This window comes from Aquirufa sp. ROCK2-A2 (assembly GCF_054558485.1).
Genome location: NZ_JBPXKA010000012.1, coordinates 1 through 57,253 on the forward strand (window position 1 = coordinate 1; position 57,253 = coordinate 57,253).

The following is a 57,253-nucleotide window of genomic DNA, read 5'->3' on the forward strand; positions in this document are numbered from 1 at the left end:
ATAACCATGCATATTGCCTTCAATTAAAACCTATTAATCCCGAACAACCAAGAAATAAATTATTAACTTTAAACTAAATAAACCTGAAAGTTGAAAGAAAAGTGACAACCAAATTCAGGCAAGTACAAACCTATTACCTATTACCTTTTACCTATTACCTTATACCTTTTCCCTATTGCCTCAAATCTGAAACTCATCTATCCATTTCACAATGGCTAAAAAGGGCATAGATAAATATTTACGGACACGTAAGTATTTTTTGCGGGGAATGAGACTAGCTGGCTTAATGTAATAACAAGGAAAGGTCTTGTATTTATTATGTCCATTTTTGATTAATGTTTGTGCGTATTCATCAAAGACAGATGCGACGTCCCCTTTTTCCACAAAATCATATCGATTTTGATAACTCGATATTTGAGTAGGTTTACTTGGATTATACCCAGAAAAATGGAAAAATATCAATGGGAATTCGTTATTCACGAGATAGCTTCCTCCATCTGTATTTAGGCTTCGTTCATGCAAATTCCAATAGGCCATGTTTAAGCCTTTGTGCCGACTCACAAAAACATCTTCGTAATAAATAGGAGCATAGTTCACCCAATTTTGATCAACAAACATTCCATGCGCTAAATCAATATAACAATGATCGTACAAACGATCTGCCCACCAATTCAAAAATGACATGGTATTTTCAGTTCTTTTGGTTCCTAAAAATCCTAAATTATACATTCCCGTATTTAATAAATCGCGCTCTTGTGGAGTATTCTCATCCGGGAAAGGACTCAAAATATGGGGAGTTAAAAACAAACTGTTATTTTCTAATCCTTTCTCTATTTCTGTCAAAGCTTGAAAAACAATGATATCTGGATCAAAATAATGTAAGATCTCGATTTCAGGATATTGATTGTATAAATAAGCTAAATAGAATGGCTTTACGGCTGTATTTAATTCGGTGATGTTGTAACGCTCACACATAGTTTCGAAATCCGGAATTCCGATTGTGTGTAATTCAATTAAGCTATATTGGGGTAATTGTTCGGCATGAATGCTGGATTGATCCAATCGATCCACTAATCCAATCACAAAATCATATTCTGGATTATGTTCCAAGAGTGAATCTCCCAAGGATTTGGCTTGTGCCAAATAATTGATTGAACAAATTGTTAAAACTACCTTTTTTTGCATATGAATTATTGAAGGCGCAATTTCGGTAAATTATCTTAATTGTTGTCGCAAAGGCACCAAGATTTTATTTATTTACCTCATTTGTGATTTGGTCATACCTCTTGCCTCATTTCAGACTGCCATAAATAATATTCTCAATTTTCTTGCTTATATCTCCATGAGAATTGGGTGTATGTTGGGTCATAATTAACACAATCATTTTTTCTTTAGGATCTGCCCAATAGGTCGTTCCATAATATCCTCCCCAAGAAAAAGAACCTTTGGACCGCGATTGAAGGTTCGCGCTTTTTTCAGAAGTAAGCATAAAACCTAAGCCAAAATTATCATCGCCCAATAACCCTGGAGCCAATTGCGGACTAAGCATTAACTCGGCAGTTCTTCTACCAATGATTTGTTGACCATTGTATTTTCCTCCATTTAAAATCATTTGAAGAAAAATAGCATAATCGAAAGTGCTCATAGAAAGGCCCGCTCCGCCTGAAAAATAAGCTTTTTTATCCAATGGATAATTCGGATTGATGTTTCGGAAGGTGGGTGACCAAGGGATAATTTTGCCATTTTCCTCGGTATAAACTGTCGCCAAACGACTACCTAATTCGGAAGGAAGATTGAAAAAAGATTCTTTCATTCCCAATGGTTCAAATATGTGTGCTTTGAAATATGCGTCCAAGGTTTTGCCAGAAATAACTTCTATCAAGCAACCTAATAAATCCGTATTCAATCCATAGGTGAATTTTTCTCCCGGTTGATGAGCTAAAGGAAGTGTTCCCAACACTTTCATTTTCGCTAACAAAGTCGCATTCATTTTTCCTAAACCTGAAGGGATATCTGCTTTGGCATATATTGCTTTCATTTTTTCCGAACCAATGGCGGTATAATCAATGCCGGAAGTATGTGTTAATAAATCACGAAAAGTGATTTCTCTTTTTGCAGGGACGGTAGTATAAGAAGAATCTGCTGGATTAAAATCTTTTAGAACGGTTGGATTTTTAAATTCAGGAATGAAATCAGACACTTTTTGGTCTAAATTCAACTTTCCTTGTTCGAATAATTGTAGGATCCCTAAGCTAGTGATGGCTTTGGTCTGGCTCATGATTCTGAAAATCGCATCTGCCGGCATGGGCTTTTTGGTGGCTAAATCGGCATAACCGTGTCCTTTGTAGTGTACCAATTGATTGTCTTTTACCACCAAAGTAACCGCACCGACCAAATGGTTTTTCTCGATATAAGGCCGAATAACCGAATCAATATGCGATAAATGGGCATAATTAATATGCGGGTTATTTTTAATGAGGGCGGGGGAAAGGGTTTGTCCGAATAAGGATACGGACCAAAGTAATAAGCAAAAAGTCAAGAAGTTTTTCATAAGAAAGAGGTTTAAGAATGTGATTCTATCAATCATTAATTAAGCTAATTTAAGATAATTTTTGATTTCAATCATACCTCTTTAGGTGTATCATTCCATAAAATCATATTGAATGGTGAGGTAGAATTTGAAAAAAATATTAGTATTTTTGACCTAAATTAAGATTCACATTTTTTAAATCGGTCAAAGCAATTTAAACACCCAACCATTAATAAACATGCAACTAACCATTAAAAAAGGCTTATACCTGTCACTATTATTTATCTTCATTGGCTTATTCAGACAATTATCTTGGCATAACAATTGTTTCAACGTAGACGAATTAGAATGGCTTTATTTATTGGAGCGAATCAAATACAATCCCTTGCCTTTTGAAGGATTTACGGCACATACATCGGGTCCATTGTCTATTTATTTCTTATCCATTATCAATTTATTTGTTGAAAATCCTACCTTAAAAAGTTTGCGAATTTTTCAATTTGTCGTTTGTATCATTCCTTCAATGCTAATACTTCATAATTCCATATCCAAACAAGGGAAATGGTTGGGCGTATTTGTCTTGTTTTTGTTTTTTATTACCTGTGATTTCCCGGTTTCTAACGATCTTTTAGCCTATAATACTGAATATCAAATTCTGTTATTTACGGCTATCATTTATTATTTACAAAAGGACCAAGATCCACATATTATAAAAATTTTGATTACGAGTTTTTTAACCATTAGTCTTTTTTTAGTAAAAAGCCAGGCGATCATTTTTGCCGCTTATTTTAACCTAATTTACTTTATTCAGTTATTCCTCATCAATAAAAGAAAATCCTATTTATTGATTTTATCGACTCTCCTGACATTGGTTTTCTACTATCTTTTATTTGATCTATTAGGCGTTTTGGATGGATTTTATCATGAATATTTATTTAAGAATCTGCTTTATTCTAAACTAGAAGAGATCAATTATATTACTCAAATACTTGCTTGTATAAAATTTATCACCACAAATTTGCTCTTTTTTTGGTTGTTATTTTTTATTATTTTGGCCATTACTTTATGGTATTATTTAAAGGGTAAATTGATAAACCCCATTTCAAAAAACTTCATTCGTTCCCTTCTATTTTTCTTGATATCCTTACTTACCATTTATATTTCAACAAATAATTTTGTACACTATAAAATATTATTATTTATCCCAATGAGTCTGTTGATTGGTGAATTAGCACATCTAATCGATATTAAATCCATTCAACTGAAAGTTGCTTTTGTTTCTATTTTAACCATCCTTTTTGTCTTACTTAATTCTCCCATATATTTAGAAATAGGTCGAAAATTGAAGAAAAACAAATTAGCAGAATTTCAATTAAGCATAGGGGAGCATTATTTGTATTTCCCAAGCTGCTATTACTTTGATAAGCCCCAATTGGTGATCAATAAATCCGAAAGGCAAGAAGTCATGTCTTTTATGACAAATGAACTTAAAAAAACGAATAAGGATCAAAATAAAATTTTTATTATGGGATGGTTTGTCGCACAAGGATTTTATTATGAACTATTAAAATATAGTGTCCCCATTAGCAAATCCGCACAAAACCATTATTTAATGGATTTTTATAATTACAGTGAATGGGCAAAATATAAAGTGGAAGAGGAAAAGATATTACATGAATTAAAGAGTGATAAGCCAAAATGGATCATTGATTCAGAAGAGATTTTAATTCACTTACAAAAATTCCCTATTCGTAAATACATTACGGCAAATTATCAAATTGCCTTACAGACCAAAAGTATTACTGTTTATCAATTAAAAGGGGAGGTAAAATAGCTTGGCCCTAAAACAAAAAATCCGCTGAGGTGAGTCAGCGGATGATTGTCGATTTTTGTACCTGGGGCGGGAATCGAACCCGCACGAGCGTTTCGGCTCACAGGATTTTAAGTCCTGCGTGTCTACCAGTTCCACCACCCAGGCGTCCCTGAAACTTAAAAACACCTTGCGGTGTTCTAAGTTGAGCGAAAGACGGGGTTCGAACCCGCGACCTCGACCTTGGCAAGGTCGCGCTCTACCAGCTGAGCTACTTTCGCTTATTGTGAGTGCAAAATTAAGATACTTTATTCTTTTATGCAAGTCGAAAAGCAAAATTTCTGTTAATAATTCTATAATTTTGTGTTTTCAACAAAAGATATGAACATTCACAAGCTAGACCAAACTGACCATAAATTACTGGAAATCCTTCAACATAATGCTAAAATTACCAACGCACAATTGTCGAAAGAAATAGGTCTTTCTCCTGCACCCACCTTGGAGCGTGTTAAAAAATTAGAAAGCCTTGGCATTATTCAAAGCTACCATGCTCAAGTGAGTCGTGAAAAGGTAGGCTTAGGGGTAACTACCTTTGTGACAGTCACTTTAACTGGCCATAAAAAACAAGTAACGGAATCTTTTGTGCATCAAATTAATCAAATTCCAGAGGTAATTGAATGTCATCACGTGACTGGAGCTGGTGATTTTATGTTGAAAATTATTTCGAAAGATATCTCCACATATCAAAAATTAATGCTTGAAAAAATCAATGAAATCGAAGAGGTTTCTGCTACTTCCACCATGGTCATTTTATCTACTTTTAAGGAAAGTAAAATTTTACCAATTCCTTGATTTTAGAAGAGATAGGTGATAGGTAAGAGGTAAAAGGTAATAGGTAATAGGTAAGAGATTAATAATTGGGAAATTCAACCCTTAATTCGCATTATTTGTGATTAGTTATTAGGTATTAGTGTTTAGTGAAAGTTTCCTATAACCTACTAACTATTACCTTTTACCTATTACCTTCTACCTATTACCTATTCCCTCTTAAAGTCTATTCATAAACTGTGGTATCATCCGATTTTTCCATTCGGTGAAAGTTCCTTGTTGAATTTGCATCCTAGCTTCACCTACCATCCACAAGTAAAAACGCAAATTACATACACTAGCAATCATCGCTCCCAACATTTCTTCACATCTATTCAAATGCCTCAAATAGGCTTTCGTATATTGACCATGGGCAGTACCTTCAAAAGCTGGGTCAATCAATGAAAAATCATTTTTCCACTTTTCATTTTTGATATTGATAATGCCTTGCGTAGTAAAAATAGTACCATTTCGAGCATTTCTAGTTGGCATCACGCAATCAAACATATCTATTCCCAATCCGATTCCTTCCAAAATGTTGGCTGGAGTACCTACGCCCATCAAATAACGGGGTTTGTCTTTGGGCAAAATATCGGTTACTTGATCCGCCATTTCATACATGTCTTCTACGGGCTCTCCAACAGACAAGCCACCAATGGCATTGCCAAATGCTTCTTTGGAAGAGATGTATTCTGCAGAAATTTTTCGTAAATCTGGAAATACACTTCCTTGAACGATGGGAAATAGCGCTTGATTGTACCCATATTTGGGCGCTGTTGCATCAAATCTCGTTATGCAACGATCTAGCCAACGATGCGTCATATCCATCGATTTGCGCGCATATTCGTAAGTGCATGGATATGGAGTACATTCGTCAAAAGCCATGATGATATCCGCGCCTATGATGCGTTGGGTATCCATGACAGATTCTGGACTAAAAAAATGAATACTTCCGTCGATGTGCGATTTAAATTTGACGCCTTCTTCTTGAATTTTACGGCCGGCACCTGCTAAAGAATAAACTTGGTAACCACCCGAATCGGTTAAAATGGGCCCCGACCAACCATTGAATTTGTGCAATCCGCCCGCATTTTCCAAAACTTCTAATCCCGGCCTTAAGTACAAATGATAAGTATTCCCCAAAATAATTTGCGCTTGGATTGGATCAGTTAATTCGGCAGTGTGTACTCCCTTAACAGTTCCAGCGGTACCGACAGGCATGAAAATGGGGGTTTCTATTACCCCATGGTCTGTGTGTAATTTACCTGCTCTGGCTTTTGATTTGGCGTCTGTATGATTGATTTCAAATTTCATACCGCAAAGGTAAGAATTTAGAAATTACTTAGCTTCAATCTTTTTCTGTAGTTCGAGTACCAAAGTCCTTAATTCATAGAATTCTTTTTTGGTAGCAAATCGATAAGCCTCGGTGTCCAATTCTTCTTCTAATTGTTCAAAAGAACTTCTATTTGTTCGATATAAAATATCCGCTAAATCAAATGTTAAAATGTCTGCTATTTGCTTCATACGGGATAAAGTGGGATCTGTTAAACCCCGCTCTATTTTGGAATACGCCGAAAGAGTTATTTTCATTTTTGAGGAAATATCTTCTTGGCTCATTCCCTTTTTGATTCTTAATGATTTGATATACTTCGCAAAACTGTTCACCATCATGTAAAATTGATTGTCTAACACCCAAATGAATAAAAAACAACCTTGGGGAATAAACTATTCCAAATAGTGGTTTTTTAATCCTTAAAAGAATAAAAGCAAGATAATAAATTGTGGAAACTTGAACGTATGTAAATATACGTAAGCTTGGAAATAATATCGATTATTGATATAAAGGAACAGAAAATGAAACGTTAGCGCCAAAGGTGTTTTTGGTCAACCAATCTCCTAAGTCACAACCAAAATTAACTTTCAAGATGCTAGTACCATAAAATTCTACTTTTCGCTTCCACTGTAAACCTAATGAATATTGCCTTTTGGAAGAATTCCATAACTTTCCATAATTTCCAAATGAGTTGGTCATGCTCAATCGCAATAAAAAATTATCTTCCTCCCTTTGGTATTCGGTAGCAAGATAAAAGGCCTCTACACGATTATTATCAAAATATGTTTTATTCGTTTTATACAAATCAGTTTCTGAATCTAAGGTAATAAAAGGGGTGCCAATTCCTCGGCCCAAATGAGTCCAACCATCCGAAAAAATTCCATTGTTAAAATAATTATCTACGCCTCTTTTAAAGGGAATATTTGGTAAAAATACCGCTCCACCTTGCGAACTGGTATTGAGGTATTCCAATGTAAAATGCAATAATCCTTGTTTCTGATTGCTAGAAAATGATATCCCATGTAAACCATCTGAAATATTATTGCCGTAATACAAAGATCCATCCTCATAAACACTTTGACGATACATTAACAACTTTCCTACATTGGTTTTTACCTCCATCCCAACATCCACGGAACCCAAGTGATTTCCCAAACGATTTCCTCCATCATTGGCCCCATAGGTAGTCGTATCGGAGCCAATAGCTGCTAATGATTGACCCGAGATGATATAAAAATAATCTTTTAAATTCACTTGGCCTTTGTTCCAATACCACTGAACTTGATGATTAATTCCTCCATAAAGTTTAACTGGCCATTCAGGGCGACCAATTCGTCCATAAAAGGACTTTTGATGCAAAAATGACCCTTTTACATCTGTTCGCTGATTCGCTATATCCAAATAACCATGCGCAAAATTTCCTTTGAAAGAGAACATTTCACCAATAGGATAATAATAATCGCGAACAACAATATCAATTTTGGGAACAGGCAAGGCATTTCCTGCCCAAATGTAAGATCCTGATGAATGGGTGGAATCTACCAATCCTTGTATGTCCTTTTTCCGACCAATAACAGCTTCAAAAATACCATAACGACCTTTGACATAAATTTCAGGCAAAATAAGGGCCAAATTATTTCCGCCACCCTGAATATATCGTGCAGATACACCAAAACCAAAATCGTATTTTTTCTTAAAGCGTTTTTTTGTCTTCACATAATCCGAATAATAATCCACTTCGGCAAATGAATACGTGCCAGAAATGGGTACAGACCCCCATTGATTGGATTTTAACCAAAATGGCGTATAATCGCCAGAGGAAGCACCCACACCGATTGAGATAGAAGATTGTATGGGCCGGTCTTCATTCCACTGTGCAAAAGATTGCATCGAAAAAGTACTTATGAAAATAAGCATCAACAACCTTCTTAAAAAAGATTTACCCGCTTGATTAAGCATTAACTTTCCTCTTTATTTAATTTAGCAACCAATTCAAAACCTAAACTTTTGACGAATAATCGAACTTCATTTTTATTTTTAAAAGCAATAACTTCAGCCGTTTGACCCATCATTGCACCAGAATCCAAGGTAATAAAATCACCTACTTTTATGGATTTTGAACTGGTTTCTACTTCTGAATGCTCCGCTAAAAATGATTGAATTAATTTAATCTCATCATCTTGTACAACTGCAGGTTGATGCAACCAATAAACAAAATTAACCACACCAATGGTTTGGCGTACTAGAACATTTTGAGTAGAATAATTGATATTAACAAAAACATACGATTTGAACACAGGCTCTTCCACCCATTTTTTCCGATCAGACCATTGTTTTTTTTGTTTTATAATCGGGCAATAACACTCTATACCTTGAACAAGTAATCGCTCTGCGACCTTCTTTTCCATTCTGGATTTCGTGTACAAAGCATACCAAGCCATGTTTGTTTTGTTTACAATGTGAATAACTTCACATCTGAATCCATCATATCTTTCACCAATGCCGGTAAATCATATTTTAATGTCCAACCTAATTTTTCTTTCGCTTTTGTCGGATCACCAATCAATAATTCTACTTCCGTTGGTCTAAAATAACGAGGATCAACACTCACGATTTCTTTTCCTATTTCCAATTGATACAATGGATTATGACAAGCTTTTACCTTGGCTATTTCATTGACACCCTCTCCAGAAAAGACTAATTCAATACCTACTTCCTCAAATGCCATTTTCACAAAATCGCGAACGGTAGTTGTAACTCCCGTAGCTATAACATAATCCTCCGCCACGTCTTGTTGCAATATCAACCACATTGCCTCTACATAATCTTTGGCATGACCCCAATCTCTTTTGGCATCTAAGTTCCCTAAATACAATTTTTCCTGCTGACCTAAGGCAATTTGGGCCGCAGCTCTGGTAATCTTTCTCGTCACAAATGTTTCTCCACGATACGGCGATTCATGATTAAACAAAATACCATTGGTCGCAAACATACCATAAGCTTCCCGGTAATTGACCGTAATCCAATACGCATATAACTTAGCAACAGCATACGGAGAACGTGGATAAAAAGGAGTTTTTTCCGACTGTGGCACTTCTTGAACTAATCCATATAATTCGGATGTAGATGCTTGGTATATTCTAGTTTTTTGAGTTAAACCCAATAAGCGGATCGCTTCCAAAATACGCAAAGTCCCTAATCCATCTACTTGAGCGGTATATTCAGGTTCATCAAATGAAACCTTCACGTGAGACATCGCTCCTAAATTGTAAATTTCATCGGGTTGAACCTCCTGAATTATGCGTATAATATTGGTCGAATCACTCAAATCACCATAATGCAAATGAAAATTCGATGAATCTACATGCGGATCTTGGTACAAATGATCAATGCGTTGGGTATTGATTAAGGAACTTCTGCGCTTAATACCATGTACAACATATCCTTTTTCTAACAATAATTGAGCTAAATACGCTCCATCTTGTCCGGTAATTCCTGTAATTAATGCTACTTTTTTGGTTGAATTCATCATTTTTTTAAAATCACTTCCATTAAAATGGATACAAGATTCAAAAATACTAAAAAATATAGACAGAGTGCACACCTATTGCGTTTAATTATATAAGGGTAGTATTTGCGATTCGTATTTAGCGTAAATAATTTTCCTCTTCAGTTTCAAAGTTGGTGTCAATTCGCCATCTTGAATGGTGAATAATGCTGGCAACAAAACAAATTTTTTGACTTGTTCATATTTAGCAACACTGGCCATTGTGCCCTTTACTTCCTCTTCCAACAAAGCGATAACCTGAGGGTTATTGATCATTTCCAAATTTGTTTCAGAAGCAATTCCATGTTGTTTACACCACACCTTTAAAGCTAAAAATTCAGGAATTATTAATGCCGATGGAAATTTTTGACCTTCGCCAACCACCATGCATTGTTCAATAAATGACGATTCTTTTAACTTATTTTCAACCAATTGAGGTGCCACATATTTTCCGCCTGAGGTTTTGAAAATTTCTTTTTTACGATCCGTAATTTTTAAATATTTTCCATCCACCATCATTCCAATATCTCCGGTATGAAACCATCCTTCTTTGTCGATAGCCTCGGCTGTAGCTTCTGGATTATTGTAATATCCCTGCATGATCGAATCGCCTTTCACGCAGATTTCACCATCCTCGGCAATTTTTAATTCTAAACAATCCAACAAGGTACCTACGCATCCAATTTGAAAATCGGGAGGACTCACTTGCGAAACAGAAATAACCGGTGATGTTTCCGTTAATCCATAGCCTTCGGAAATAGGTATTCCCGCTGCCCAAAAAACACGAGATAAACGAGGTTGCAAAGCCGCAGATCCAGAAGTAATTAATCGAATGTTTCCACCCAAAGCTTCTTTCCATTTACTGAAAATCAACTTGCGATATAAACCTAATTTTATATTATCCCAAAATCCCAATTTTACCATGGGATCATATTGTAAACCAAATTCAACAGCGCCAAAAAACAAGCTTCGTTTTAAACCAGTTAATTCATTGCCTTTGGCCATTATTTTATCAAATACTTTTTCCAATAATCGAGGAACTGTCGCAAACATGCTAGGACGCACCTCCCTGATATTATCTGCAATGGTTTCCATGCTTTCTGCATAATACACCGAAACGCCGTAATACATGTATAAGTAAATGTCCGTTCGCTCATAAATGTGACACAATGGCAAGAAGCTTAATGCTTTATCTCCATCGTATAATTCGAAAAATTTACCACGAACCAAGGATTTTACATTGCTGACAATATTTTTATGTGTTAACATCACTCCTTTGGGACGACCTGTGGTTCCAGATGTGTAAATCAAGGTCAATAAATCGTCTGCCTTAACATTTGCTTTCAATTCATCCAACACAGAAGCATCTTTTCCTCCTCCCATGTCAATTACTTCCGTCCAATATTTGGACCCTTCTACGGAATCAAACGTAAAAATTTCTTTGATTTTGTCATTTCCTTTCGCAGCTTCCCTCGATTTATTCAACAAATCCTCATTTTCCGCAAAAATGATTTTCACTTCCGAATCTTTGAAAATAAAGGCGTAATCTTCAACTGTTATCGTCGGATACATGGGAACAGAAACCCCACCAATAATTTGAATGGCAAAGTCGACAAAATTCCATTCCGGACGATTAGAAGAAATAATAGCCACTTTATCATTGGGCTTAATTCCTAATTCTAGTAAACCAAGTGCTAAATCATTGATGATATTTAACGTCTCCGATGCCGAGTAATTTTTCCAAGCACCATTGGTTTTTTTATTCAATAAATCTGGTATTTGTACATTTGAATAGGCTTTCAATAAATCAAATACACGCTCTAGTTGTTGATGTTCCATAGTTGTATAAACTCAATATAATTCCAAAGTTATGAAAAGGCTCATACCAATAATAGAACATTCCAATTATTTTTTTGTAAGAATTTTATGGCGCTACTAAATTCCGTCTAATTTCTGTTTGAAATAAACTGGTCGGGTAATTTTGAATGAATTGCTGACAAAGATTTTTATCTGCAAAATTGCTTAGAACTAAATACCTGTATAATGCGTCATCAGCATATATATCGGAAGGAAAACGCTTCCAAAGTGTATAAAATAACTCTTTTGCCTCCTCGTATTTTTTTTGATTGAGTATTCTTTTGGCTTGTAAAAACAACACATCGTCTTCTAAACTCGACTTTTCTGCTTGTTTAGCAAAAGCCCATAAAGCTTGATCTGCTTCGACAACTTTGTTTTGTTCATACAAGAATTGAATGGTTGAAAATGCTTTTAAATTTTGTTCGAGTGAATCAATACCAGTATTGTCTTCAATCACCCATCTTAAATTCAAGGCATCATTGGCAATTTCTTTTTGGGTACTTTCTTTTAAAATGTCCAACAAATCCTTGGCCAATTCAAAATCTCCCGTGAAATAATAAATTTTTGCTTTTTTTAATTTTGCTTCATAAGCGATTGGACTATCCTTCGATAATTTTTCAACTTGAGATAGTAGAATTAAAGCGTCGTATTTTTTTCCTTGGTTAACATATTCATCAGCCAATAACATTTTTGATTGAGCTTCCTGATTCGTATTTTTTTCTGTCAAACGATCATTGCTATCTAAATAGTCGTCGGTAGAAGTTTTATGATCAGTCGCAAGAATCGAAAAACGATTCCATCTAGGAATTTGATTGGAGTTTGGATACGAGCGCATCAGATAATCGAAGACCTTTTTTGCTAATTCCCATTGTTCGGCATCCAAAGATATTTGACCAAATCTACTGATCATTTGTCCCAACTGATTCAAACGTTTATCCAAAGACCTCACCTGAATCCATGCTTTTTCAAATTGCTGATCGGCTAGATACACCTGATACAAAAGTTCACTATACACCGGTTCATCTGGAATTCCTTGGATTTTTTGAATCAACACCTTTTCTAAAACCGACGTTGGAATTTCTTGATCAATTAAATGATTAACAAAATCTAAGGCCTTGGTAAAAGAGCCTTCGATAATAAAGTTATCCACATTCTTTCCACAATACAGAATCCATTTTTCTGTTAAATTAACCTCATTTAAATAATTATATGCTTTTTTGGTAAATAATGTACCATTTTTGGAAGAAGTATTGAACAATTCTTCCAATGATTTTTCTTGTTTATTTACATTCTTTATCGATAAAGCATGTTTAAACTCATCTATGGTTTTTGAATCCAAATTTGATTCAACAATCTGTTGAGCAAACAAATCATTCCAACTCAAAAGCGCCAAGAATAAAAATAGATATTTATTCATTTTCAATTTTATCCACATCGTATAATTTAAAAAAAAAGAATTTTTAAAATTTAATCTTTTTGTTTCTATTTATTGTTTCCTGTGGATTTGTGGATAAGTTGATTTTTAGTTTGTAATTGATTAAAAATCAGGATATTATTTTTTCTATTTATGCTTTTTAATTGTGTATAATTATCCACATTTCTGAGGATAACTTTGTGGTTACCCACATCATGTGGACTCGAGTGTTAATTGTTCACACGAGTGTTCATTTGCTGTGTACAAATTGGAGGTTTATCCACAGCTTATCCACATTATTTGGAGGTATTTATCAACAAATCTGTGATTTGAAAATTCGCTTTGATTTTGATCTTATTTTCCATAAAATAGATGTTTTCAGGTTTTTCTCGTTTGATAAAATTACCGATGTCCCAGCTATTATTATGATTTTTATCTTCGATAGCGCGAATGATATAAATACCAGGTTCCACGTGTTTAAAGCTAAAATCCTTTGAGGTTACCATTCGATATTCCAAATCATTGTTATTCGCATTTAATACTTCAATAATGTACTGCGCTTCTTTAATGGGATTACTAATTCTTCCCTCCAGTGTGCCATAATTTTCCAGATCTTGTCTTTCTACCTTTTGGGTATAAATCGCACTTGTGTCTGATTCTATGTTAATAAAAGCACCTTTATCGATCTTTATTTCAAATGTATTTTTTTCTGGTAAATAAAAGGTAGGCAAGGTTAATTCATTGTTAAAGATATTCCAATGGTAATATTCGTTGGGAATGATAAAGGTTTCGTTTTCCTCTTTCACTATTTTTATTTTGCTCAGATCGTACTGCTTAATTGGTTTATCAAAAACGAAGACTATCGAATCAGTTGGAGATATCAATTTTCCTAAACTTGGTTTTACGTCAAATTTTACCGGATTAATAATAACTTTCTCTTTTTTATTGATCTCACGGAATTTCATTTTTAGATCAAATGGATAATTCCGATCTAAGGAATCTGTTAATGTGAGTTTTATAAAAAGGGTGTCCTTTTTATCAATGTTATCGACATAATAACGAAGATTTTTCCCTCCTTCCAATTGGTAGACAGGTACAGGCCCTTTTTGTTTATTGGTAATTTGTACTTTTTTGATTCCTCGGTTGTATTCGTAATAGGCTGTTTTAGCGGTGGTTGTTACCTTTACTTGTTTAAGTGGGTCTAAATTTTGTAAGCTTACTTTGAAGTTTTGTTCAATATTGGATGTTAATTGTATGAAAGGTTCTGTAATAAAATCGACCTGTTCTTTGCTAGAATTCAACAGTAGATTATTATTTATGTCTTCAAAAGCCGCCAGGTAGTATTTCCCAGCGGCTATATTTTCTAGCATATAATTGCCAGAGGTATCCGTTTTGGTAAAATAATACGGTTTTGCTTTATCAATTCTAAGGGTATCATTCCAAGGATAAAGTCCGACCAAGATATTTTCCATTTTTTTATTCGTTTGAAGATTTTTCACATTTCCTTTGATGTAAAGGGAATCAATTAAATCGGAGGTACTAAATACGAGTTTGATATTTTTGCCTGGATTTCTTTCCGATACATCTTCAATGGCATTTCTAAAATTGAATGTATAAGTGGTGTTTTCCTTCAAGGCACTGTCTAATAGGATGGTCACTCCATTGGGTTTCACTTTGGTTTGATAAAAGCCAACATTGGGGGTAATCAATAATTCTTGGTTGATATTTTTTAGACCGATGTATTCGTTGAAAAGCAATTCGATTTTTTTGCCTTTGTAATTTTTGCTTTTGTTTAATGGGATGGATGAAATAACTTTTGGTGCCAAGGTATCTTTTTTTCCTCCAGGAGGCGAAGCCATTTGCGCACAATTTTGAAACAGCCCAAGAGCTAATGCAAAAAGGATACTTGTCAGAAAAAAGGATTTTTTCAAAAGTTTATGCATGTTCTAAAATATATAAATTACTGGAATAATTTCCGGTTTTGATATAGGCTTGGATATTGGATAACAAACCAATAACGAAGGACGAAATGATTTTCTTGTTTCCATATTTGTATTGATTGCTTAATAATGCAATATAAAAACTATCAAATATTTGCCCTTTGCTTTTGATCAATTTGAATCCATGCTGATGAGCTAAGATTTCAAGAGTCTTTGGATTGAAATGATAAATGTGTCGTGGAACATCATAAGCCGCCCAATGCTCTTGGAAAACTTCTGCATCGTAGCTTAGATGATTGGGTAAGGCAAGCAATAGTTTTCCTGTTGGCGATAGTTGCTGTTGAAAGAATCTGAAATATTCTTCCAATTCATACACATGTTCCAACACATGCCACATGCTGATCAAATCAAATGTCTCGTCTTTATGAATATTTTCAATACTTGGGTGAATGGCTTGTTGCAATAAATCACTCGCTCGGTTTGCAGTTTCTGGATCCAACTCCATGCCTGTAATTGACCAACCTCGTTCTTTGGAAGCATGAAGAAAATGTCCATTGCCACATCCAATATCTAGCAACTTTTTATTTCCTTTTTTATAAGGCTCAATCCAATTGGTTTTTTGTCTTAATGTAATTTTTCTTACTTGGTGATATAATTGATTGATAAAACCTTTTTGTGTATTGCTGTGAGAAATATACTCTTCTGATTGATAATATTTGCCTGCTTCATTTGCTTTGGGTCTTGGATTGGTAAAACGCAATTGGCATGATTGGCATTCAACAATTTCGAATATTTCATGAGTAACGGTATAATCTTTGGCACTTAATACCGTGTTGAAATCTGGGTTACCGCAAGAAGGACATTGACTTAATTTCTCCATAATTATCTTCCCATGAATAAAAGTAAGATGGAAATATCGGAGGCGGAAACGCCAGATATTCTACTTGCTTGTCCTATGGTTTGAGGTTTAATCGATTTTAATTTAATTCTAGATTCGGTTGATAAGGTTTTGATTTTATCATAATCGAAAGTAGCTGGAATGTGTAAATCTTCCATGGACTTCATTTTGTCGACCATGATTTTTTCCTTGGCAATATAGCTTTCGTATTTGACAACAATTTCCACTTGTTCAATTACTTCTTGTGAAAACTTTTCTTGGATATCGGAAACGGTGGAGTGTTCTAACAATGTTTCAAAAGACACATCGGAACGTTTTAATAAATTGATGAGGGGTGTCCCCTCTTTGATGGCTGCTGTACCTTGAGTTTCTAGCCAATCGTTTATTTCAGTCGGCTTGATCTTCCGTGTTTTAATTTCTTGAATCAGTTCGGCAACTTCTTCTTTTTTCTTTAGGTAGACATCCAAACGGTCTTTTTTTGCCAAACCTAAAGCATAGGCTTTTTCGGTTAGACGCTCATCTGCATTATCTTGTCGGAGCAGTGTTCGGAATTCTGCCCGAGAAGTAAACATACGATAAGGTTCATCTGTTCCTTTGTTGATTAAGTCGTCTATTAACACACCGATATAGGCATCGGATCTGGAAAGCGTAAATGGATCTAATTCTTGAGCAGTTTGGTGTGCGTTTATTCCGGCCATTAATCCTTGGCAAGCGGCTTCCTCGTAGCCTGTAGTGCCATTGATTTGTCCAGCAAAAAACAAGCCTTTTACCAGCTTGGTTTCCAAGGTCGATTGTAATTGGGTTGGCGGGAAATAATCGTATTCGATGGCATAACCTGGTCGAAACATTTTGGCTTTTTCAAATCCGGGAATTAGGCGGATTGCTTCAAACTGAATTTCTTCTGGAAGGGAAGTTGAAAATCCGTTAACATAAATTTCCACCGTGCTCCACCCTTCTGGTTCTACAAATATTTGGTGGCTATCTTTATCGGCAAAGCGATTGATTTTATCTTCTACAGACGGGCAATATCTTGGACCAAGGCCTTTGATTCTACCAGCAAACATGGGCGATTTATCGAAGCCTTTTCTCAATACATCATGTACTTTTGAATTGGTATGAGAGATCCAGCAAGAGCGCTGTTCTTGAATGGGAGTTTTACTTAGGTAAGAAAAACTACTCGGATTTTCGTCTCCCTTTTGTTCTTCCATGGCTGAGTAGTCGAGGCTCCTTCCATCTACTCGAGGAGGTGTACCTGTTTTCATTCTACCGGATTCAAAACCTAATTGAACCAATTGTTCGGTTAATCCAATGGCCATAGGCTCTGCCATTCTTCCTCCCCCGAAACTCTTTTCGCCAATATGAATTAATCCATTTAAAAATGTGCCATTGGTTAATACTACGGATTTGGCAAAATAGGTCATGCCCATTCGAGTAATGACACCTTTGATTTGTCCCTTATCGACGATCAATTCTTGTACCGAATCTTGCCAGAAATCGACCAATAAATTTTGCTCTAATACCATTCTCCATTCTTCTGCAAAACGCATGCGATCTGATTGGCATCTGGGCGACCACATGGCTGGGCCTTTTGAACGATTCAGCATTCTAAACTGAATCATTGTTTTGTCGGAGATCAATCCAGACATACCCCCCATGGCATCTATTTCTCTTACGATTTGCCCTTTCGCTACTCCACCCATGGCTGGATTACAAGACATTTGAGCGATCGTCTGCATGTTCATTGTAATAAGCAGGACACTCGACCCCATTTGAGCCGCAGCGTGCGCAGCTTCACAGCCAGCATGTCCAGCACCCACTACAATTACATCGTATTTATTTTGCATGTTCATTTATGTTTCACGTGGAACAAATTCCTAGACAGCGAATTTGAAATATAGAAATCTTCTTTTTCTGTCATCTGTGCTTTATCTTCTTTTTTCTTGTCCTTGTATCCCAACAAATGCAATAGCCCATGAACCATTACTCGGTGCAATTCGGTTGTAGATGTACCAAGCTTCTCGCCATTTTCTTTAACTCTTTCGCAGGAAATAAAAATGTCTCCCTCAATGATTTTGCCATCTTCCGAATTGTCGAAAGTCACAATATCAGTTAAGGTATCATGGTTTAAGTACTCCTTATTAATTTCCAACAAATAGGCGTCGGAACAAAAAATATAATTCAATTCCCCAATGTTTTTCCCTTCGTTTTTTGCAACGGACTTTAGCCAAGCCTTGTGCTTGTTCTTGTCGGGCAAGGAAAATGAGATGTCTTCAGTACTAAAAGTTATCATAATATTTTACTAAACCGCGAATTTACGAAAAAGCATCCTCGAAATGCTCAATTTTATAAGCTTGTTGTAAAAAAGTAATCGCAATTGCATCAAAACGAATTTCTTGCTTCCATTTTGTTTCATATTGATAGGCATCTGCTGCTTGAAACAAGAGGTGCGTTTTTTCACTTGTTATGTTGGTTTCAGGATGACCAAAGTCTACTTTTTTCAACGATTTGACTTCCACAAATACCAAAAAAACTCCCTTTTGGGCGATGATGTCCACCTCTGCTTTTCCATTTCTATAATTGGTTTCAACGATTTGATAACCCTTATTTTCCAAATACTTTGCAGCAATTTTTTCTGCCTCCTTTCCTTGTTTGATGTGTTTAGCCATAGCAATTCTTTTTTCAAATCTACTAGATGGGTTTTCTATTGACTAACAGTTTATTGATAAAGCGGCAACGAGAATCAACATATCAACAACTTGATAAATTTTCAAATGTTTCACGTGAAACATATTCTTCATTCTTATTGTTTGGTCATTCTTGTATATTTGTTTTTTGATTGATTAAACCCTGGTCTCTTCTTCCTTTACTGATGTTGCAAAATAAAAAAGTTGAATTTATCGATTTGTCCACCATTGCTTATCAAGAAGCGTGGGATCTACAAGAAGCCTTGTTGGCTAGGACTTCCGCGATTAAATTAGGCAATCGTAATGTGCAAGAAGAGCTTAAAGAGCGCACCTCCAATTACCTGTTGTTTTGCCAACATCCCCATGTGTATACCTTGGGTAAAAGTGGCGACATCTCTCATTTGTTGATGCAAGAAGAATTTTTATCCAGCATTGGAGCTAGCTTTTATAAAATTAATCGTGGTGGCGATATTACTTATCATGGGCCAGGCCAACTGGTTGCTTATCCTGTTTTCGATTTAGAAAACTTTTTTACGGATATACATTTGTACCTACGAACGTTGGAAGAAGCGATCATTTTGACATGTGCAGATTATGGTTTAAATGCAGGCAGAATCGAAGGACTAACGGGAGTTTGGATCGACCCACTTTCAGATATGACTCGTAAAATATGTGCATTTGGAGTGAAAGCATCTCGCTGGATTAGCATGCATGGTTTAGCATTTAATATAAATACCGACCTAAGTTATTTCTCACACATTGTCCCTTGTGGCATTGCAACCAAAGGCGTTACTTCTTTGTCGAAAGAATTAGACAGAGCAGTTGATGAAAATGAGGTTAAGAAAAAGGTTTTAGGGCACCTTAGTAATTTGTTTGGTTTCGAAATAGTGAATGTTTCACGTGAAACATTGGAAAAATTGTAGTGTAGTAATGGAATTATTAAAGAATTTTAAGAGCACCTTGTTTATCGACATCGAAACAACGTCTGAATATGCGAATTTTTCCCAACTTTCGGATAAAAAGAAAGAATTGTGGGTAAAAAAGGCAAAGAATCTGCTGAATGTGGATACCGTTTCTTTCGAAGACCTGTATTTTGAAAGAGCTGCATTGTATGCTGAATTTGGGAAAATCATCGTCATAGGAATGGGGTTTTTCTATTTGAATGCTCAAAAGGAAATGTGCTTAAAAGTTAAAACCATCGCCAATACAGACGAAAAATTGCTGTTAGAAGAATTTATTTCTTTTGTGAACAAGACTTATAAATCGAAAGAATTAACGCTTGTAGCGCACAATGGAAAGGAATTTGATTTTCCGTATTTATGTAGAAGAATGTTGGCTAATCAATTAGTTATACCGAAATCTCTGCAATTACAAGGCAAAAAACCATGGGAAATTAACCATCAAGATACGCTGGAGCTTTGGAAATTTGGCGATAGAAAGGCCTATACTTCCTTGGAATTATTGGCGGAAACGCTAAATGTGAAAGGTGCTAAATCGGATTTATCCGGGGATAAGGTGAATGCGGTGTATTATTTAGAAAACGATTTAGCACGAATTGCGGCCTATTGTTTAGAAGATGTCATCATTGTGGCCCAATTATATTTACGGTTTAATTTCCTTGATTTAATTGAGCCACAGAATATCATTAAGTTGTAAAAATTATATAATTTTAGCTGGATTCCCGAATACCCTCTTCGAACTAGGTACATTTTCTATTACTACGCTTCCCGCTCCTACTGTTGCGCTTTTTCCAATTTTCACACTGCCGACAATCGTCGAGTTGATGCCCACAAATACATTGGAATCAATTTTGGCTTCTTTACCTACTACAGTGCCGGATCCAATTTGACTATAATCATCCAAAATGGCTCCTGTTTCAACAATTACACCAGCTCCTATGATACAGCTTTCTCCTATTTTAGCTTCGGGAGAAATGATGCTGCCTGCTCCAATATAGGCGCCATATCCTAGGTTTTTGCTATCTGATATTTGCGCACTCGGATGAATGGCATTCACAGGTTTTACTTTTCTGTCTTCTATGATGGTTTCAATCATTTTTCTTCTTTCTACGGGATTGTCTAAGGCCACAAATACATTGCAATTTTTGCCTATCAAGCTCCAAAAAGTATCGTCTTCTGTATTCCCTAGCACCGGAATTTCACCTACCGAAGTGTCTTTTTTCTTCGGATCGTCATCTAAAAATCCGTAAATAACGACATTGTTTTTCTCAAATATATGTGCTACTTCTAAGGCAAATGGATTTACTCCAATAATAATTACGGGTAATGATGTCATATGTTTATTGTATTTTATTTGTGTATTCTGATAATTGAAAGGCTATTTTACCATTTTGATGAAAAATTAATTCCGCGTATTCTGCGAGTAGTTCTATTTTTTGCTGATCCAACAATTGAAAATCTGAACCATTTATTTCCGTTAATCCATATAAATGACTCATATCTCCAATGTCTTCTAATGTCCAGGAATAGGCAATGGAATGATTGTCCCCTGCCGTTTCTTTTAGTTTGATCACTAAATCCCCTCTTTGTTTTTGATCTTTCGTTAAAGGAGCGTTCGTAATTTTTATGTCTACGATGTATTTTTCATTGGTCGGCAATTCATGATATAAGTCCAAAATTTCTCCTTTCCACTCCTCTTTAGCTATAGCCATAAAGGCATCTAATAACATACAAGAGTTGTATTTTCGTAAAATTTGCTTTTCTAAATCCCATCCAGCGCCGCCTGATTCAATCAATAATAAGCCATAATTTCTCGACTGGAATGTGTCACCAAATGCTCTTCTTTCGTATTCATCTGACCATTTGGCAATTTGATTTCCTAGGTACGGTTTTAATTGATGAGTTAATCTATTTGCTAATTGAGCCGCTCTTATTCTTGAGTGTGTCCAAGTGCCTTCTTCATCACCCGAAGTGGCGAGAAAGGCAATATGTGTTTGGTTGGCGGTATTTCCAGTTGAATATAATCTATTTTGGTCGTGTAAATTAAATGCAAAATCGGGCTTTATTTGGTCTGCCCAATCAGACAGTATTTGGGCCTCTTGGGTATACATTGTTTGGGCATCCCTGTTCATATCTATTCCTACAGCCGTTTCTCTTTGCCATTTATTGGCCCCATCTGGGTTTAATCGAGGAATAATATGAATACTTACTTTTTGATGTAATATTTGCCTATATTCCACAAATTGTTGGCCGTTTTGAGATAAAAAAAGCATAATATCTGCTATTGCCATCGTAGCTGTAGCTTCGTCGCCATGCATTTGTGACCAAGCCGCAATTTTGATGGGACCTTCCCCGAATTTAATTTCACGAATTGGTCTTCCTTCAAAGGATTGACCGATTTCTTTTATTTGAAAAAGCGAATTTTGCGCCCATTCTTGCATTAATTCTTCCCAAGTTTCATCAGAGATTCTTCTTGATTTTATTCTCGTTTCTAAAAACGAATCATAGTGTTGTAAGAAAGTAGTAAACATCATCAATACAGGGGTTTTGGAATGCTTGAATTCCAAATTTGAGATTTAAATATTCCTTTTTTGCCGGATATATACATAACAAGTAAAGTACAAATCAAATAACAAATCGCGGCATCTGTGCCAAATAATTCCATTCCCATGCAAGTTGCTGCGAGGGGTGTTTTGCAAAGTCCACCGTACAAACTGGTAAAACCTATTCCTGCTAAAAGTGGTAATGGTATATTCAAGAGTGGATAAAAACTTGCTGAAGCATGTGAGCCTATTAAAAATATGGGCGTCGCTTCACCACCTTTAAATCCAAGTCCCAAACTTAGTAAAGTGGCCAACGATTTTGTCAGTGAAAATTCAATGGGTGGAAACTCATGGAAGGGCCTCACTAAAAATTCAGATCCCAATCCAATACTTTCATGAAAAATGGGAAATTGGAAAAGGACGAGTAAAATAAAACCAGAAACTAGGCCGCGTAGATAGAAATTTCTAGGTAATTGGTCGAAGGCTTTTGAAATAACGGATTCTAAGCGCGTATAAAGAAAGCCAATTATACCTAAAATAAGGCTAATACATAAAATAGAGGCACAAAATGTGGTAGAAATGCTTGGCAAAAAAATGTGTGGGTAAAGTGCATGTTTTGTGCCGTACACGTGGAGACTCGTCCAATTGGCTAAAAATCCAGCAAGTAAACAAGGAATTAAATCACGAGAGTTTATTTTTCCAACTTGAGATATTTCCAATCCAAAAAATGCACCTGCCAAAGGTGTTCCAAAAACAGAAGCAAACCCAGCGGATATCCCTGCCCGAATCCAAGTGTTTTTTTCTTCTTCATGGATGTAGAAAACTTTTCCCAACAAAGATCCAAAGGACCCTCCCATTAATACCGCCGTTCCTTCTCTTCCAACAGACGCTCCCACGAGATGGCTTAACCAAGTGGAGAGAAAAATGAATGGACCTACTTTTGTGTCAACTGTATGATTGGGGGAATTTAATTTTTCCACTAAATCATTTGTGCCCGTTTTGGCGAATAAAAAATTCTTTTGGTATAAACAATGTAAACCTATTCCAAGTACGGGCAAAAAATACAGCAGCCAATGGTTGGATTCTCTAACCTGTTTGATCTCATCCAAACCCCATAAAAAAATGGAGGAAGCCGTTCCCATCGTAATAGATAGAGCCAAAAGAATCCAAATTCGGCGAAGCCAAATGTTCTGCATTATTCTCAATGGATGATTTTGCGAGTAAAGGTAAATAAAACTCCCTTTTAAATCCTTACCTTTGTCCTTATCCTTGATAAAATCCATGTCTGAATTTTTAAAATTGGGCTTAAATCCACAACTTCAACGAGCTTGTGACGCCATTGGTTATACTGCCCCCACACCCATCCAAGAAAAGGCCATTCCACTTTTATTGAAGGGGCATGATGTTTTGGGCATTGCCCAAACAGGAACCGGGAAAACGGCAGCGTATGTTTTGCCCATTTTGATGCAATGCAAATATGCCCAAGGAAAAAATCCAAGAGCCTTGATTTTAGCTCCGACACGCGAATTGGTCATGCAAATTTATGAAGTGATGATTGAGTTGGCACAATTTACCGATTTGCGAATTTTAGCTCTTTATGGGGGTTTGGGTCCCAAACCACAAATTCAAGCCTTGGAAAATGGAATTGACATTTTGGTTTCTACGCCTGGTCGTTTCATTGAATTATACCGCAAAGAAGCGATTATCGTCAAAGAATTGAAGCATCTAATTTTAGATGAAGCGGATAAAATGATGGATATGGGTTTCATGCCTCAAATCCGGCAGATTTTAGAAAAAATCCCTTACAAGAAACGTCAAAATGGGCTTTTTTCAGCTACTTTTCCTGAAAAAGTAGAGAATCTTTCCCATGAGTTTTTGGAGTTTCCTTTGAAATTGGAAATAACGCCACAGGCGACTCCCGCAAGTCAAGTGACACAATGGGTCTTTGAAGCGCCCAATTTGAAAACCAAGATAAATGCCTTGGAATATTTCTTACAAAAACCTGAATTTGAACGAGTTATGGTTTTTTGTCGGAGTAAAGATGTGGCCAATCAAGTAGAAAAGTTTTTAATCCGTAAGGTTTTAAGCGAGGATCAGGTGCGAGTGATCCATTCGAATAAAGGTCAAAATACCCGTATCAATGCCATGCAGCAATTTCGGGAAGGTTTGGTTCGAGTTTTGGTTACAACAGACGTGGCTTCTCGAGGCATTGATATTCCAAAGGTTTCACATGTAATAAATTTTGATGTGCCTTTGATCTATGAGGATTATGTACATCGAATTGGTCGGACAGGTCGTGCTGCAGAAGTTGGGGAATCCATCACTTTTGTCACTTTGTCAGAGAATTATCATTGGGCTAAAATTGAAGAAATTATACATCAGAAAATAGCCATTTTACCCTTACCGGAAGAAATATTATTGGAAGATACGCCGTTTTTGGAACAACAAGATATGTTGAGAGCGGTGGATGATCAACGAAAAAGGGAAGATCCTGATTTTAAAGGGGCTTTTCATGAAAAGAAAAAAAGGCCAGGGCAACAAGCCGCAGGTAAAAAACCTTCTTCGTCTAAGAGTCCAGGAAAAACAGGACCTAAAAATTATCGTCCGAAAAAATCGACAAATTTTCGCTCAGGTGCATCATCAAATAAAAAGAAAAGATAGTTTTGTAAAATATGAAGCAGAAATTCAAACAGTTATTTTCTTTTGTGGTGGTTTTCATTTGTTTTTCGGGACAAATAATGGCGAAAAATACCATGGATTCTTTGGTTAAAGAACAAAAATATCAAGCACTTTTTGGGAAGAAAAAGTTAAATGCCAAAGATGCTTTGGACTTGGAGCAATTTTTGGTTTCTTGTGATCAAAGTTTTTCGTCTAGGAAAGAAGCAGCCAAATTCTTTTCCGACCGTGCTTGGGAATATGTAGCAGAGGGAAAACCTGATACCGCCACGTTTCGTTTCAATTATGTAAATGCCTTAGATTCTTCTACTTACGAATCCTATTGGGGTCTAGGAGTGATTTCTTTCCAAAATCAGAATTTCCCTTTGGCTTTGGAATTATTGGAAAAAGGTTTGTCATTGGATTCAACACAAACAGTCATGCGAGTGGATTATGCCATCGTAAAATTGAGTTGTTATTTGAAAAACCAAAACTGCGGAACCTTAGAGGAGGTGGAAGTCTTGTTGGCAAGATGTTTAAAAGAGGAACCCAGCAACGCGAATGCCTGGATGAAACGTTGCCAAGTCGCCTATTTATTGGGCAATTATGAATTGGCTTGGGCTTATTTTCATGAATGTCGCCAACTGGATTTCTTGCAATTGGACATCAATTTTGCGGCTCAATTGGTCGAAAAAATGCCCGATCCTAAAGGATTTTTCAAATAAACATCATTTAAAATGGGTTTACGTTCTTTTTTATCCAAATTTCTTGCCAAATCGATTGTCCAGAAATACCGTAAATCGCAGGACATTGCTTTTGAAAAGCAAGCATTTTGGTTAAAAAACAATGTAAAAAAGGCCGAAAAAACGCTGTTTGGAAAAGCCTTTCAATTTGATAAAATTCGGAATTACATTGATTATAAAAATGCGGTTCCAATTTCAGAGTATGAAGATTTAAAGCCCTACATCGAAGAGGCATTGTCGGGCAAATCAGATATTTTATGGCCAGGTCTTCCTGCTTATTTTGCTAAAACTTCAGGCACCACTTCGGGGGCCAAATACATTCCAATTTCTTCAGAGTCGATGCCATACCATATTTTGGGGGCTAGAGATGCTTTGTTGCATTATGTGTTTTACAGCGGGAAATCTGATTTTTTAGATCGTAAATTGATTTTTTTATCTGGATCTCCTGAATTAGAGAAGAAAAATAATATTCCTTTAGGCCGATTATCGGGTATTGTTAATCACCATGTACCGTCTTATTTACGTGGAAATCAATTGCCGAAATATGAAACCAATTGTGTGGAAGATTGGGAAGAAAAGTTGGATTTGATTGTAAATGAAACCATCGATCAACGGATGGGTTTGATTTCTGGAATTCCACCTTGGGTTCAGATGTATTTTGATCGGTTGGAATCATTATCGGGCAAGAAGGTTGGCGAATTATTTCCTGATTTTCAATTATTTGTTACAGGCGGAGTAAATTTTGAGCCATATCGAGAAAAATTGTTGGGTTCGATTGGCCGAGAAGTAGATGTGGTGGAAACGTATCCGGCTTCTGAAGGATTTATTGCTTTTCAAGATTCTTCTGGTGAGGAAGGATTGTTATTGTTGATTGATTCGGGTATTTTTTACGAATTTGTCCCCACAGATACTTATTTTTCTGCGAAACCGACCCGACTTTCTTTGTCGGAGGTTGAATTGGGAGTGAATTATGCGCTATTATTAACGACGAATGCCGGACTATGGGCCTATTCCATTGGAGATACCGTGAAGTTCGTTTCTTTGAATCCATACCGCATTGTTGTAACGGGTCGAATTAAACATTTTATTTCAGCTTTTGGGGAACATGTCATTTCCGAAGAAGTGGAAAAAGCGATGCAGGAAGCGATAAAAGCTTGTCCAGAGGTAAAAATTGTGGAATTTACGGTGGCGCCACAAGTGAATCCCAAGGAAGGAATGTTGCCTCATCATGAATGGCTTATCGAATTTGAGCAGCAGCCCAATGATGTCCACTTGTTTCAACAAACATTGGATTTGTCGATGCAAAAACAAAATATTTACTACAAGGATTTGATTGAAGGGAATATTTTACAAAGTTTAGTCTTGCGCATTTTGCCTAAAAATGCCTTTATCCAATACATGAAATCTCAAGGAAAATTGGGCGGCCAAAATAAAGTTCCACGTTTATCGAATGATCGGAAATTGGCAGAAAATCTATTGAAGGATGATACTAACTCATAACTCATCATTTATTCAAACCACGCTGCATATTTAACATAATTCATGGCTGTTCGCATGAAAACTTCAGCGGCTTCTGGACTCACTTCTTTCAAGAATTTGGCTGGATTTCCTGAATAGATACTTCCTGATTTTACACGGGTTCCTTGTGTGACAATTGCGCCCGCTGCAATGATGCTTCCCGATTCTATGTAGGCGCCATCCATCACAATCGCTCCCATTCCAATCAACACATTGTCCTCTATCGTGCAACCATGAACAATGGCATTGTGTGCAACAGAAACATAATTACCGATGAGCGTTTCTGTTTTTTGATAGGTGCAATGAACCACTGCCCCATCTTGAATATTGCTGTGATGTCCTATGCGAATTTTATTGACGTCTCCGCGAACGACCGCATTGAACCATACAGAGCAATGCTCTCCCATAATTATATCGCCTACCAGCGTGGAATTGGGCGCTAGCCAACAAGATGGATGGATTTGTGGAGAAACGCCTTCAACGGGTAAAATAAGTGCCATATGCGAGCTGTTAAGAAGGCCAAGTGCCTTGAAGTTTCATTACTTTTTCGATGACATCCCTTACGGCACCTTTTCCGCCATTGAATGGAGAAATGTATTTGACTACTTGATGAATTTCGGGAATGGCATCGTTGGGACAAGTACTTAATAAGTTGGGTCTTGATAAAATGGCTAAATCAGGGACATCATCGCCCATGTACAAAATTTCTTCTTCCGGAATTCCAACTTTCTCCAACCATTCCAAATAGGTGGAAAGCTTATCTTTTCCCCCTAAACCAAAATAAACATGTTGAAATTTTAAATTCTCCAGTCGTTTTTTTACCCCAGGATGACCGCCACCTGTTATGACACACAGTTGGTAATTCGCTTCACGTGCTTTTTCTATTCCATATCCATCGCGGATAAAGAAACTTCGGTAATGTTCTCCCGACTCCAATACGTGCACCTGGCCGTCCGTCATGACGCCATCTACATCAAATACAAAAGCTTTTATACGAGAAAACAAGGAAAGGACGTTTTGCATAAAGGAAATATTTGCCTCAAATATCTTAAAATTTTGCTTATTTTTACTCGCTTTTGCGGTTTCCTATCAAGATTATGTTTCGTAAATCGATATTTCTATGGTTTTTTATTTTCGGATTTATCCGCTCCAATAGTTTTGCCCAAATTTTTTCAGCCAAAGGAAATTTCCCTTTGGAAGTAAAAGCCTGGATTTTATCCAGTAAAAATCGGGAAGCGCCCATGACCGCCGAAAAATGGCTGAAATTTTATGCTGGACAGACCTTCAATACTGACCAAAAAAACAATTTTGAAAAGCTGGTTTTATCCATGCCCAATAAAGGGTTTAAATCAGGTTATTTAGCCTATTTATTTTTTCGTTGTACGGTTCAATTCGAAAAATCGCCAGAAACACTACAAAATTTTTTACTTGTTTGGGAAAAATTGCTTGCTGCCAAAGATGTGAAAACGGGTCTTCTTTTGGTCGAACAAATTGAAAATTGGCAGTTTAATCAATTCATCCCAGCGTTGGGAAATATGCAATTAAGGGTCAGAGGGGATTTTAACATCTATTGGCCCAAAAAGGAAGAAATAAGTAAGGTAGATACCAGTTCAAAAATTAATGTAGCTGATTCCTGGGACACTCCTAGTTCCAATATCGAATCGGAAATACCTCAGAACAGCGAAGAAATTTGGATAAAATCCTTGTATTCGGAAGATGGACCCATGCTGACTTGGGCAAATCCTTCACTTCTCTATCGAACAGGAAAAGACAGTTTGACATTGGCTCCTGAAAGTTTTGTTTGGAGCGTAAAATCCAAGATTGGTTTTGGGAAAAAAGTAGAAATTTCGGGGAATATGTTGGCCCACCCGAAAGCCATTTGGCATTTAGACGAATTTGAAATTGTTCCCAACAAAGGGGCATTGAACGGTTTAAAAGGAAACTGGAAAGATTCCAATGAGCGAATGATAGCAGGCCAAGGGCAAATGAGAATCAAGCGAAAAAGCAATTCACTTATTTTCCCTTTTGAATTTAAAGCCAATCAAGATTTATCAGAACCCGTTCAAAATGAGCATTGGCGAGCCAATGGTCGAATGTGGATTTTAGGTGACCGAGTGGGTTTAATGTCCTTTGGTAAAACGTATGCTTTTTTCGAAGTTTTTTCTGATAAAGATGTTTTGGCCAGAATCAAAACACCTACACTTTGGATTTATCCTGACCAATCTGTTCAAATAGCTGAAGGCCAATACCTATCGAAAATTGGGGCCAAAGATAGTTTGATTCACGCCCATGTAAAGGCAAAATGGTTTCCCAAAGAGCAATTGTTGCATATTCGAAAACAGGAAGGAACTGCAGCTGATCGATTGTTTTTTGAAGATTCTTATCATCAAATTCGTATCTCAGCTGATTTGGCGGTTGTGTCTGTTGCAGATAAGAAAGTCGATTTTTTCCGAATAGCAGCCAAAGCCCAAAACCCTGCTTGGGTGGAATCATTTGACTATTTTGAGGAGGAAAGGATACGGGTTTTACAAGATATTTTGCCTTTTAATCCGCTTCGGATCTTGTATAATTATTTCATGGAAACGAAATCAAGCTTGGCGTATTTGACGGATATTGCCATCAAAAACAAGCGTGATTTGAAAGAACTTCAACCCAGTTTTATTCGATTTGCCAAAGCGGGTTATTTCCAATATTCCAGCCAAACTGATCAAATTTCGTTTACTCGTTTGGGCCGTCATTATGCCAATGTGATGTTTGCCAAAAAAGATTTTGATCGGTTTTTTGTAGCGTCTTTAGCGGATCAAATTCCCAAAGATACAGCCAATATTACCTTGTATTTGACGAATAAATCCTTAAAAGTGCGAGGCATAGATGAGGTGGTTGTTTCGGATTCGCTCAAAGCAAATTTTATTCCAAAGGACCATCAAATTGTGTTTAGCAATGGCCGTGATTTTGATTTCAATGGGGAAATTAAAATTGGTAATTATCGTTTCAGAGGGCCTGATTTCAAATTTAACTTTGGAAATTTTACCGTCAATTTTGATCAAATCGATTCCATTACTTTTTTGCCAAAATTGAAAAATGGAGATATTGGAACCAAGGAATTAGGGGGGCAATTTAAATACGAATCCGGTTCTTTGGTATTGAGTCCGCCCAACAATAAATCTGGCCGCTTGGGATTAGCCGCTTATCCAAAATTAATCATTCCAAAAGGTGTTACCGCCTATTTTGATGAACCATGGCGGGCAGAAGGTCTTTACGCATCTTCCAAATTTTATTTCAAAGTCCCTAAAATTGAATTAGATAGCTTATTGCAAAAGCAGATTACGTTTGAAGGTTCGTTTTATTCCGAAGGATTGATCCCGACGATCAAAACGAATTTGGAATTGATGCCTGATCAGTCTTTTGGATTTAATTATCTTCAAAAATCGCCAGTGGAAATTTACAAAAATCAAGGTAAATTTCAATTGCAAGGACCCATGGTGATGGATAAAATGGGTCTGCATGCCGCAGGAAATCTAATCGTGTTTGGGGTGCATTCAGATAGCAAAATAAGTCGATTTTATCCGGATTCATTGATAGTAAACAGTTCTTCAGGTAAAATAGTGAGTAGTTTTCAAGGAAAAAACATCTTTCCACAGGCTACGATGGAACAACATGATTTACGCTGGATTCCATCCGTCGATTCTTTGATTATTTCTCCAATTAAATCCAAAATAGCCCTTTATCAAGGATCAACTCAGTTGGAGGGCCCTTTGAAATTTCATCAGAAAAAAGTGTTCGGTTCCGGTAAATTGTTTTTTGGAGAAGGCACCTTTGTGTCAGATCAGTATTCGTTCACCGCCAGTAATTGGCAAACAAATGAAGCGTCTTTTCAAATTGGTAGAAACATGAAATTGTTTAAACCCTTGGTTTTTGCGAAATCTATTTCCGCTGAAACAACGGTTGGGTCCAATAAAGTTAGTATTAAATCTGCCAAAAATTCCGACAAGGATTTTTCCGAAAGCCAGATTATTTTTCCTCATTTAGCTTACCAAAGCACCATTTCAGAAGCCCTTTGGGATTTAAGTAATCAGCGATTTAAATTATCCGGTAAGAAAGGTTTTGAATTAACGAAATGGTCTTCGGATACCACGCAAACAGAAAGTGATAGTCTTTCCAAAGACCCTCCATTACTGAATGCAAATGCAGAATCTCAAGGACTGATTTTGGCCAATTCGGCTGATTATGATTTAAAAGCACAGTATTTGCAATTGGGCGGAGTTAAACAAGTCGCTATTGGCCCAGCTTTTGTTTATCCTTCAGGCGGATTGTTGGGTATTCAAAAAGATGGCAAATTCAAGCCATTTAGTGAAGCAAAAGCGATCTTGGATCCTGAAAACAGCCGACATAAATTGGAGAATTTGACGGTGGTCGAAGCGAATGCGGATTATTGGAAAGGTACAGCCAATTATTTATTGCCTAGGGCGTCTGGAGATAGTATTCAAGTTCCTTTACGTCAATTTGAATTTTCGATTATTCCCGCTTCCGGAAATAAGCAAGCGCAAAAACAGGTAAAAGCAGAAGCAAATTTTGGTGAAAAAAGAACCTTGGCCATTGGACTTCATCAACAATTCAAAGGCGATGTGGTATTTGAGTCGCAACAAGAATTTTTGCAATTCAAAGGCTTTATCCGGCCTGAACTAGGGTTGAAAAATATCAAATCTGCTTGGATTCCTTTTGAACCTAAATTGGGAGATAGCCCTAATTTGAAGCTAGACGAAAATTTACGGGATGAGTCGGGCAGGCCTGTTACCGCGGGTATTTTCATCAATGCGGACAATAAATTATATCCAACATTTTTGAGTCCAGTTTCCGATGATTTAGATCCCGTGTTGTTTTCAGCAAAAGGCACGGTGGAGGAGCAAAAAGACCATTTTCAAGTGTTTGGGAATACGTCCGTCATGAAATTATTTTCCAAAGAAAAGCGCATCGAAACGCAAGGGGCCGTGGAATTATTTACTGGAAATAAACTGCTTAAATCATTTGGGAATATCAGTATGTCGACGGACACTTTAATTCCTCGTATTGAATCTTGGCTAAGTTTACAATTTCCTTTTCCGGCAACGCTTTTAAAAGTAATGGGGGATCGGATGGTGAAGTTCAATTTGGATGAAGGATTGATGTCAACTTCAGCGGATGAGCCAGAAACAAGGGATGAATATTTGATTCGGGTGGCATTGTTATTGAATAAGGATATTCCGGAAGTCATCAAAAATAAAATGGACAAGGAGCATTTGGCATTGGATAAAGTCTCTCCTGATTTTGCTAAAAGCATTAATTTTTCATCGGTTAAGTGGACTTGGTCACCCAATACGAGTTCATTTTATACAACAGAATCATTTCCTTTGGTCAATGTTGGGCCGGTGGATGTGAATAACATGGTGAAAGGCTATATGGAAGTCATTAAAAAGCCAAGCAAAGAAGAGTTTTACGCATATTGGGAGTTGTCGGAAGATCTTTGGTATTATTTTGCGTATTTTAACGGGGAATTAGGCGTGTACTCTTCGGATAATTCCTTTTTAGCGGCCATCAGGGAGTCGGTGAAAGAAAATAAAAAAGAGGCGGATGTTCGAGTGGTTGAGGCGGCTTCTGATGAAAAAGATGCATTTTTGAAGAAATTTACCTCATATTATCGTAAAATTGTACCTACAAAAAAAGCAACCACTAAAACCCCTGAAAAACCTAAAGAAAAGGAGAAGGCGAAACCGAAAGTAAAAAGTAAACAAGGAGGATTTTAATGGCAACGAAGCTTACCCGATTATTTCAATTCATGGACACCTTAGGTATCGGCGAGCGAGACCCTTTTGGTAATCCGGTCGTTTTTAAGCGAATCATCATGTTTGTTTTAGGATTGGTGACCTATAATCGACTGACCGTTTATAATAAAACGGATATCAAAGGCACCGAACATTTAGAGAATTTGCCTGAAAATGGGGTCTTATTTTTACCCAATCATCAAACGTATTTCATGGATGTGATTTGTTTGTACCACATCTTTTTTTCGATCAAGTGGGGATTTAAAAATTCACTGAATTACCCGATTTATTTAATGGCTCCACGGTCTAATTTGTTCTATGTCGCAGCTTCTGAAACAATGAAAAATGATGGATTTATTCCCAAACTATTTGCTCAAGCAGGTGCGATTTTGGTGAATCGATCATGGCGGGCAAATGGTCAAGAAGTAAAAAGGGAAGTGGATATGGACGCCGTTCAGAAAATTGGGAAAGGCCTTGATTTTGGGTGGGTAATCAGTTTTCCACAAGGCACGACTCGTGCATTTGCTCCTTTGAGAAAGGGTGTGGCTCATTTAATCAAAGAGCAAAATCCGATTGTTGTACCTGTTCGAATCAATGGTTTCAGAAGAGCATTTGATAAAAAAGGATTGTTATTGAAGAAACGAAATACCCATTTAGATGTGGAATTCCGTGAACCTATCCGATTTGATCAAGAGGCTTCCGTGGATGAAATCTTGCAAAAATTGGCTTTGGAAATTGGCTTGGAATATGATTCCGCCACAGAATGTCATTCGGCTTAATCATGCTAACAAAAACGAAAGGCATAGTCATTCATTATTTAAAATACCGCGAAACATCTTTGTTGGTCACGATTTACACCTCGGAATTGGGGATTGCCTCCTACATTGAAAACGGAGTCAGATCTGCCAAAGCAAAGCATAAAATGGCCTTATTTCAGCCATTAACCTTATTGGACATGGAAGTTTATTCCAAACCGGGGAAGGGATTGAATCGGATTTCTGAATTAAAATGTTATTTCCCTTATCAACAAATTCCTTTTGATATTGCCAAATCCAGCATTGCTTTGTTTCTCAGTGAGGTCTTGAATAAGGTGCTTAAGGAAGAGGAATCGAATCCATTATTGTTCCAATTTTTGGAAGAATCTTTGCAATTTTTGGATAGCAGTAAAGAGCATTTTGAAAATTTCCACATTCAGTTTTTATGGAATTTAAGTGCTTTTTTAGGTTTTTCTCCCAGCAATGCTACGGAATTTTATCAACAATTGTCTTTGGCAAGAACCGAATTTGGAAGGCCAGATTCGGCAACTTTATCTTTGTTGGATCAATTGATTTTAGCCGATTATGGGACGGCCATTTCCTTGTCAAAAGGTCAACGGAAAGAAATTTTGGCTGCGGTTATTCGCTATTATCAAATTCATGTCGAGTCGTTTAATGAATTGCGTTCTTTGCAAATATTACAAGAAGTATTAGCCTAAATGAAACATTCCATTTATCATATTTCCGCACAAAAATCCGATCCTAGAAGGCTTGCCTTTAGGGTTACTTTTTTTCCAAAAAGTGTCGGCGAATGTACGATTTTATTGCCCATTTGGCGGCCTGGGAGGTATCAATCGCAAAATTTTGCAAAGAATATTGATCAAGTGTTGGCAAAAAATCTTTCGGGTGATTCCATTGAAATGAGGAAAACCGCTCCTTCCGAATGGAAAATAAGCGTTGCTAATTTGGAGCCGATAACCTTGAATTATACCTATTGGGCTGATCAGCCGGATGCAGGAGGAAGCGTTTCAACTGAAGAAATGCTTTACATCAATTTTATTAATTGTTGTTTATTTGTCAAAGGCACAGAAAATAAGCCTTGTGAAATACAAATCGATTGTCCGGCATTTTGGCAAAAAACTACCGCTTTAAAAAATCAAAATGAAACAACTTGGCTAGCTAAATCATACCGCGAATTGGTGGATTCTCCATTCATGGCAGCGCCTGTTATTTCTTCCATCAAATGGAAAATTCGAAATCATACTTTTTTTGCACAAGGCATTGTTCCCAAAGGGTTTTTTAGTCAAAAACTAATAGCCGCCTATCAACGGATTTGCGAATTTCAATTAGCTTGGATGGAGGATTTCCCTGTCAAAAATTATCGGTTTTTACATTGGATTTGCCCTCAACCATTTTACCATGGCGTCGAACATATTACTTCCACGATGATGGTTTTGGGTCCTGAAGACAGAGATGCTTATGAAGATTTAATTGGATTGGCTTCGCATGAATTGTTTCATGTTTGGAACATTGGGACCATTAGACCAAAGGAATTATGGCCTTATCAGTATCACAAAGAGGTTTATTTTACTAGCGGAGGCATTGTGGAAGGGATTACGACCTATTTAGGCGATTGGTTTTTGTATGCATCTGGAGTTTGGACTCAGGAAGAATACCATGCTTCTTTATTGGGTAATTTGAAATTGCATTTTGACCGAGATGGAGATGCCAAACAATCGTTGATGGAAAGTTCCATTGACCTTTGGATAGATGGATATGGGAAATCGACACCCGGCAAAAGAGTCTCTATTTATTACAAAGGGGCACTTTTTGCCTTGGGCCTTGATTTGAAAATTCGAAAGAAATTCGATGACCGAAAATCCATCCGAGAAGTAATGTTAATATTGAATCAACGTTTCGGCCGGATGAAAAAAGGCTATTCTTTGTCCGATTTTTATTCCATTTGTGAAGAGGTGTACGAAGAATCGATGACGGAATTTTTTCAAAAATGGTACGAGGGAAATGATTGTTTATTGGATGAGTTAAATGATTTAATAGATCATTGGGGATTAACATTGATCCAAACGGAACAAGGGTTGAATTATGAGGTATAAGGTAATAGGTAATAGGTAAAAGGTAATAGTTTTCTCTTTTCCCGTTTTCTCTCTTCTCTTTTCCCGTTTTCTCTCTTCTAATACCTATCCAAAAAACACATAACTAACCCCTATTGCGGTCATGATACCCACTATATCGGCGGTTAATCCTGCCCAAAGGGTGTAGCGAATGTTTTTCACTTGAACAGATCCAAAGTAGAGAGCAATGACATACAAGATTGTTTCTGCACAACCTTGGAAAACGCAAGATAATCGACCGGCGAAGGAATCCGGACCAAAGGTTTTCATGGTATCAATCATCATGGCACGGGAGCCGCTGCCACTAACAGGATGCAATAATGCCGTTGGCAAAGCGTCCGTAAATCGGGCGTCCAGCGAAGTTAAAGAAACGACCCATTTCATTCCTTGTACGATGAAATCCAATACCCCAGAATTTCTTAGGCAACTAATAGCTACCAGCATGCCAACTAAATAGGGAATGATTTTGACAGAAGTTTCAAATCCGCTCTTAGCACCATCCACGAAAGTGGAAAAGATGTCTACTTTTTTCCAAAATGCTGCCGCCAAAAAGCTAAAAATTAGGGTAAAAAGAAGCCCATTACTGAAAATTTTCGATTGAATTTCGATTTGTTCTTTCGATAAATGACTGAAATAAAACAGAATTCCTCCCAAAATGGCAGTAAGTCCGACAATCCAGCCCAATAAAACGGGATCTAAGAGGCGAATTCTTTGTTTGATAGCCACGAATATCAATCCAGTTATTGTCGCAGCGTAGGTGGCCATTAAACATGGAATAAAGACGTCGGAAGCATCCTTTGCTCCATAAATAGCACGTTGTGCCATGATGCTTAGGGGAATTAGGACGGGTCCCGCGCTATGCAGGGTCAAAAACATGATTTGGGCATTAGAGGCGGTCTCCTTTTCTGTATTCAAATCCTGCAATCCTTGCATGGCTTTCAGGCCAAAGGGAGTTGCCGCATTGTCCAATCCCAATAAATTAGCGGAGAAATTCATGATCATTTGTCCATGAACGGGATGATCTTGTGGAATTTCAGGGAAAAGACGCGTAAAAAAGGGACGAATTCTCCTAGCCAAAAACTGAATAGCGCCAGCTTTTTCGCCAATTTGTAAAATGCCCATGAAGAAGGTCATGACACCCGCTAAAGGTAAAGCAATTTTCATCACGGCCATCTCTGCCGAGTCGAACATGCCATCCACCAATAGTTTAAAAATATCGGCATTTCCAAAAAATAGGTATTGAATCAGGGCAACTACAAATGCCACACCGAAGAATAAGAACCAAATCCAGTTTAATGCCATCGATTTATCTGCCTATTCAAAAAGGCCTTTTTTCGTTAAAAATTTGGCTAAATTTAGGGAAATTCTTTGTTTAATTATGGAAAAACCTTGTCGATTATCTGTTCTTTTTCTCTTATGTGCATTATTTTCCAATGCTATTTTTGCCCAAAAGTCGAATTGCTCTTATGAATTAGCCATGCAAGAGCAGGGATTATTGGAAGTCAGAAAAGAAATACCAGCCGTTTTAGTCGATTTAAAATACCATTCTTCCGATAATTTTATGAAAAAGAATGTTTACAGTTGCTTGAATACGGCTTTTTTGCAAAAAGAAGTGATCGTCAAATTAAAAAAAGCGAATGAATTATTGCAACAATCGAATCCTGGATTTCATTTATTGATTTATGATGCCGCTCGGCCTTTGTCGATTCAATGGGTTTTATGGAACACTTTGAGTGAATTGCCTCCGAAAGAGCGACAAAAATACGTAGCGGATCCGAAGGAACATTCGATCCATAATTATGGAAGTGCGATTGATTTAACCCTGGCAGATGCCGATGGAAAAGCCTTGGATATGGGCACGAAATATGATTTTTTTGGTGAATTGGCCTATCCAAAATTGGAACAGCAATTTTTGAATAATGGTCTATTATCCCAAAAGTCCTATGAAAATCGACTATTATTGCGAAATATCATGAAAAAAGCAGGTTTTATGCCGATCGAATTTGAATGGTGGCATTTTAATGCTTTTTCAAGGAAAGAAGCGAAAAAGAGGTTTGCAGTGGTTAAGTAATAATATGTGAAGTATTAATTCGTATTATTAGTGATTAGTGTTGTCTTGTCCTGAAATAGGCAGACTAATTATTTTACTAACAACTAATAACTAAACACTAAAACCTATTACCTATCAATGCCATTTATTGGCTAATTCTTTTTCTAAGGCATTTCTTTTTTTCAAAAAAAGAAACAAAAAAACTCATTTTCTGCCAGTTAATCCAAGACGATTCAGTCAGCTGACTGACCGATTTTCACTACGCTTTCGGCTATTTTCTTTGACCCTGACGCACATCGCTCATGCGCATTGTCAAAGCTCCGCCTACCGCTTCGTTTAAATCATTCGCCGGATTAACCGCAAATTCAATTTTAAGTCCTGAAAAGAATAAATAGTGTTACCTGAGCTCGGTTACTGAGCTTTCCGAAGTATTGAAGTCGAGTTTGTAAAGGCTGTAATGCAAGAAGAGTGGCATGAAAAGAAATTTTAATTAGAAGTTTCAACCCTTAATTCATCAATACCTTTTACCTTGACCGCTGGGCAGCTTGCTTTCATTAAATCTTAAATAGGGAAAAGGCAATGAAATAATCAGTTAATTGATGAAAAATATAAGTTTTCAATTAGCAATTATGATGGCCAATTTTTATAGGGAATGGGGCCCCTTACCCCCTGCAATTTAATAGTTTAAAAGTTCAGTTGTTTGATAAAATTATTTGACCGTTATTTTCAAAGCTCTCGGCTATTTTCTTTGACCCTGACTCACATCGCCCATGCGCAATGTCACAGCTCAGCCTACCGCTTCGTTCAAATCTTTCGTCGGATTAACCGCAAGTTCAATTATAAGTCCTGAAAAGAATAAATAGTGTTACCTGAGCTCGGTTACTGAGCTTTCCGAAGTATTGAAGTCGAGTTTGTAAAGGCTGTAATGCAAGAAGAGTGGCATGAAAAGAAATTTTAATTAGAAGTTTCAACCCTTAATTCATCAATACCTTTTACCTTGACCGCTGGGCAGCTTGCTTTCATTAAATCTTAAATAGGGAAAAGGCAAAGAAAAAATCAGTTAATTGATGAAAAATATAAGTTTTCAATTAGCAATTATGATGGCCAATTTTTATGGGGAATGGGGCCCCTTACCCCCTGCAATTTAATGGTTTAAAAGTTCAGTTGTTTGATAAAATTATTTGACCGCTATTTTCAAAGCTCTCGGCTATTTTCTTTGACCCTGACTCACATCGCCCATGCGCAATGTCACAGCTCAGCCTACCGCTTCGTTCAAATCTTTCGTCGGATTAACCGCAAGTTCAATTATAAGTCTTGAAAAGAATAAATAGTGTTACCTGAGCTCGTTTACAGAGCTTTCCGAAGTATCGAAGTCGAGATTGTAAAGGCTGTAACACAAGAAGAGTGGCATGAAAAGAAATTTAATTAGAAGTTTCAACCCTTTATTCATCAATACCTTTTACCTTGACCGCTGGGCAGCTTGCTTTCATTAAATCTTAAATAGAGAAAAGGCAATGAAAAATCAGTTAATTGATGAAAAATATAAGTTTTCAATTAGCAATTATGATGGCCAATTTTTATGGGGAATGGGGCCCCTTACCCCCTGCAATTTAATGGTTTAAAAGTTCAGTTGTTTGATAAAATTATTTGACCGTTATTTTCAAAGCTCTCGGCTTCAACACTTTGACAAGCTCAGCAACCATAATCGACAAACACTTAACCATAATCGGCAGGCTCAGTAACCGCGCTCAGCCAAAGTTATTTAACACTGTATAAAGTTTTTAACATATGACATTCCTGCTACTTATTAATCCGAATTAAGGTTTGTGAATTATCTAAAATGGCTCTCATAATTCAAATTTAATCCGCCACAACTTCCTTCACTTCTGGAACCATTCGGGTCATTAAGGTTTCTATTCCCGCTTTTAGCGTGATGGTAGAAGAGGGGCAACCAGAGCAAGAACCTTGTAAAATGACTTTTACTTGTCCTGTTTCTTCGTTGAAGGAATGAAAGGAAATCGCACCGCCATCCGATTCAACAGCTGGTTTCACGTATTGTTCCAATACATTTTTGATTTTCGAGATAATTTCTGAATCCGCAGAACCATCCGCTTCTGCATATTCGCTTTCAGGTAGACTGAAAACAGGTTTTTTCTCCGCAAAATACGTTTTTAAATATTGCTTGATTCCGAATAATTCATCTTCCCAGGCTATATTTTCAGATTTAGTCAAGGTGATAAAATTACTCGTAATGAATACCCTTTTAACAAAATCAAATCCAAATAATGCCACTGCTAATGGAGATGATTTTTCCTTTGTTAATCCATCCGCCGGCTGTTCATAATCAAAAGTTAGCCCATCTGGCAATAATTCAATATTGAAAACGAACTTCATAGAATGAGGATTCGGGGTGGATTCCGTATAAATATGGATATTTTGACTAAGCATATGGAATGGGAAAAAGAATTAAGAAAGTATAACCGCAAATTTAGTTGATAAGTTTCAATTTAATTAAGATTGCCTTTAAATCGTTTTCATCATCAAATAGTTCTTCCATTTCTCAGGCACCTCTATTTCTCGATCAAAAATACCAAATAAAGTGGATCCGGAGCCACTCATGGCAGCATACACCGCGCCAAGAGCGTACAGTTCTTCTTTGATTTCTTTTAGCAAAGGGTATTTAGGAAATACACTATCCTCAAAATCATTATGAATGTTTGCTTTCCATTCGGAAATCGGTAATTTCAAAATGTCTGGTAAATGATTTTTGGCTGGACGAACACGTATGTTGGCGTAGGCTTCTTGAGTCGAAATAGCTATTTTAGGATAAACCAATAACATAAATTTCCCTTCCAAAGAGCATTCAATTGGACTTAATTCATCTCCTTTTCCTGTGCCAAAAGCAGGAGAATTCATTAGAAAAAAGGCACAATCGCTTCCAAGTTGTTGGGCAAATGGAATTAAATTGGCGTTGGATAATGGTAACTCAAATAAATCCCGAAGTCCCATTAACGTGTAAGCGGCATCGGAACTTCCTCCCCCTAAGCCAGCGCCCATAGGAATGATTTTGTGCAAATGTATGTGGACAGGAGCTATATGATAAGCTTTTTGTAATAATTGATAAGCTTTAAAACATAAATTATCCTCTATTTTTCCAGCAATCGTTAATCCAGAAGAACTAAATTCAAAAGAATCTTCTGGCGTAATTTCCAATATGTCTGTCCAATTGGTTGGGAAAAACGTTGTTTCTAAATTATGAAATCCATCCGCCCGTTTTTCGGTCACATACAGTCCTATATTGATTTTTGCGTTGGGGAAAAGTATCATGTTAATCTTCTAAAATATTGGAAATCCAAGTTAAGCGTATGACCAAACTCAGTAGAAAAAGGACAAAAGCAAATTGGATAAAATATGTACTTTGATCTTGGTGTTCGGTCCAAGTAATTTGATTGATTTGCGTTTTTTCTATTTGGTCGATTTCATCAAAAATATGTTGCAGCGATTGTTTGTCGCGTGCTCGGTAAAATTTGCCATTCGACTTTTCAGCGATTAAGCGTAAAGTACTTTCATCTACTGGGTCTAGACTCGGTTTTGTGTCGCCCACGGCAATGGTATATACCTTGATTTTAAATGTTTTGGCTAATCCAGCTGAAATGACAGGATCTAAATTTCCAGCAGTATTTTTTCCATCACTGATTAAAATGCAAATTTTCTTTGGATTGTCATTGTCTCTAATTTGATTAATTGACATACCCAAAGCATCACCCAAAGCGGTCCCCTCGTCTTTAATTAAATTCGATTCCAATGCGCCAATGGCTTCTTGTAAATAGGAATTGTCGAGGGTAATTGGACTAGCGAGATAAGGTTCTCCAGCAAAAGCAACCAAGGCGATGGGATCTACGCTTCTTTTTTGGATAAAATTAATGGCTACATTTTTAGCTACTTCTAATCGGGTTGGAGTCACGTCTTTGTTCAACATCGACGAGGATAAATCGATGGCAATGGCAATGTCGATTCCTTGTGCCAGTTTTTTGTGATGAATTATGGCTTTATAAGGCCCTGAAATGGCGATTATCAAGGATAACAAGAGGGTTCCTTGTACAATTTCGGGCACATAACTCAATATTCGAGTTATTTTGTTTTGTTCCAAAGCTTGTGGAAAAGATAAGGTAATTCTTGCCCGACGCCTTCTTTGCCATACATTTTTGATGATATATAGTAGAAATGGAAGCGGAATGAGGTATAGGAAGATCGGGTTTTCCCAGTGAAAGGAAAATATCGACTGCAGTTTCAACCAATAAGATTCTAAGTTGAATTTCATCGTTTTTTAACTTCTAATTTGATTTTTCTACGCTCCGATTGGTAAATGTTGTTGGCAATATTTAACAAAAAGGTGACGGAATCTGTTGTCTTTGACGAAAAATTACCTCCGTAAATCGCGGCATCCATATCATTTAGAGATTTGTCTAAATGTTTAACATTTAGGTTGTCCAACATTTCTTTGGTAGTGAAGGTAGAGAAAGGAATCTTGGTAAGGGATTCCAAATAGTTTTTCCAAAGGGTAAATGCATTTTCTAAATTTCGTAGTCCCACCGCAGTTGGAGAAATATTTCTAAAATAGCGTTGAAAAGTACGTTTAAATTCAGCATTTTTTCGCCAAAGTAGATATAATTTGAATCGTTGTTTGATCCGATTGCCAAATAACCAATAGACTAATCCAAACATAAGAATAAATCCTATTCCCCAGCTGAATACATTTTTTAATTCGACCTTTGGGATAAGTAAAGGAATTTTAATTTCGCTGTAGACTTTGTCCAGATCTATTTTTTCTGGATTTTTCACCAAACGTTTTAAAAAAATGGTGTCTGGTTTACTCGCCACCAAGGTACAATCCTTGCCATCCATCAAATAAATGGGGAACTTCAGGACATGTATCGATGCTGTATTGAATAATCGAAAGGTATAAACGGCGGAATCTAAACTTGTTTGACCAATGGTTTTGGTGATAAAATACTCTCGTTTAACGGGCTCAAATGGACCAATTCTATGTTGGATACTTGGAAAGAAAACTTCTTGATTTTTGGCATGTTTCACAAAAACAGTATACCGAAAAGGCTGTCCAATTTTGACAGAATCTTCGATAAATTTACCCTGAATTTGTAATGCCTGTTGCGTCATTAGTTTCTGGTGTTGAATAATTGAATTAAAGAAGGAACAAAATCTTCGCCGGCTTTTACCGAAATATAGTCAGCTCGCCATTGTTTACAAAGTTTTTTCAAGACGGCTCCTTTTTGTTCATTGGCTTCGTGCAAGAGCTTTTTGAAGGATTTGGAAGAGGTATTTACCCAAGTCGTTTTATTTCTTTCTGGATCATAAATAGGAATAATTCCCATCGCGGGCAGCTGAAGTTCCTGTCTATCATTGATATGAATAATGACCAAATCATGCTTATTGGCCGCGGCTTTTAAGACATCCTCATAGCCTGAATCAATGAAGTCAGAAAGGACAAAAATCAAACTTTTCCGTTTTAATACTTGCATTAAAAACTTCAAACCTTCTTTTAGGTTGGTTCCTTTATTTTCAGGCTCTAATTTAAACATTTCTGAAATCGCTTTAAATCCGTGCTTTTTTCCTGCGGCAGGAGCCATAAATTTTTCGTTCTTATCTGAATAACAACAAAACCCAATATGACTTGCTTCCTTCATAGCAGAAAGAGCCAAAACGGCGCTAACCTCTTTCATCGTGGCCAATTTACTTTTGCCCATTCGACCTATATTCCCTGAAGCGCTAACATCCAGCAAAAAAAACACGGTTTGTTCTTTTTCTTCTTTGAATAATTTGATGAAAGTTCCATGTCCTTTGGCACTCGTATTCCAGTCGATATGCCGAACATCATCTCCGTATTGATATTGCCGCAAATCGCTAAATTCCAAACCTGAACCCTTAAATACAGAGGAAAAATTCCCGTGCATTTGGGTGTTGATCGCTTTTCTAATGCGAATTTCTAGGTTTACGACATGTGTAAGAAATGACCGAATATCCATTTTTAGGGATATAGTTGTTGGAATTACAAAGGTTAAAATTAGAGATTTAAAATGAAAATTTCGGAAAACTGCTAAATTCCGCTGAATATTCGTAAAAGCTTTCTAATTTGTAGACAAATTTTGAAGCATGTACAAGTATTATTTTTTCTTTCTATTGATTTTGTTTTCCTGTTCAGAAACAAAAACGGAACGAATTATTCCAGAAGACAAGATGGTGAATATTTTGGTAGATATTCATCTGACAGAAGGAAAAGTAAATGGCATGCATTTAGGATCGGTGGATTCTTCGTTAATCGTGTATAATTATTTCGAAAAACAAGTTTTCATGAAGTACCAAGTGGATTCCACTTCGTTTAATAAGTGTTTAAATTCTTATTTGAGAGAGCCTACTGAACTTAAAAAGCTATATTTGAAGGTTACTAAGAAAATCAATGCCATTAGCCATACTCCTAATAAAACGTTGAAACCTGTATGAGACCATTTTTTGCTTTAATTTTTCTCTGCATGACTCTACTCTCCAATGCTCAAATTCCCTTTTTTCAAGGTCATCGTGGTTGCAGAGGATTATATCCGGAAAATACCCTTGTAGCATTTGAAAATGCTTTAAAAATGGGCATTCAAGTCATGGAAATGGATGTTTGCTTGTCAGCAGATGGCCAAGTCGTCGTTTCACATGAGCCTTACATGAACGCTATTTATGCCAGTTTTCCCGATGGAAATCCTGTGAAAAAGGAAGATCAATCGAAATTAAATTTATATCAAATGCCCTATTCTGAAATCAAGCAGTTTGACGTCGGTCAAAGAGGTAATCAATTATTCCCAGAACAACAAAAAATTCCCCAATACAAACCCCTTTTATCAGAGGTATTAACGTTAGTGGAGGCGTACCGCAAGAAAACCGGAAAGGAAATATATTACAACATTGAAATTAAATCAGAGAAAGAGGAGTATGGTTTTTCACAACCCAAAACGGTGGAAGAATTTTCTCAAAAAGTTGTTGATGTTATCCGTGCACAAGTGGATCATCGGTACGTTATTTTACAAAGTTTCGATTTCCAAGTCTTGAAATATTGGCATAAATCCATTTATTCTGGCCTTTTCCCTCCTGTATTGTTATCCGCATTGGTTAGCAGCAAATCGCCTGAAAATACGGTAAAAGAATTGGGATTTCAACCGGATATTTACAGCAGTAATTATACCTCGGTTGATGAGAAAGTGGTGGAATATTGCCATGAAAAAAAGATTAAAGTGGTGCCATGGACCGTCAATGAAGTAGAACAAATGATCAAATTGATCCATTTGAAGGTTGATGGAATAATAACGGATTACCCTAATAGAGCTTTGACGATTTCTAAAATTTAAAACGGACATGTCGCTTTTCAACGAGACCTTGTTGTGGTTAATGAAAAAGAGAATGCCTCGCATTGAGGCCATGTACACGCGACCTTACGAATTACAAGAAGCCTGTTTATTTCAATTATTGGCAGATGCCAAAAACACGGAATGGGGTAAAATGTATGGGTATGGATTCATCCAAAATTATCAACAATTTAAGTCGACGGTTCCTATTTCTACGTACGAAGAAATATTTCCATTTATCGACCGCATGATGAAAGGAGAGGAGCAGGTCCTGTGGGGAAGTCCAGTTTCTTGGTTTTCCAAATCCTCCGGTACTACCAATGCTCGCTCCAAATTTATTCCTGTTTCCAAAGAATCTTTGGCAGATTGTCATTTGATGGGAGGAAAAGACATGATAACCCTTTTGGTGAATAGTAAGCCTGAAACCAAGGTTTTTGAGGGGAAAGGGCTTTCCATTGGGGGAAGCTTGAGTAGTGATCCGATGAATTCCAGCATGTTGATGGGAGATGTTTCAGCGGTGGTGATGAAGAATTTACCCATTTGGGCACAAATCATTCGGACGCCTTCCTTGGATGTCGCATTAATGGACGATTGGGATCAAAAGATCGAAAAAATGGCATTGGTAACTTCTCAGGAAAATGTGACGAGCATTTTGGGAGTGCCAACTTGGACCTTGGTTTTGATCGAAAAAATTCTGGAAATCACAGGTAAAAAATCCATTTTGGAGGTTTGGGAAAATTTTGAATTCATGATCCACGGAGCGGTAGCTTTTGGCCCTTACCGAGAAATGTTTAAAAAGGAAGTTTTTCAAGGTTCAGATGTTGGATTTTTGGAAATTTACAATGCTTCTGAAGGGTTTTTTGGCATACAAGATGATTTAACTTTACCTGATGAATTGCTGTTAATGTTGGATTATGGCATTTTTTATGAGTTTATACCTGTTAATGAGGATGGGGAAGAATCGGATAAAATTGTAGCACTTTGGGAAGTGGAATTAGGTGTCAATTATGCCTTGGTGATTAGCACCAATGCCGGACTTTGGAGATATAAAATAGGAGATACGGTTAAATTCACGTCTAAATTTCCTTACCGAATCAAAATAACGGGCAGAACCAAGCATTTTATCAATGCTTTTGGGGAAGAAATAATCATTGAAAATGCCGAACAAGCGATAGCAAAAGCTTGTTTAGCATGCGAAGCCGAGTTGAAAGAATACACCGCCGCACCGTCATTTATGGAAGGAGGCAAGAGTGGAAATCATGAATGGGTGATTGAATTTTCAAAAGCACCAAAAGATTTCAGTACCTTTGCAGAGATTTTGGATCAAACATTGCGGGAAATTAATTCCGATTATGATGCCAAGCGCTCTTATAATCTCGTATTAGGGCCACCCATCATTCATTTAGCTCCGGTAGGAACATTTTATGCTTGGATGAAAGAAAGGGGAAAATTAGGAGGTCAACATAAAGTTCCTCGTTTGAGTAATCATCGAGAATTTGTAGAAGGGGTAAAATCCCACATTAAACCATAAAAATATGTCATTAAAAGTAACAATTGAAAATGGTATCAAAGATGCCATGCGTGCAAAGGATGCGAATCGTTTAAGAGCTTTGCGTGCAATTAAATCCTTGATTTTATTGGAAGAAACTTCTGGCTTACATGCAGGAGAATTATCGGCAGATGCTGAGATGAAGATTTTGATGAAAGCCGCCAAACAACGCAAAGATTCTTTGGAAGTTTATGTAGCTCAAAATCGTTCTGATTTGGCTGAAATAGAACAAGCAGAATTAACCATTATTGAGGAATTTTTGCCAAAACAGTTATCGGATGAGGAACTTACGGCTAAATTACAAGAAATTATTGCTGCTGTGGGAGCATCGAGTCCAGCAGATATGGGCAAAGTAATGGGAGCGGCAACTAAGCAATTAGCAGGCTTAGCAGATGGCAAAGCTATTTCAGCGAAAGTGGGTGAATTATTAAAGAAATAATGGTGTCTGAATTAGCAGAAAAACGTGTGGTAAAATCCATTCGGAAATTAAGTTTGGAAGAAATAAAGCAGGCCATGTTGGAACAAGGTCAGCCAGCATTTCGTGCCAAACAAATCTATGAATGGTTATGGAAAAAATCCGCTCGTTCTTTTGATGACATGCTTAACCTACCGAAGGAAACAAGGGCTTGGCTGAATGAGAATTATGCCTTGCAATGCGTAGAAACATCGGAGGCGCAGGTCAGTAAAGACCGAACCGTTAAATCCAGTTTTGCTTTACATGATGCCCATTTGGTGGAAGGAGTTTTGATTCCTACCGATGAGCGAGTAACGGCTTGTGTTTCTTCTCAAGTGGGGTGTTCTTTGACGTGCAGTTTTTGTGCCACAGGTTACATGGATCGCAAACGGAATTTGGAGGCATTTGAAATTTATGATCAAGTGGTTTTAATCCGTGATCAGGCAGAAAAAATGTACCAACAGCCATTGACGAACATCGTATACATGGGAATGGGAGAGCCTTTGTTGAACTATGCCAATGTGCTAGAGTCGATTGAGAAAATTACCTCTCCAGAAGGATTAGGGATGTCGCCCAAACGTATTACGGTCTCTACGGCGGGCATTGCCAAAATGATCAAAAAATTGGCAGATGATGAAGTGAAGTTCAATTTAGCCTTGTCTTTGCATGCCGCCAATGATGAAAAAAGAAATCGGATTATGCCGATCAATGAAAGTAATACCTTGGCTGCTTTGAAGGAAGCCTTGCTTTATTTTTATCAGAAAACAGAGAATAAAATAACCTTGGAATACATTGTTTTTAACAAGTTCAATGATACCATTGAGGATGCTAGAGAGTTATGGCAATTTGCCAAACAAATCCCTTGTAAAATCAATATCATTGAATACAATCCCATCAAGGAAGCGGATTTTGTGAATGCGGAGGCCGATGCAATTGCACAGTTTTCTGCGTTTTTGGAAAGTAAAAGAATGATTGTCAATGTTCGTCGTTCGAGAGGGAAAGATATTGATGCGGCTTGCGGGCAATTGGCAGGTAAAAAATAATTTCAACGATGGAATCCAAAAATACCATGTTTCCTGTTTTTTTAAAATTGGATCAGCTAAATACCTTGGTAGTTGGCGGAGGCAATGTGGCATTGGAAAAGGTTTCGGCCTTGTTAAGAAATTCTCCTGAAGCGAATATTACCATGGTTGCGCCTTTTTTTCGGGAGGATACTTTGGAGTACTTGAAGGATTTTCCAAAAGTTATTGTTCATCAAAGAGGGTTTTTGAAAGAGGATCTAGAGGGATTGGATTTGGTGATTTGTGCCACGGATAATTTTAGCTTGCACCAGGAAATCAAAGTCTTGGCAGCGCAACAGCATTTGTTGTGTAATGTGGCAGACACGCCGGCCTTATGCGATTTTTATTTGGGTTCCATCGTCCAAAAAGGCGATTTGAAAATTGCCATTTCCACCAACGGGAAATCGCCCACCTTAGCCAAACGAATTCGGGCCTTTTTGGAAGATGTAATCCCCCCCGACATTCAGACTAGCTTGGATCAATTAGAGTCGCTTAGAAAGCAATTAAAAGGCGATTTTGAAGAGAAAATCAAGCAATTGAATGAGATCACGAAGAATGTGGTGAGGTAGGACGTAAGATGTATGATGTAAGACGTAAGATGTGATACTTCATAACTCATACTTCATAACTTTTACCTATTAATGCGAATTAAGGGTTGAAATTTCCTTTGACAGGCTCAGGAACCGAGCTGAGATAAATCTATTAATTCTATTTTAGAACTTTTAAAGGAATTTGCGGTTAATCCGACGAAAGATTTGAGCGAAGTGCTAGAGAGGTATGATGTAAGATGTATGAGGAATTGAGAATGAAGAATCAGAAATCATCTTTTCTCTCTTACGTCATACATCTTACATCATGCATCATTTTCATTGTTGGCCAGGAAAAATGTAATTAAATTTGATTTAGCAACAATTATTGGAAAAGATCCTGAATTTATGTTTTTAACCCTTAATTCGCATTAATAGGGAATAGGAAAGAAGGAAAAGGTAATCCGTGTCTTTGTGATAATTCATTCGTTTTTAACACAAAGGCACGGTTTTTTTAATATACGAGTCCTTTAATATAAAAACCCAAATAACCACAAAGGTATTTTATTTTGAAATCCAAATTCAATGTTATCCGCTACGATGAAAGCGTTATTCAAATTTGCGATTTGTTCTTTTCCTTTGGCCTTACCTCCGACTTCAAAAATTTGTTTTTTATTGACCATAAAATCACCATTCTCGGTGTATTCTAAAGTATTTTTATAGGCTAATTGATTCGCAAAAAACGTTTCTCTGGTATTGCCTATATTGGTATTCTCTTTGGCTAGATTGTAGATCAAATTGGTATTTTCTAAATAGATTTTATTGGGCTTTTGTAATTTACTAATACCATTGGCTTCTTTGTATAGGTTTCTAGTTAATCCAATTTCATCTAAATATTGTAAATAACTTAATAAGGTAGTTCGATTGATTTGAACTTTTTCACTGATTTTAGTGACATTGGGAACAAACGGCACTGATGCCGCAATGATCATTAATAATTGTTTCAGTTTATGAATATAGGCATATTCTACATCTCTTAATGCAGGTAATTCTATTTCTAATATCATATTAACGACCTCTGATAATCGCATATCAAACAATTCTTTTTGTTCCTGATAAAAGGGATAATATCCATAGGTTAGGTAGTTCTCGAAATGTTCAAAGGGCCTAAATTCTTTGACCAATTCTTGTGAAATGGTAAGATGATTATTCAGAATTTCATCTAAGCTGTAGATGGGAAATGTCTTTCCCTTTTCTATGCTCACAAATTCTCTAAAGGAAAAGCCTTGCATGGTATAAACCACCGCTCTTCTACTTAAGTCCGCTCTTGCATTTAAAATTTCTAAATGGGAGGATCCTGTGAAGACTACTTTTAAGTCGGGATAATCATCATATATGTTTTTTAATTCTTGTGCCCAATTGGGATACTTATGTACTTCATCTAAAAACAAGTATTTTCCGCCTCTTTTTACAAAATTATCCACCAATTCAGTTAGCGAATGCGCGTTGAACCAAATGGCATCTAAACTTACATAAAGTACTTTGTTTATTTCCTGACTCAAATTCAATTGAATGTATTGCAAAAGCAAAGTTGTCTTTCCAATTCCGCGGGCCCCTTTTATACCAATCAATCGCGCATCCCAATGTATATCCTGCATCATAGAGCGAATAAAATGCATTGGAACGTAGCGTAACTTTTGTAGGAATTTTTCAAATAGCTTATCCATATTGTTTATTTTAATGTACAAATATACAAAAAATTGTTTATTCGAATAAACAAATATGTGTTTGTGAAGAGAAAATTAAGCAATTGAATGAGATCACGAAGAATGTGGTGAGGTAATACCTATTACCTATTACCTTTTACCTATTACCTAATACCTCTTACCTAATTTAACCACCGAAACCGTTCCTAACCAAATTACTCCTACCAATGCCCAGGAAGCAATTTCTTGGGAAGCGGTAGTATCTATGCTTAATCGTTTGGAATAGATTCCCCAAAGGGCCCAAACAATGGTTAAACCGATGAAGGGGCCGCGTTTTAAATAAACCAACACCATGCCTAATGCGATAGCGATCGAAAGCATGATTTTGGTCCAAAGGACCTCTGAAATACCGAATCCTGTCCACTGATTTCCCACCAAAGCAGCGGTAAAATTGGCAATGGTTGCCACGCAAATCCAGCCAAAATAAATCTGAAAAGGAATTTTTACTGCCCAGCGATAAAATCGACTGGTTGAATCATATGTCGTTTCTAATTGGATATTGTTTTTGATTAAAATGCCCAATAAAACCAACATAATGACTACTGAAAGCCACAATTGTTCATAATGCCAGGCACAAAGCCATGCTATATTGGCAATACTGGAGAATACAAAATTCCATCCTATGCGATTGACCCAAAAGTCGCTTTTCGCGGAGAGACTTTCTGAAAATAATCCTGCTGTTTGAGCAATTACCCAAATGAACGTATACGTATATATGATTCCCCAAATGGAAAAGGTGAATCCGGCCGGAACAAAATAATTGACGTATAAATCGGATAATTCTCCTGGTGTATGCCCATTTAAAGGTAGTTTAACCGATAAAAAGTTCATGGTTAAAACTGCTAAAAAGCTTAGTAAATTGGCTATTCGGAGAATTTTCATGATAAAATCAGTGTTATTTTTGAATAGTTCCCACTCGGATGGAGCCGAGTGGGAGTATTTAATTTGGTATTCTTAAATTTTCTCTCTTCTTTTTACCTCTTACTACCTCCGCCTTGAACTCCGCACAGGCATCGATCTTCTCTCTTCACGTTTTCTCTCTTCCTAAAGGTTTCTCTTCTTTAACTCAGAAACCGCAAAATCAGCTGCACGTGCAGTTAAAGCCATGTAGGTTAAGGATGGATTTACGCAAGAAGCAGAAGCCATTGCAGCTCCGTCTGTCATAAACACGTTTTTCACTTCATGAACTTGATTATGTTTGTTCAAGATAGACGTTTTTGGATCACGACCCATACGAGCTGTTCCCATTTCGTGGATACCTAAACCGATGTGTGTTTTATCGCTGTTGTATTGATTGATGTTTTTGAAACCAGCTGCTTCTAACATTTCAGCCGCATCATGCATCATATCTTCACGCATTTTTAATTCATTGGAACCAAAATTCGCTTCAAATTCCAAAACAGGTAGTCCCCATTTATCTTTAGCTGTTTGACTCAAGACAAAACGGTTGTTTGGATCTGGTAAAATTTCACCAAAACCACCAAAACCGATGGTCCATGTACCAGGTTTTGTCAAATCTTCTTTGAATTGTGCACCAAAACCATCTGAATTGACACCACGACCCCAACCTTCACGGCTAGCGCCACCTTGATAACCAAATCCACGAGTATATGCACGTTTATCTTTGCCCCAGTTACGGAAACGTGGAATGTACAATCCATTTGGACGACTACCGAAGAAATAATCATCGGCAAATCCTTCCACAGTTGCACTAGCACCTACACCCAAATGGTGATCCATGATGTTTCGTCCTAATTGATCGCTATCGTTTCCTAAACCATTCGTAAAGCGGCTCGATTTCGAGTTCATCAAAATAGAGGTTGAACCGATGGCTCCAGCGTTGACGAAAATGATTTTTGCGTAATATTCTTTCACTGCTAAGGTGTTTTGATCAATAACACGTACACCTTTCGCTTTTTGAGTGGCCTCATCGTAAATGATTTCAGAAACGATGGCATTGTGAACCATGGTTAAACGATTGGTGCGCATTGCAGCTGGTAATGTAGCTGATAACGAGCTAAAATAAGCTCCGTAAGGGCATCCACGCATACATTTATTTCTGTATTGGCAACTACCGCGGCCTAAAGCTGTATGATGAGCTCCAGGTTGAGTTAAGTGCGCCACACGACCGATCGTTACCGGGCGGCCTAATTTTTTATCTACTTGCTCTTTGAAATGTCTTTCCGGAGCGGTCATTTGCATGGCTGGTAAAAATTCACTGTCGGGAAGCACATCTAATCCTTCTCTTTGTCCAGAAATACCCGCAAATTTTTCTACATAAGAATACCAAGGGGCTAAATCTTCGTAGCGAATTGGCCAATCGGTACCAACGCCTTCTTTTCCATTCGCTTCAAAATCTTCTTTGTTCCAACGATAGGTTTGACGACCCCATAGCAAAGATTTTCCACCTGTATGATAAGCTCTTAACCAATCGAATCCACCTTTTTTCTCGATGTAAGGATTTTGTTTATCGTTTTCAAACAAGTAGCGATGCTCTTCGTTGGCTGTATAACCAGTACGCATACCCGCCCAATATTCTTCGGCAGCCATGTTATCTGGTCTTCCACGGTGAGCAAAATCCCAAGGATTTTTCATAGCCGTTTCATAACCTTCAATGTGTTTAATTTCGCGGCCACGTTCTAAAACGGCCACTTTTAATCCTTTTTCGGTCAATTCTTTAGCAGCCCAACCGCCAGAGATACCTGATCCCACTACTATGGCATCAAATGTTTGACTCTTTATTGCATCTATATTAAGATTCATGATGTTAATCGAAATTTCGTTTTGAAAAGATTTAGTATTGGTAGGATTTTTGTCCTGGTGTTAGTTTCGTTGCTTCGAATTTACCTGGAATAGGTTCATAGACGAAAGAAGCTTGTAAACCTTTTTCAGAAGTATAATATCCCAATAAGGTCAATTCTTTCATTAATCTCCAGAATGGCACGCCATTATTTCCCTCCAATGTTTCTTTATCTACATTGTCGCCTACTTTTACCTTGTTTAATTGGTAGGATTTCATCAATTCTTTGGTGTCGGCTTCTATTATTTTCAATACAGCCACTTGTCCATCTTGATTTAGCGTTAAGAACTTCGCTTGTTCAAGGTCTTTTAAGCCTTTCAAAAAGCTTTTGTGTTCAGGTGTTTTGTAACAATCTTTCAACATCATTTCGATGAAAGCGGGAACACCTGCATCAATGGCACCGGGAGTAGAGGTTTTTGGAATAATTTGTTCAGCAACCGCTGCTACAATTTTTCTTTGTGTTTCACTTAGGCCAAATGATGCGACATTAAGTGAATGCGATGTTGTTTGTGACCTTTCCATTGCCATCAAAGTGGGAGCAGTTAAAGCACCACCTAACATCATGGCAATTTTAGAGACCGCATCTCTTCTGTTAATCATGTTTTTATTGTTAAATTGTTATGGGTTTGCGCTGTTTAAAACGATATTTAAACACCTTATAGACAAAAATAGTTTTAATTTTTTGGAATAAAAAATGGTTGAAATTCTGGGCTATGGGGGAATGAATTTTTCTGCCATTTCAACATAAATGGACTCAAAGATTTCATCGTTCAAATCCATTCTGCAGCTCATCACATCTCGACCTCACCATACATCTTCGCCCTTCCTGCACGCCGGAAAATTCAAATTCAAGGATTTAATCTTCCAAAATGGCCTTGTTTTTATAATTTGGAACTGGATTTTATGAAAACGGAACTCAATTCTAAATTCTTAGTGAGGTGCTTTTGCATTATATGCCGAAATTTGCCTATCCAATTTAGGTGAAGATTATAATAAGTTATTCACGTATTATTAATCTAAAGGTTCATTGTTAGAATGTCCTAACCAACTTCGACTGCCACTATCTTTTTAATAAGGAAGTATCATATAAGTTTTATTTCTTTGTGTGCTTTTGGCTTTTGAAATGTTTAAGGCCAAAGGTGCACAAAGATTTAGTTTTCCCTCAATTCTCCCAAATTTTGATTCTTGATAAACTCCAATGGTGTTAAGCCAGTTTCTTCTTTGAATGAAACGAAGAAATTCGTTCGGGATGAAAACCCAGCTTTGGTCCAAATTCCTTCCATGGACATGGTCGTTAAATCGCCACTCATTAAAATTTCCTTGGTATAATCCACCCGCAGTTTGGTTCTTAACGAGGTAAATTTTACCTGAAGGATGTTATTGAAGCAATAATATAAATGGTGTTTTTGAATATCTAATATTTTAGCTAAATCATCAATGCTAAAATCCGGATTAACATAAGGCTTTTCATTTTGAAGATAATCCATAATGGATTGAGCTACTTCATTGAATGGATCCGCATCTGTTTTTTCGGGTCCTGCTTCATTGACGAATGGTAGATCATTTTTGACCTTTTCAGCAGATTTCATTTTTCGATTAACAGGGATGCCATATAAATGCTCTGGGAATATGAGCATTAATAAGGGGATCAATGAAAAGGATATCGCAGCCACATAATTTAAGCCATATTCACTAATTTCTTTCTTGGTATTATTTCCGAAATAATACTTGTGGGTGATGATGAGGTATGAAACGCTGACTACCGTTGAAATCAACAAAATGGTATATACCCAATTGAGCGCAATGTTCTTTTGCTCAATGGGAGTATTGTTCTTTGCCATTTTCAATTTGTATTTGACCAATAAACAAATAGAGGCTAAGATATAGATCGCTTGTAAAATGGCTCTGAGTAAGATATTCAAGGAACTGGGATATAGCCAGGAAATATTAAGGGTTTTATGTGCGTTGGGATTATAAAATACCTTATTAACTATTTCTATTTTATAGGATAGTTGCTCAAAGTAATAAGGTAAAATGGAAATCAAGGAGATGAATGCCGGCAAAAAATGAAGGATATCCAATTTGTGTAATTGGGAACGATCTGTTAATATTCCTCTAATATATAAGTAGAGCATTGGTCCCGTCAGAAATAGGACAGGAATAAAATGTCCATATAATATAACTAAGCCGTCTGGGTTGTCATCTATGATGGAGTAATAATGTAAAATACCCGCAATGGATAGTGGGATTAAGAAGCCCGCCAGATACAAACTGTTCTTGTTTATTTGATAGTTATATATGCTTATAACTATGGCAAGTATAATAGTAGTTACTGAGATGTAAAGTATCATTAAGGGTTATTATTGAGCAGAATATTAGTAAGGAGGTATAAGTTTAAAATTTATCTAACAAAGAACTTTGGCCCAAAAATAATAAATTTTTGATTATATCGTTAAAATAGTTAAATTTTTTGATGGGACCTATTTATTAATTTTACCCTTATTTTGAGCGTATTTGCGCTAATTATCAGGAGATTATCTTCTATTTTTCACAATTTCAAGCTCGCGAGATTCTCGTATTTATTTTTTTCTGGACAATCTACTTCAAATTTTAGATTCTCAGGGCTTGTTTTTTCTCTTTCTCTTATTCTATTTTTCATCCTCTGCCTTCGAAATCCCTAGCCATATACCTAAACCCTATTGCCTGGACATCTATATCTTTCCCCCACGGAATTAAGTCCATGACTACAAGTATTTAATCCCGTAGGGATTATTGAATATTTATTTTTGTTCTGAAATCTAAATAATCTCGTCGGATTAACCTCAAATTCATTTATAAGTCCAAAAAAATAATAAATAGTGTTTACTGAGCTCGTTTACAGAGCCTGTTGAAGGATGGAGGCCGAAAGCGGTAATTAAGAGATTAATAATTGGAAATTTCAACCCTTAATTCGCATTATTACCTAACACCTATTACCTATTACCTATTACCTATTACCTAATAACTATTACCTATTACCTAATACCTAATACCTATTACCTTTTACCTATTACCTATCAATGCAATTTTCTGGCTAATTCTTTTTCCATGGCATTTCTTTTTTTAGAAAAAAAGAAACAAAAAAACTTATTTTCTTCAAGTTAATCCAAGACGAATCCGCAAGCGGCCCGATTTTCACTACGCTTTCGGCTATTTTCTTTGACCCTGACGCACATCGCCCATGCGCATTGTCAAAGCTCCGCCTACCACTTCGTTCAAATCTTTCGTCGGATTAACCGCAATTTCATTGATAAGAACTAAACGTTCGCTGAGCTCGTTTACTGAGCTTGCCGAAGTGTCTAAGCCAGAAGCTGTAAAGTAAGAGATTAATCATTGGAAATTTCAACCCATAATTCGCATTATTACCTATTACCTAATACCTATTACCTTTTACCTAATACCTATTACCTAAAAATGCCATTTATTGGTTAATTTATTTTCCATGGTATTTCTTTTTTTTAGAAAAAAAGAAACAAAAAAACTTATTAGTCGCAAGTTAATCCAAGACGAATCCGCAAGCGGCGCGATTTTCACTACGCTATCGGCTATTTTCTTTGACCCTGACGCACATCGCCCATGCGCATTGTCAAAGCTCCGCCTACCGCTTCGCTCAAATCTTTC

At 36.9% G+C, this 57,253-nt stretch carries 48 protein-coding genes and 2 tRNA genes; 18 read left to right on the top strand and 32 right to left on the bottom strand.

The features are described 5' to 3' along the window. Window positions 1-180: 180 nt before the first annotated feature. Together V7S76_RS12395 and V7S76_RS12400 are read right to left on the bottom strand one after the other, a co-directional pair. Entirely contained in the window at window positions 181-1,185 is a 1,005-nt protein-coding gene (locus V7S76_RS12395) for a glycosyl transferase (RefSeq protein ID WP_459510443.1), read from the bottom strand. 106 nt (window positions 1,186-1,291) lie between these two features. Continuing rightward, window positions 1,292-2,551, bottom strand: coding sequence for a serine hydrolase domain-containing protein (locus V7S76_RS12400; RefSeq protein ID WP_459510444.1), 1,260 nt, complete (start codon window positions 2,549-2,551; stop codon window positions 1,292-1,294). Between the two features lie 217 nt (window positions 2,552-2,768). Here V7S76_RS12400 and V7S76_RS12405 point away from each other — a divergent pair, with 217 nt between their 5' ends. Then, complete coding sequence (locus V7S76_RS12405) at window positions 2,769-4,364, top strand: hypothetical protein (protein ID WP_459510445.1); 1,596 nt, start codon at window positions 2,769-2,771, stop codon at window positions 4,362-4,364. 58 nt (window positions 4,365-4,422) lie between these two features. Here V7S76_RS12405 and V7S76_RS12410 read toward each other — a convergent pair. Together V7S76_RS12410 and V7S76_RS12415 are read right to left on the bottom strand one after the other, a co-directional pair. Continuing rightward, window positions 4,423-4,508: transfer RNA gene (locus tag V7S76_RS12410), tRNA-Leu, on the bottom strand. Between the two features lie 40 nt (window positions 4,509-4,548). Then, window positions 4,549-4,621, bottom strand: a tRNA-Gly gene (locus V7S76_RS12415). A 100-nt stretch (window positions 4,622-4,721) separates the two neighbouring features. Between V7S76_RS12415 and V7S76_RS12420 the strand changes: the two genes are divergently transcribed. Next, window positions 4,722-5,192, top strand: coding sequence for an Lrp/AsnC family transcriptional regulator (locus V7S76_RS12420; protein WP_459510446.1), 471 nt, complete (start codon window positions 4,722-4,724; stop codon window positions 5,190-5,192). 195 nt (window positions 5,193-5,387) lie between these two features. On the opposite strand, the gene tgt is transcribed toward V7S76_RS12420, so the two are convergent. From tgt to V7S76_RS12480, 12 genes are all read right to left on the bottom strand, one after another. Further along, window positions 5,388-6,521, bottom strand: coding sequence for a tRNA guanosine(34) transglycosylase Tgt (tgt, locus tag V7S76_RS12425; protein WP_459510447.1), 1,134 nt, complete (start codon window positions 6,519-6,521; stop codon window positions 5,388-5,390). 24 nt (window positions 6,522-6,545) lie between these two features. Further along, window positions 6,546-6,878 carry a helix-turn-helix domain-containing protein gene (locus tag V7S76_RS12430; protein ID WP_459510448.1) on the bottom strand — a complete coding sequence of 111 codons (333 nt, stop codon included), beginning with the start codon at window positions 6,876-6,878 and terminating at the stop codon, window positions 6,546-6,548. A gap of 160 nt (window positions 6,879-7,038) precedes the next feature. After that, entirely contained in the window at window positions 7,039-8,499 is a 1,461-nt protein-coding gene (locus V7S76_RS12435; RefSeq protein ID WP_459510449.1) for a capsule assembly Wzi family protein, read from the bottom strand. Continuing rightward, window positions 8,499-8,981: a UpxY family transcription antiterminator gene (locus V7S76_RS12440; RefSeq protein ID WP_459510450.1), complete on the bottom strand. Its 483-nt coding sequence runs from the start codon at window positions 8,979-8,981 to the stop codon at window positions 8,499-8,501. The genes V7S76_RS12435 and V7S76_RS12440 overlap by 1 nt, the downstream gene beginning before the upstream one ends. Window positions 8,982-8,992: 11 nt before the next feature. After that, on the bottom strand, window positions 8,993-10,072 hold the full coding sequence (gene gmd, locus V7S76_RS12445; RefSeq protein WP_459510451.1) for a GDP-mannose 4,6-dehydratase: 1,080 nt from the start codon (window positions 10,070-10,072) through the stop codon (window positions 8,993-8,995). A gap of 81 nt (window positions 10,073-10,153) precedes the next feature. Then, window positions 10,154-11,926, bottom strand: coding sequence for an AMP-dependent synthetase/ligase (locus tag V7S76_RS12450; protein ID WP_459510452.1), 1,773 nt, complete (start codon window positions 11,924-11,926; stop codon window positions 10,154-10,156). An 85-nt stretch (window positions 11,927-12,011) separates the two neighbouring features. Next, a complete protein-coding gene (locus tag V7S76_RS12455; RefSeq protein ID WP_459510453.1) occupies window positions 12,012-13,361 on the bottom strand; it encodes a tetratricopeptide repeat protein in 1,350 nt (449 codons plus the stop codon). 293 nt (window positions 13,362-13,654) lie between these two features. Next, window positions 13,655-15,217: an Ig-like domain-containing domain gene (locus V7S76_RS12460; protein ID WP_459510454.1), complete on the bottom strand. Its 1,563-nt coding sequence runs from the start codon at window positions 15,215-15,217 to the stop codon at window positions 13,655-13,657. A gap of 76 nt (window positions 15,218-15,293) precedes the next feature. Then, window positions 15,294-16,178: a class I SAM-dependent methyltransferase gene (locus V7S76_RS12465; RefSeq protein ID WP_459510455.1), complete on the bottom strand. Its 885-nt coding sequence runs from the start codon at window positions 16,176-16,178 to the stop codon at window positions 15,294-15,296. Window positions 16,179-16,180: 2 nt separating this feature from the next. After that, window positions 16,181-18,040, bottom strand: coding sequence for a tRNA uridine-5-carboxymethylaminomethyl(34) synthesis enzyme MnmG (gene mnmG / locus V7S76_RS12470; RefSeq protein ID WP_459510456.1), 1,860 nt, complete (start codon window positions 18,038-18,040; stop codon window positions 16,181-16,183). Window positions 18,041-18,042: 2 nt separating this feature from the next. Further along, window positions 18,043-18,486 carry an rRNA maturation RNase YbeY gene (ybeY, locus tag V7S76_RS12475; protein WP_459510457.1) on the bottom strand — a complete coding sequence of 148 codons (444 nt, stop codon included), beginning with the start codon at window positions 18,484-18,486 and terminating at the stop codon, window positions 18,043-18,045. Window positions 18,487-18,508: 22 nt separating this feature from the next. Beyond that, window positions 18,509-18,862 carry a YraN family protein gene (locus tag V7S76_RS12480; RefSeq protein ID WP_459510458.1) on the bottom strand — a complete coding sequence of 118 codons (354 nt, stop codon included), beginning with the start codon at window positions 18,860-18,862 and terminating at the stop codon, window positions 18,509-18,511. 203 nt (window positions 18,863-19,065) lie between these two features. On the opposite strand from V7S76_RS12480, the gene lipB reads away from it, so the two are divergent. After that, window positions 19,066-19,803 carry a lipoyl(octanoyl) transferase LipB gene (lipB, locus tag V7S76_RS12485; protein WP_459510459.1) on the top strand — a complete coding sequence of 246 codons (738 nt, stop codon included), beginning with the start codon at window positions 19,066-19,068 and terminating at the stop codon, window positions 19,801-19,803. Between the two features lie 7 nt (window positions 19,804-19,810). Then, a complete protein-coding gene (locus tag V7S76_RS12490) occupies window positions 19,811-20,536 on the top strand; it encodes a 3'-5' exonuclease (RefSeq protein WP_459510460.1) in 726 nt (241 codons plus the stop codon). Between the two features lie 3 nt (window positions 20,537-20,539). Here V7S76_RS12490 and V7S76_RS12495 read toward each other — a convergent pair whose 3' ends face one another. Genes V7S76_RS12495 through V7S76_RS12505 form a run of 3 tightly spaced genes read right to left on the bottom strand, consistent with a single transcriptional unit; the run spans window position 20,540 to window position 23,578 of the window. Continuing rightward, window positions 20,540-21,175: a NeuD/PglB/VioB family sugar acetyltransferase gene (locus V7S76_RS12495; protein WP_459510461.1), complete on the bottom strand. Its 636-nt coding sequence runs from the start codon at window positions 21,173-21,175 to the stop codon at window positions 20,540-20,542. Between the two features lie 4 nt (window positions 21,176-21,179). Next, window positions 21,180-22,373 carry a M14 family zinc carboxypeptidase gene (locus tag V7S76_RS12500; RefSeq protein ID WP_459510462.1) on the bottom strand — a complete coding sequence of 398 codons (1,194 nt, stop codon included), beginning with the start codon at window positions 22,371-22,373 and terminating at the stop codon, window positions 21,180-21,182. Continuing rightward, window positions 22,373-23,578, bottom strand: a complete 1,206-nt coding sequence (locus tag V7S76_RS12505; protein WP_459510463.1) for a chloride channel protein — start codon at window positions 23,576-23,578, stop codon at window positions 22,373-22,375. Before V7S76_RS12505 ends, V7S76_RS12500 begins: the two co-directional genes overlap by 1 nt. 85 nt (window positions 23,579-23,663) lie before the next feature. Here V7S76_RS12505 and V7S76_RS12510 point away from each other — a divergent pair, with 85 nt between their 5' ends. The 3 genes from V7S76_RS12510 to V7S76_RS12520 are packed head-to-tail and all read left to right on the top strand — an operon-like array spanning window position 23,664 to window position 27,280. Then, window positions 23,664-25,043 carry a DEAD/DEAH box helicase gene (locus V7S76_RS12510; protein ID WP_459510464.1) on the top strand — a complete coding sequence of 460 codons (1,380 nt, stop codon included), beginning with the start codon at window positions 23,664-23,666 and terminating at the stop codon, window positions 25,041-25,043. 11 nt (window positions 25,044-25,054) lie between these two features. Beyond that, on the top strand, window positions 25,055-25,762 hold the full coding sequence (locus tag V7S76_RS12515) for a tetratricopeptide repeat protein (protein WP_459510465.1): 708 nt from the start codon (window positions 25,055-25,057) through the stop codon (window positions 25,760-25,762). 12 nt (window positions 25,763-25,774) lie between these two features. Next, on the top strand, window positions 25,775-27,280 hold the full coding sequence (locus V7S76_RS12520; protein ID WP_459510466.1) for a GH3 auxin-responsive promoter family protein: 1,506 nt from the start codon (window positions 25,775-25,777) through the stop codon (window positions 27,278-27,280). 8 nt (window positions 27,281-27,288) lie between these two features. On the opposite strand, the gene V7S76_RS12525 is transcribed toward V7S76_RS12520, so the two are convergent. Further along, window positions 27,289-27,798: a gamma carbonic anhydrase family protein gene (locus tag V7S76_RS12525; protein WP_459510467.1), complete on the bottom strand. Its 510-nt coding sequence runs from the start codon at window positions 27,796-27,798 to the stop codon at window positions 27,289-27,291. A gap of 10 nt (window positions 27,799-27,808) precedes the next feature. Continuing rightward, complete coding sequence (locus V7S76_RS12530) at window positions 27,809-28,321, bottom strand: KdsC family phosphatase (RefSeq protein WP_459510468.1); 513 nt, start codon at window positions 28,319-28,321, stop codon at window positions 27,809-27,811. Between the two features lie 74 nt (window positions 28,322-28,395). Here V7S76_RS12530 and V7S76_RS12535 point away from each other — a divergent pair, with 74 nt between their 5' ends. From V7S76_RS12535 to V7S76_RS12550, 4 genes are read left to right on the top strand one after another with little or no spacing between them, the layout of a single operon-like run. Next, window positions 28,396-33,078, top strand: coding sequence for a hypothetical protein (locus V7S76_RS12535; protein WP_459510469.1), 4,683 nt, complete (start codon window positions 28,396-28,398; stop codon window positions 33,076-33,078). After that, the gene (locus V7S76_RS12540; protein WP_459510470.1) at window positions 33,078-33,875 is read left to right on the top strand and encodes a lysophospholipid acyltransferase family protein; all 798 of its coding nucleotides are present in this window, start codon (window positions 33,078-33,080) and stop codon (window positions 33,873-33,875) included. The genes V7S76_RS12535 and V7S76_RS12540 overlap by 1 nt, the downstream gene beginning before the upstream one ends. A 2-nt stretch (window positions 33,876-33,877) precedes the next feature. After that, a complete protein-coding gene (gene recO, locus V7S76_RS12545) occupies window positions 33,878-34,570 on the top strand; it encodes a DNA repair protein RecO (RefSeq protein WP_459510471.1) in 693 nt (230 codons plus the stop codon). Then, window positions 34,571-35,965, top strand: coding sequence for a M61 family metallopeptidase (locus V7S76_RS12550; protein ID WP_459510472.1), 1,395 nt, complete (start codon window positions 34,571-34,573; stop codon window positions 35,963-35,965). Window positions 35,966-36,049: 84 nt separating this feature from the next. On the opposite strand, the gene V7S76_RS12555 is transcribed toward V7S76_RS12550, so the two are convergent. After that, window positions 36,050-37,285 carry a nucleoside recognition domain-containing protein gene (locus V7S76_RS12555; protein ID WP_459510473.1) on the bottom strand — a complete coding sequence of 412 codons (1,236 nt, stop codon included), beginning with the start codon at window positions 37,283-37,285 and terminating at the stop codon, window positions 36,050-36,052. 76 nt (window positions 37,286-37,361) lie between these two features. Here V7S76_RS12555 and V7S76_RS12560 point away from each other — a divergent pair, with 76 nt between their 5' ends. Then, a complete protein-coding gene (locus tag V7S76_RS12560; RefSeq protein ID WP_459510474.1) occupies window positions 37,362-38,054 on the top strand; it encodes a M15 family metallopeptidase in 693 nt (230 codons plus the stop codon). 1,839 nt (window positions 38,055-39,893) lie between these two features. Here V7S76_RS12560 and V7S76_RS12565 read toward each other — a convergent pair. The 5 genes from V7S76_RS12565 to V7S76_RS12585 form a co-directional block, all read right to left on the bottom strand. Further along, window positions 39,894-40,481 carry a NifU family protein gene (locus V7S76_RS12565; RefSeq protein WP_459510475.1) on the bottom strand — a complete coding sequence of 196 codons (588 nt, stop codon included), beginning with the start codon at window positions 40,479-40,481 and terminating at the stop codon, window positions 39,894-39,896. 75 nt (window positions 40,482-40,556) lie between these two features. After that, entirely contained in the window at window positions 40,557-41,360 is an 804-nt protein-coding gene (gene ispE / locus V7S76_RS12570) for a 4-(cytidine 5'-diphospho)-2-C-methyl-D-erythritol kinase (protein ID WP_459510476.1), read from the bottom strand. Window position 41,361: 1 nt separating this feature from the next. Beyond that, window positions 41,362-42,354 (bottom strand): VWA domain-containing protein, encoded by a 993-nt coding sequence (locus V7S76_RS12575; protein ID WP_459510477.1) that lies wholly within the window; start codon window positions 42,352-42,354, stop codon window positions 41,362-41,364. Then, the gene (locus V7S76_RS12580) at window positions 42,351-43,211 is read right to left on the bottom strand and encodes a hypothetical protein (RefSeq protein ID WP_459510478.1); all 861 of its coding nucleotides are present in this window, start codon (window positions 43,209-43,211) and stop codon (window positions 42,351-42,353) included. The genes V7S76_RS12575 and V7S76_RS12580 overlap by 4 nt, the downstream gene beginning before the upstream one ends. Further along, window positions 43,211-44,077 (bottom strand): DUF58 domain-containing protein, encoded by an 867-nt coding sequence (locus V7S76_RS12585; protein ID WP_459510479.1) that lies wholly within the window; start codon window positions 44,075-44,077, stop codon window positions 43,211-43,213. Before V7S76_RS12585 ends, V7S76_RS12580 begins: the two co-directional genes overlap by 1 nt. A 127-nt stretch (window positions 44,078-44,204) precedes the next feature. Between V7S76_RS12585 and V7S76_RS12590 the strand changes: the two genes are divergently transcribed. The 6 genes from V7S76_RS12590 to V7S76_RS12615 are packed head-to-tail and all read left to right on the top strand — an operon-like array spanning window position 44,205 to window position 49,069. Further along, window positions 44,205-44,552, top strand: a complete 348-nt coding sequence (locus V7S76_RS12590) for a DUF4296 domain-containing protein (RefSeq protein ID WP_459510480.1) — start codon at window positions 44,205-44,207, stop codon at window positions 44,550-44,552. A gap of 29 nt (window positions 44,553-44,581) precedes the next feature. Beyond that, a complete protein-coding gene (locus V7S76_RS12595) occupies window positions 44,582-45,439 on the top strand; it encodes a glycerophosphodiester phosphodiesterase family protein (RefSeq protein ID WP_459510481.1) in 858 nt (285 codons plus the stop codon). A gap of 7 nt (window positions 45,440-45,446) precedes the next feature. Further along, window positions 45,447-46,967, top strand: coding sequence for a GH3 auxin-responsive promoter family protein (locus V7S76_RS12600; RefSeq protein WP_459510482.1), 1,521 nt, complete (start codon window positions 45,447-45,449; stop codon window positions 46,965-46,967). A 4-nt stretch (window positions 46,968-46,971) separates the two neighbouring features. After that, a complete protein-coding gene (locus V7S76_RS12605; RefSeq protein ID WP_459510483.1) occupies window positions 46,972-47,424 on the top strand; it encodes a GatB/YqeY domain-containing protein in 453 nt (150 codons plus the stop codon). Beyond that, on the top strand, window positions 47,424-48,482 hold the full coding sequence (gene rlmN, locus V7S76_RS12610) for a dual-specificity RNA methyltransferase RlmN (protein WP_459510484.1): 1,059 nt from the start codon (window positions 47,424-47,426) through the stop codon (window positions 48,480-48,482). The genes V7S76_RS12605 and rlmN overlap by 1 nt, the downstream gene beginning before the upstream one ends. Before the next feature lie 8 nt (window positions 48,483-48,490). Further along, window positions 48,491-49,069 (top strand): precorrin-2 dehydrogenase/sirohydrochlorin ferrochelatase family protein, encoded by a 579-nt coding sequence (locus tag V7S76_RS12615; protein ID WP_459510485.1) that lies wholly within the window; start codon window positions 48,491-48,493, stop codon window positions 49,067-49,069. Between the two features lie 488 nt (window positions 49,070-49,557). Here the strand turns inward: V7S76_RS12615 and V7S76_RS12620 are convergent, their stop codons facing one another. The 5 genes from V7S76_RS12620 to V7S76_RS12640 form a co-directional block, all read right to left on the bottom strand. Beyond that, complete coding sequence (locus V7S76_RS12620) at window positions 49,558-50,754, bottom strand: ATP-binding protein (RefSeq protein WP_459510486.1); 1,197 nt, start codon at window positions 50,752-50,754, stop codon at window positions 49,558-49,560. Window positions 50,755-50,901: 147 nt separating this feature from the next. Continuing rightward, entirely contained in the window at window positions 50,902-51,675 is a 774-nt protein-coding gene (locus tag V7S76_RS12625; protein WP_459510487.1) for a hypothetical protein, read from the bottom strand. 162 nt (window positions 51,676-51,837) lie between these two features. Beyond that, the gene (locus V7S76_RS12630; RefSeq protein WP_459510488.1) at window positions 51,838-53,556 is read right to left on the bottom strand and encodes a GMC oxidoreductase; all 1,719 of its coding nucleotides are present in this window, start codon (window positions 53,554-53,556) and stop codon (window positions 51,838-51,840) included. Between the two features lie 31 nt (window positions 53,557-53,587). Continuing rightward, entirely contained in the window at window positions 53,588-54,193 is a 606-nt protein-coding gene (locus tag V7S76_RS12635) for a gluconate 2-dehydrogenase subunit 3 family protein (protein ID WP_459510489.1), read from the bottom strand. 551 nt (window positions 54,194-54,744) lie between these two features. Next, entirely contained in the window at window positions 54,745-55,944 is a 1,200-nt protein-coding gene (locus V7S76_RS12640) for a helix-turn-helix domain-containing protein (RefSeq protein ID WP_459510490.1), read from the bottom strand. Window positions 55,945-57,253 lie beyond the last annotated feature (1,309 nt).

Excerpts from the sequence above, each read along its gene's own strand:
- V7S76_RS12395 (WP_459510443.1), bottom strand. The coding sequence starts at position 1,185 with ATGCAAAAAAAGGTAGTTTTAACAATTTGTTCAATCAATTATTTGGCA.
- V7S76_RS12400 (WP_459510444.1), bottom strand. The coding sequence starts at position 2,551 with ATGAAAAACTTCTTGACTTTTTGCTTATTACTTTGGTCCGTATCCTTA.
- V7S76_RS12405 (WP_459510445.1), top strand. The coding sequence starts at position 2,769 with ATGCAACTAACCATTAAAAAAGGCTTATACCTGTCACTATTATTTATC.
- V7S76_RS12420 (WP_459510446.1), top strand. The coding sequence starts at position 4,722 with ATGAACATTCACAAGCTAGACCAAACTGACCATAAATTACTGGAAATC.
- tgt (WP_459510447.1), bottom strand. The coding sequence starts at position 6,521 with ATGAAATTTGAAATCAATCATACAGACGCCAAATCAAAAGCCAGAGCA.
- V7S76_RS12430 (WP_459510448.1), bottom strand. The coding sequence starts at position 6,878 with ATGATGGTGAACAGTTTTGCGAAGTATATCAAATCATTAAGAATCAAA.
- V7S76_RS12435 (WP_459510449.1), bottom strand. The coding sequence starts at position 8,499 with ATGCTTAATCAAGCGGGTAAATCTTTTTTAAGAAGGTTGTTGATGCTT.
- V7S76_RS12440 (WP_459510450.1), bottom strand. The coding sequence starts at position 8,981 with ATGGCTTGGTATGCTTTGTACACGAAATCCAGAATGGAAAAGAAGGTC.
- gmd (WP_459510451.1), bottom strand. The coding sequence starts at position 10,072 with ATGATGAATTCAACCAAAAAAGTAGCATTAATTACAGGAATTACCGGA.
- V7S76_RS12450 (WP_459510452.1), bottom strand. The coding sequence starts at position 11,926 with ATGGAACATCAACAACTAGAGCGTGTATTTGATTTATTGAAAGCCTAT.
- V7S76_RS12455 (WP_459510453.1), bottom strand. The coding sequence starts at position 13,361 with ATGAATAAATATCTATTTTTATTCTTGGCGCTTTTGAGTTGGAATGAT.
- V7S76_RS12460 (WP_459510454.1), bottom strand. The coding sequence starts at position 15,217 with ATGGCTTCGCCTCCTGGAGGAAAAAAAGATACCTTGGCACCAAAAGTT.
- V7S76_RS12465 (WP_459510455.1), bottom strand. The coding sequence starts at position 16,178 with ATGGAGAAATTAAGTCAATGTCCTTCTTGCGGTAACCCAGATTTCAAC.
- mnmG (WP_459510456.1), bottom strand. The coding sequence starts at position 18,040 with ATGCAAAATAAATACGATGTAATTGTAGTGGGTGCTGGACATGCTGGC.
- ybeY (WP_459510457.1), bottom strand. The coding sequence starts at position 18,486 with ATGATAACTTTTAGTACTGAAGACATCTCATTTTCCTTGCCCGACAAG.
- V7S76_RS12480 (WP_459510458.1), bottom strand. The coding sequence starts at position 18,862 with ATGGCTAAACACATCAAACAAGGAAAGGAGGCAGAAAAAATTGCTGCA.
- lipB (WP_459510459.1), top strand. The coding sequence starts at position 19,066 with ATGTTGCAAAATAAAAAAGTTGAATTTATCGATTTGTCCACCATTGCT.
- V7S76_RS12490 (WP_459510460.1), top strand. The coding sequence starts at position 19,811 with ATGGAATTATTAAAGAATTTTAAGAGCACCTTGTTTATCGACATCGAA.
- V7S76_RS12495 (WP_459510461.1), bottom strand. The coding sequence starts at position 21,175 with ATGACATCATTACCCGTAATTATTATTGGAGTAAATCCATTTGCCTTA.
- V7S76_RS12500 (WP_459510462.1), bottom strand. The coding sequence starts at position 22,373 with ATGATGTTTACTACTTTCTTACAACACTATGATTCGTTTTTAGAAACG.
- V7S76_RS12505 (WP_459510463.1), bottom strand. The coding sequence starts at position 23,578 with ATGCAGAACATTTGGCTTCGCCGAATTTGGATTCTTTTGGCTCTATCT.
- V7S76_RS12510 (WP_459510464.1), top strand. The coding sequence starts at position 23,664 with ATGTCTGAATTTTTAAAATTGGGCTTAAATCCACAACTTCAACGAGCT.
- V7S76_RS12515 (WP_459510465.1), top strand. The coding sequence starts at position 25,055 with ATGAAGCAGAAATTCAAACAGTTATTTTCTTTTGTGGTGGTTTTCATT.
- V7S76_RS12520 (WP_459510466.1), top strand. The coding sequence starts at position 25,775 with ATGGGTTTACGTTCTTTTTTATCCAAATTTCTTGCCAAATCGATTGTC.
- V7S76_RS12525 (WP_459510467.1), bottom strand. The coding sequence starts at position 27,798 with ATGGCACTTATTTTACCCGTTGAAGGCGTTTCTCCACAAATCCATCCA.
- V7S76_RS12530 (WP_459510468.1), bottom strand. The coding sequence starts at position 28,321 with ATGCAAAACGTCCTTTCCTTGTTTTCTCGTATAAAAGCTTTTGTATTT.
- V7S76_RS12535 (WP_459510469.1), top strand. The coding sequence starts at position 28,396 with ATGTTTCGTAAATCGATATTTCTATGGTTTTTTATTTTCGGATTTATC.
- V7S76_RS12540 (WP_459510470.1), top strand. The coding sequence starts at position 33,078 with ATGGCAACGAAGCTTACCCGATTATTTCAATTCATGGACACCTTAGGT.
- recO (WP_459510471.1), top strand. The coding sequence starts at position 33,878 with ATGCTAACAAAAACGAAAGGCATAGTCATTCATTATTTAAAATACCGC.
- V7S76_RS12550 (WP_459510472.1), top strand. The coding sequence starts at position 34,571 with ATGAAACATTCCATTTATCATATTTCCGCACAAAAATCCGATCCTAGA.
- V7S76_RS12555 (WP_459510473.1), bottom strand. The coding sequence starts at position 37,285 with ATGGCATTAAACTGGATTTGGTTCTTATTCTTCGGTGTGGCATTTGTA.
- V7S76_RS12560 (WP_459510474.1), top strand. The coding sequence starts at position 37,362 with ATGGAAAAACCTTGTCGATTATCTGTTCTTTTTCTCTTATGTGCATTA.
- V7S76_RS12565 (WP_459510475.1), bottom strand. The coding sequence starts at position 40,481 with ATGCTTAGTCAAAATATCCATATTTATACGGAATCCACCCCGAATCCT.
- ispE (WP_459510476.1), bottom strand. The coding sequence starts at position 41,360 with ATGATACTTTTCCCCAACGCAAAAATCAATATAGGACTGTATGTGACC.
- V7S76_RS12575 (WP_459510477.1), bottom strand. The coding sequence starts at position 42,354 with ATGAAATTCAACTTAGAATCTTATTGGTTGAAACTGCAGTCGATATTT.
- V7S76_RS12580 (WP_459510478.1), bottom strand. The coding sequence starts at position 43,211 with ATGACGCAACAGGCATTACAAATTCAGGGTAAATTTATCGAAGATTCT.
- V7S76_RS12585 (WP_459510479.1), bottom strand. The coding sequence starts at position 44,077 with ATGGATATTCGGTCATTTCTTACACATGTCGTAAACCTAGAAATTCGC.
- V7S76_RS12590 (WP_459510480.1), top strand. The coding sequence starts at position 44,205 with ATGTACAAGTATTATTTTTTCTTTCTATTGATTTTGTTTTCCTGTTCA.
- V7S76_RS12595 (WP_459510481.1), top strand. The coding sequence starts at position 44,582 with ATGACTCTACTCTCCAATGCTCAAATTCCCTTTTTTCAAGGTCATCGT.
- V7S76_RS12600 (WP_459510482.1), top strand. The coding sequence starts at position 45,447 with ATGTCGCTTTTCAACGAGACCTTGTTGTGGTTAATGAAAAAGAGAATG.
- V7S76_RS12605 (WP_459510483.1), top strand. The coding sequence starts at position 46,972 with ATGTCATTAAAAGTAACAATTGAAAATGGTATCAAAGATGCCATGCGT.
- rlmN (WP_459510484.1), top strand. The coding sequence starts at position 47,424 with ATGGTGTCTGAATTAGCAGAAAAACGTGTGGTAAAATCCATTCGGAAA.
- V7S76_RS12615 (WP_459510485.1), top strand. The coding sequence starts at position 48,491 with ATGGAATCCAAAAATACCATGTTTCCTGTTTTTTTAAAATTGGATCAG.
- V7S76_RS12620 (WP_459510486.1), bottom strand. The coding sequence starts at position 50,754 with ATGGATAAGCTATTTGAAAAATTCCTACAAAAGTTACGCTACGTTCCA.
- V7S76_RS12625 (WP_459510487.1), bottom strand. The coding sequence starts at position 51,675 with ATGAAAATTCTCCGAATAGCCAATTTACTAAGCTTTTTAGCAGTTTTA.
- V7S76_RS12630 (WP_459510488.1), bottom strand. The coding sequence starts at position 53,556 with ATGAATCTTAATATAGATGCAATAAAGAGTCAAACATTTGATGCCATA.
- V7S76_RS12635 (WP_459510489.1), bottom strand. The coding sequence starts at position 54,193 with ATGATTAACAGAAGAGATGCGGTCTCTAAAATTGCCATGATGTTAGGT.
- V7S76_RS12640 (WP_459510490.1), bottom strand. The coding sequence starts at position 55,944 with ATGATACTTTACATCTCAGTAACTACTATTATACTTGCCATAGTTATA.